At 71.1% G+C, this 57,671-nt stretch carries 46 protein-coding genes and 2 tRNA genes (1 of these 48 running past the window's edge); 29 read left to right on the top strand and 19 right to left on the bottom strand.

Annotated features, from left to right (window positions below; genetic code table 11):
• On the top strand, nt 1-402 hold the 3' portion of the coding sequence (locus AB0I66_RS30805) for an HNH endonuclease (protein WP_190080400.1). 135 nt of this gene lie to the left of the window's left edge; only the last 402 of its 537 coding nucleotides appear in the window; its start codon lies beyond the left edge, outside the window; its stop codon occupies nt 400-402.
• 66 nt (nt 403-468) lie between these two features.
• Here AB0I66_RS30805 and AB0I66_RS30800 read toward each other — a convergent pair whose 3' ends face one another.
• On the bottom strand, nt 469-3,423 hold the full coding sequence (locus AB0I66_RS30800; protein ID WP_363211241.1) for a beta-N-acetylglucosaminidase domain-containing protein: 2,955 nt from the start codon (nt 3,421-3,423) through the stop codon (nt 469-471).
• Nucleotides 3,424-3,785: 362 nt separating this feature from the next.
• Here AB0I66_RS30800 and AB0I66_RS30795 point away from each other — a divergent pair, with 362 nt between their 5' ends.
• The 3 genes from AB0I66_RS30795 to AB0I66_RS30785 are packed head-to-tail and all read left to right on the top strand — an operon-like array spanning nt 3,786 to nt 6,472.
• Nucleotides 3,786-4,022, top strand: a complete 237-nt coding sequence (locus AB0I66_RS30795) for a hypothetical protein (RefSeq protein WP_363211240.1) — start codon at nt 3,786-3,788, stop codon at nt 4,020-4,022.
• Entirely contained in the window at nt 4,023-6,212 is a 2,190-nt protein-coding gene (gene malQ / locus AB0I66_RS30790; RefSeq protein ID WP_363211239.1) for a 4-alpha-glucanotransferase, read from the top strand. It begins immediately after the preceding gene.
• A gap of 20 nt (nt 6,213-6,232) precedes the next feature.
• Nucleotides 6,233-6,472, top strand: coding sequence for a hypothetical protein (locus AB0I66_RS30785; protein WP_363211238.1), 240 nt, complete (start codon nt 6,233-6,235; stop codon nt 6,470-6,472).
• 109 nt (nt 6,473-6,581) lie between these two features.
• Here the strand turns inward: AB0I66_RS30785 and AB0I66_RS30780 are convergent, their stop codons facing one another.
• Nucleotides 6,582-7,199, bottom strand: a complete 618-nt coding sequence (locus AB0I66_RS30780; RefSeq protein WP_363211237.1) for a TetR family transcriptional regulator — start codon at nt 7,197-7,199, stop codon at nt 6,582-6,584.
• 99 nt (nt 7,200-7,298) lie between these two features.
• Here AB0I66_RS30780 and AB0I66_RS30775 point away from each other — a divergent pair, with 99 nt between their 5' ends.
• From AB0I66_RS30775 to AB0I66_RS30765, 3 genes are all read left to right on the top strand, one after another.
• Nucleotides 7,299-8,774, top strand: a complete 1,476-nt coding sequence (locus tag AB0I66_RS30775) for an FAD-dependent monooxygenase (protein WP_363211236.1) — start codon at nt 7,299-7,301, stop codon at nt 8,772-8,774.
• Nucleotides 8,775-9,051: 277 nt separating this feature from the next.
• Nucleotides 9,052-9,927: a DMT family transporter gene (locus AB0I66_RS30770; RefSeq protein WP_363211552.1), complete on the top strand. Its 876-nt coding sequence runs from the start codon at nt 9,052-9,054 to the stop codon at nt 9,925-9,927.
• Nucleotides 9,928-9,978: 51 nt separating this feature from the next.
• A complete protein-coding gene (locus AB0I66_RS30765) occupies nt 9,979-10,899 on the top strand; it encodes a LysR family transcriptional regulator (protein ID WP_363211235.1) in 921 nt (306 codons plus the stop codon).
• A gap of 379 nt (nt 10,900-11,278) precedes the next feature.
• Here AB0I66_RS30765 and pepN (AB0I66_RS30760) read toward each other — a convergent pair whose 3' ends face one another.
• Entirely contained in the window at nt 11,279-13,846 is a 2,568-nt protein-coding gene (gene pepN, locus AB0I66_RS30760; RefSeq protein WP_363211234.1) for an aminopeptidase N, read from the bottom strand.
• A gap of 227 nt (nt 13,847-14,073) precedes the next feature.
• On the opposite strand from pepN (AB0I66_RS30760), the gene AB0I66_RS30755 reads away from it, so the two are divergent.
• A complete protein-coding gene (locus tag AB0I66_RS30755; protein WP_363211233.1) occupies nt 14,074-15,321 on the top strand; it encodes a flavin-dependent oxidoreductase in 1,248 nt (415 codons plus the stop codon).
• A 255-nt stretch (nt 15,322-15,576) separates the two neighbouring features.
• On the top strand, nt 15,577-16,083 hold the full coding sequence (locus AB0I66_RS30750; protein ID WP_363211232.1) for a DUF1203 domain-containing protein: 507 nt from the start codon (nt 15,577-15,579) through the stop codon (nt 16,081-16,083).
• 22 nt (nt 16,084-16,105) lie between these two features.
• Here AB0I66_RS30750 and AB0I66_RS30745 read toward each other — a convergent pair whose 3' ends face one another.
• Nucleotides 16,106-16,972, bottom strand: a complete 867-nt coding sequence (locus tag AB0I66_RS30745; protein ID WP_363211231.1) for a LysR family transcriptional regulator — start codon at nt 16,970-16,972, stop codon at nt 16,106-16,108.
• An 89-nt stretch (nt 16,973-17,061) separates the two neighbouring features.
• Here AB0I66_RS30745 and AB0I66_RS30740 point away from each other — a divergent pair, with 89 nt between their 5' ends.
• Complete coding sequence (locus AB0I66_RS30740; RefSeq protein ID WP_363211230.1) at nt 17,062-18,330, top strand: MFS transporter; 1,269 nt, start codon at nt 17,062-17,064, stop codon at nt 18,328-18,330.
• On the opposite strand, the gene AB0I66_RS30735 is transcribed toward AB0I66_RS30740, so the two are convergent.
• A complete protein-coding gene (locus tag AB0I66_RS30735) occupies nt 18,320-19,336 on the bottom strand; it encodes an aspartate-semialdehyde dehydrogenase (protein WP_363211229.1) in 1,017 nt (338 codons plus the stop codon). The genes AB0I66_RS30740 and AB0I66_RS30735 overlap by 11 nt on opposite strands.
• Before the next feature lie 183 nt (nt 19,337-19,519).
• Here AB0I66_RS30735 and AB0I66_RS30730 point away from each other — a divergent pair, with 183 nt between their 5' ends.
• Nucleotides 19,520-20,047 (top strand): sigma-70 family RNA polymerase sigma factor, encoded by a 528-nt coding sequence (locus AB0I66_RS30730; RefSeq protein ID WP_363211228.1) that lies wholly within the window; start codon nt 19,520-19,522, stop codon nt 20,045-20,047.
• Nucleotides 20,048-20,049: 2 nt separating this feature from the next.
• Nucleotides 20,050-20,799, top strand: a complete 750-nt coding sequence (locus tag AB0I66_RS30725; protein WP_363211227.1) for a hypothetical protein — start codon at nt 20,050-20,052, stop codon at nt 20,797-20,799.
• A 75-nt stretch (nt 20,800-20,874) separates the two neighbouring features.
• Here AB0I66_RS30725 and AB0I66_RS30720 read toward each other — a convergent pair whose 3' ends face one another.
• Both AB0I66_RS30720 and AB0I66_RS30715 read right to left on the bottom strand, forming a co-directional pair.
• On the bottom strand, nt 20,875-24,174 hold the full coding sequence (locus AB0I66_RS30720; protein ID WP_363211226.1) for a S8 family serine peptidase: 3,300 nt from the start codon (nt 24,172-24,174) through the stop codon (nt 20,875-20,877).
• 184 nt (nt 24,175-24,358) lie between these two features.
• Nucleotides 24,359-24,907: a CGNR zinc finger domain-containing protein gene (locus AB0I66_RS30715; protein WP_363211225.1), complete on the bottom strand. Its 549-nt coding sequence runs from the start codon at nt 24,905-24,907 to the stop codon at nt 24,359-24,361.
• Between the two features lie 126 nt (nt 24,908-25,033).
• Here AB0I66_RS30715 and AB0I66_RS30710 point away from each other — a divergent pair, with 126 nt between their 5' ends.
• The 5 genes from AB0I66_RS30710 (at nt 25,034) to AB0I66_RS30690 (ending at nt 30,270) form a co-directional block, all read left to right on the top strand.
• On the top strand, nt 25,034-25,486 hold the full coding sequence (locus AB0I66_RS30710) for a VOC family protein (RefSeq protein WP_363211224.1): 453 nt from the start codon (nt 25,034-25,036) through the stop codon (nt 25,484-25,486).
• Nucleotides 25,487-25,599: 113 nt separating this feature from the next.
• Complete coding sequence (locus AB0I66_RS30705) at nt 25,600-26,493, top strand: pyridoxamine 5'-phosphate oxidase family protein (protein ID WP_363211223.1); 894 nt, start codon at nt 25,600-25,602, stop codon at nt 26,491-26,493.
• A gap of 9 nt (nt 26,494-26,502) precedes the next feature.
• Nucleotides 26,503-26,958 carry an NUDIX hydrolase gene (locus AB0I66_RS30700; protein WP_363211222.1) on the top strand — a complete coding sequence of 152 codons (456 nt, stop codon included), beginning with the start codon at nt 26,503-26,505 and terminating at the stop codon, nt 26,956-26,958.
• 245 nt (nt 26,959-27,203) lie between these two features.
• The gene (locus AB0I66_RS30695) at nt 27,204-28,985 is read left to right on the top strand and encodes a TIGR03767 family metallophosphoesterase (RefSeq protein WP_363211221.1); all 1,782 of its coding nucleotides are present in this window, start codon (nt 27,204-27,206) and stop codon (nt 28,983-28,985) included.
• A gap of 103 nt (nt 28,986-29,088) precedes the next feature.
• Nucleotides 29,089-30,270: a serine hydrolase domain-containing protein gene (locus AB0I66_RS30690; protein WP_363211220.1), complete on the top strand. Its 1,182-nt coding sequence runs from the start codon at nt 29,089-29,091 to the stop codon at nt 30,268-30,270.
• 51 nt (nt 30,271-30,321) lie between these two features.
• Here AB0I66_RS30690 and AB0I66_RS30685 read toward each other — a convergent pair whose 3' ends face one another.
• Nucleotides 30,322-31,377, bottom strand: coding sequence for a hypothetical protein (locus AB0I66_RS30685; RefSeq protein ID WP_363211219.1), 1,056 nt, complete (start codon nt 31,375-31,377; stop codon nt 30,322-30,324).
• 179 nt (nt 31,378-31,556) lie between these two features.
• Nucleotides 31,557-34,133 carry an aminopeptidase N gene (pepN, locus tag AB0I66_RS30680; protein WP_363211218.1) on the bottom strand — a complete coding sequence of 859 codons (2,577 nt, stop codon included), beginning with the start codon at nt 34,131-34,133 and terminating at the stop codon, nt 31,557-31,559.
• 163 nt (nt 34,134-34,296) lie between these two features.
• On the opposite strand from pepN (AB0I66_RS30680), the gene AB0I66_RS30675 reads away from it, so the two are divergent.
• Complete coding sequence (locus tag AB0I66_RS30675) at nt 34,297-34,950, top strand: DsbA family protein (protein WP_363211217.1); 654 nt, start codon at nt 34,297-34,299, stop codon at nt 34,948-34,950.
• Nucleotide 34,951: 1 nt separating this feature from the next.
• Here the strand turns inward: AB0I66_RS30675 and AB0I66_RS30670 are convergent, their stop codons facing one another.
• The 4 genes from AB0I66_RS30670 to AB0I66_RS30655 form a co-directional block, all read right to left on the bottom strand.
• The gene (locus AB0I66_RS30670) at nt 34,952-35,161 is read right to left on the bottom strand and encodes a hypothetical protein (protein ID WP_363211216.1); all 210 of its coding nucleotides are present in this window, start codon (nt 35,159-35,161) and stop codon (nt 34,952-34,954) included.
• Between the two features lie 142 nt (nt 35,162-35,303).
• The gene (locus AB0I66_RS30665) at nt 35,304-35,954 is read right to left on the bottom strand and encodes a superoxide dismutase (protein WP_363211215.1); all 651 of its coding nucleotides are present in this window, start codon (nt 35,952-35,954) and stop codon (nt 35,304-35,306) included.
• A gap of 196 nt (nt 35,955-36,150) precedes the next feature.
• Nucleotides 36,151-37,590, bottom strand: coding sequence for an amino acid permease (locus AB0I66_RS30660; RefSeq protein WP_363211214.1), 1,440 nt, complete (start codon nt 37,588-37,590; stop codon nt 36,151-36,153).
• A gap of 135 nt (nt 37,591-37,725) precedes the next feature.
• Entirely contained in the window at nt 37,726-39,120 is a 1,395-nt protein-coding gene (locus tag AB0I66_RS30655; protein WP_363211213.1) for an amino acid permease, read from the bottom strand.
• 266 nt (nt 39,121-39,386) lie between these two features.
• Here AB0I66_RS30655 and AB0I66_RS30650 point away from each other — a divergent pair, with 266 nt between their 5' ends.
• Entirely contained in the window at nt 39,387-39,965 is a 579-nt protein-coding gene (locus AB0I66_RS30650; protein ID WP_363211212.1) for a biotin transporter BioY, read from the top strand.
• A gap of 4 nt (nt 39,966-39,969) precedes the next feature.
• On the opposite strand, the gene AB0I66_RS30645 is transcribed toward AB0I66_RS30650, so the two are convergent.
• Nucleotides 39,970-41,292 carry an FAD-binding oxidoreductase gene (locus AB0I66_RS30645; RefSeq protein WP_363211211.1) on the bottom strand — a complete coding sequence of 441 codons (1,323 nt, stop codon included), beginning with the start codon at nt 41,290-41,292 and terminating at the stop codon, nt 39,970-39,972.
• A 173-nt stretch (nt 41,293-41,465) separates the two neighbouring features.
• Between AB0I66_RS30645 and AB0I66_RS30640 the strand changes: the two genes are divergently transcribed.
• The gene (locus AB0I66_RS30640; protein ID WP_363211210.1) at nt 41,466-42,512 is read left to right on the top strand and encodes a serine/threonine-protein kinase; all 1,047 of its coding nucleotides are present in this window, start codon (nt 41,466-41,468) and stop codon (nt 42,510-42,512) included.
• On the opposite strand, the gene AB0I66_RS30635 is transcribed toward AB0I66_RS30640, so the two are convergent.
• Nucleotides 42,509-43,990, bottom strand: a complete 1,482-nt coding sequence (locus tag AB0I66_RS30635; RefSeq protein ID WP_363211209.1) for an amino acid permease — start codon at nt 43,988-43,990, stop codon at nt 42,509-42,511. The genes AB0I66_RS30640 and AB0I66_RS30635 overlap by 4 nt on opposite strands.
• Before the next feature lie 196 nt (nt 43,991-44,186).
• Between AB0I66_RS30635 and AB0I66_RS30630 the strand changes: the two genes are divergently transcribed.
• Entirely contained in the window at nt 44,187-44,672 is a 486-nt protein-coding gene (locus tag AB0I66_RS30630; RefSeq protein ID WP_363211208.1) for a ribose-5-phosphate isomerase, read from the top strand.
• A 94-nt stretch (nt 44,673-44,766) separates the two neighbouring features.
• Nucleotides 44,767-45,594, top strand: coding sequence for a DNA-formamidopyrimidine glycosylase family protein (locus tag AB0I66_RS30625; RefSeq protein WP_363211207.1), 828 nt, complete (start codon nt 44,767-44,769; stop codon nt 45,592-45,594).
• Here AB0I66_RS30625 and AB0I66_RS30620 read toward each other — a convergent pair.
• Nucleotides 45,591-46,820, bottom strand: coding sequence for a GNAT family N-acetyltransferase (locus AB0I66_RS30620; RefSeq protein WP_363211206.1), 1,230 nt, complete (start codon nt 46,818-46,820; stop codon nt 45,591-45,593). The two genes, AB0I66_RS30625 and AB0I66_RS30620, sit on opposite strands and share 4 nt — an antisense overlap.
• A 129-nt stretch (nt 46,821-46,949) precedes the next feature.
• On the opposite strand from AB0I66_RS30620, the gene AB0I66_RS30615 reads away from it, so the two are divergent.
• Nucleotides 46,950-48,116 (top strand): PP2C family protein-serine/threonine phosphatase, encoded by a 1,167-nt coding sequence (locus tag AB0I66_RS30615; RefSeq protein WP_363211205.1) that lies wholly within the window; start codon nt 46,950-46,952, stop codon nt 48,114-48,116.
• Here AB0I66_RS30615 and AB0I66_RS30610 read toward each other — a convergent pair.
• Nucleotides 48,102-49,283: a cation:proton antiporter gene (locus AB0I66_RS30610; RefSeq protein ID WP_363211204.1), complete on the bottom strand. Its 1,182-nt coding sequence runs from the start codon at nt 49,281-49,283 to the stop codon at nt 48,102-48,104. The two genes, AB0I66_RS30615 and AB0I66_RS30610, sit on opposite strands and share 15 nt — an antisense overlap.
• A gap of 315 nt (nt 49,284-49,598) precedes the next feature.
• Between AB0I66_RS30610 and AB0I66_RS30605 the strand changes: the two genes are divergently transcribed.
• The 3 genes from AB0I66_RS30605 (at nt 49,599) to AB0I66_RS30595 (ending at nt 53,452) form a co-directional block, all read left to right on the top strand.
• Nucleotides 49,599-50,375, top strand: a complete 777-nt coding sequence (locus AB0I66_RS30605) for an ABC transporter ATP-binding protein (RefSeq protein ID WP_363211203.1) — start codon at nt 49,599-49,601, stop codon at nt 50,373-50,375.
• A 46-nt stretch (nt 50,376-50,421) separates the two neighbouring features.
• On the top strand, nt 50,422-52,875 hold the full coding sequence (locus tag AB0I66_RS30600) for an FtsX-like permease family protein (RefSeq protein WP_363211202.1): 2,454 nt from the start codon (nt 50,422-50,424) through the stop codon (nt 52,873-52,875).
• A gap of 115 nt (nt 52,876-52,990) precedes the next feature.
• A complete protein-coding gene (locus AB0I66_RS30595) occupies nt 52,991-53,452 on the top strand; it encodes an HD domain-containing protein (RefSeq protein ID WP_363211201.1) in 462 nt (153 codons plus the stop codon).
• Here the strand turns inward: AB0I66_RS30595 and AB0I66_RS30590 are convergent.
• Entirely contained in the window at nt 53,449-54,711 is a 1,263-nt protein-coding gene (locus AB0I66_RS30590; RefSeq protein ID WP_363211200.1) for an acyltransferase family protein, read from the bottom strand. The genes AB0I66_RS30595 and AB0I66_RS30590 overlap by 4 nt on opposite strands.
• A 630-nt stretch (nt 54,712-55,341) precedes the next feature.
• On the opposite strand from AB0I66_RS30590, the gene AB0I66_RS30585 reads away from it, so the two are divergent.
• Complete coding sequence (locus AB0I66_RS30585; protein ID WP_160505028.1) at nt 55,342-55,536, top strand: hypothetical protein; 195 nt, start codon at nt 55,342-55,344, stop codon at nt 55,534-55,536.
• 148 nt (nt 55,537-55,684) lie between these two features.
• On the opposite strand, the gene AB0I66_RS30580 is transcribed toward AB0I66_RS30585, so the two are convergent.
• Nucleotides 55,685-55,755 (bottom strand) — tRNA-Gly (locus AB0I66_RS30580).
• Between the two features lie 156 nt (nt 55,756-55,911).
• Here AB0I66_RS30580 and AB0I66_RS30575 point away from each other — a divergent pair.
• Nucleotides 55,912-55,988, top strand: a tRNA-Pro gene (locus AB0I66_RS30575).
• A 160-nt stretch (nt 55,989-56,148) separates the two neighbouring features.
• Nucleotides 56,149-57,540 carry a trigger factor gene (tig, locus tag AB0I66_RS30570; RefSeq protein WP_363211199.1) on the top strand — a complete coding sequence of 464 codons (1,392 nt, stop codon included), beginning with the start codon at nt 56,149-56,151 and terminating at the stop codon, nt 57,538-57,540.
• The last annotated feature ends 131 nt before the right edge of the window (nt 57,541-57,671 follow it).

Genomic DNA, 57,671 nt, shown 5'->3' with positions numbered 1-57,671 from the left:
CGCACTGTCCCCGCACCCAGCGTGGTCCGCCTCAAGCGGTTCGTCCGGGTCCCCTACCGGGGGCCCGTTCCTCTGACCAGGCGGGCGCTCTTCGCCCGCGACGGCGGTCGGTGCATGTATTGCGGTGGCGTCGCAACCAGCGTCGACCACGTCATTCCGAAGAGCCGTGGCGGTCAGCACGCCTGGGAGAACGTGGTGGCGTCCTGCCGCCGCTGCAACCACACCAAGGCGGACCGTCATCTCCTGGAGCTGGGGTGGCGCCTGCGTCACAAGCCCGCGCCGCCCTCGGGGCTCGCGTGGCGCATCATCGGGACCGGGCACAGGGATCCGCGCTGGCTGCCGTATTTGCAGCCGTTCGGCGCGGACGACGCGATGGCCCGGATCGATGGCATCTCTGCCTAGGAATCGATCCGGGCTCTGTTGTACGTGGCCGCCCGCACGGGGCCTGAGCGTGGCCGTCGGCCGCCGTCAGTCCCGGGCGGCCGCGGCCACGGCGTACGCCTCGACCGACCAGAGCGAGTAGCCGAAGCGGGTGGCCCGCTTGTCGCCCTGGACGCGGATGAAGCGGGTGTCGCGGGCGTCCATGCGGATGCTCTCGCGGCCCCCCTTGCCGTCCTTGACGGTGGCCGCCGTGCGCCAGGTCTTGCCGTCGGCCGACGTCTGCACGCGGTAGCCCGCCGCGTACGCGTCCTGCCAGCGCAGGACGACCTGGCCGAGCCTGACCGGTTCGGCGAGCTCCATCTGCCACCAGGCGCCGTCCTCGACCGGCGACGACCAGCGGGTCTTCGGGTCGCCGTCGTTGGCGCCCGACGCGGGGAAGTCCTTCGTCTCGTCGCCCGACGACGACGCCTTCGCGCCGCGCGCCAGATCGGGGCCGTCCGTGCGGGGGTAGGCGCGCACCGAGACCGTGCGGGTCTGGCCGTCGAAGGTGACCGGGATCTCGTACGTCCCCGCGCGTGTGCCCGCCGGGACGGTGACGTCGACCGGGACGTCCACGCGCGTGCCGCGCGGCAGCGTCGACTTCGCCGGGGTGCGCACCTCGACGCCCTTGGGCGCCTTCGCCGTGACCTTGCCCTGCACGTCGCCGGGGCGCAGGGACGTCAGCTCCGCGGTGATCCGCTGCGGGCCGCCGCCGATCTCCACGTCGGCCTCGGTGCGGGCCAGGGAGAAGCGGGCGGCGGGGGAGTCGGCGTACCAGGGGACGACGTGGCGGACGGTGCCCTCGGTGACCGTGACACGGACGGCGTCGGCCCGCAGGGCGGTGTCCTTGGGTGCCGAAGGCTTGGCCTCGGTGAAGCCCGTACCGGACAGGGCACCGACGCGGCGCCAGCCCTCGCCGGGGACGTGCGCCTCGATGCTGCCCTTGGTGCCGGGGTCGGTCAGCGCCGTCACCGCCGTGAGAGGGCGGGCGCGGGGAGTGCGGACCGTCGCGCGGTCCGACGCCTGCTCGCCGTCGAGCCCCGCCCACGACCCGTACGCCTTCTGGGCCCGTGTCAGGAAGGGGGCGAGGACGCCCTTGCCGACCGTCACCCGGGAGGCTTTCAGGTCCTTCTGGAGCCCCGACAGGGTGCGCGAGGCGCGCCAGGCGGCGGCGCCGTCGCCGGTGGACTGCGCGCGCAGCATGTCGACCGCCGTCTCGCCGGCCTCCCCGTAGCGCGCCAACTGCTCCACCCAGGGCCCCACCTCGGTGTCGAGGTCGCTGTCGGCGAGGCGCCGCGGAGCCTCCTTCATCACGGTGAAGGCGTCCCGCAGGGCCTGTCCGGTCTTCTCCACGCGGGCGGTGTCCGTCGTCGTGCGCGCCCGCCAGAAGTCGTCCATGAGCGGACGCAGATACGCCGATTCGTCGGCGCCCAGGACGGACGAGGCGTCATTGCCCGCGAGGGCCCGCAGGGCGCCCCGGGCCTTCGCGTCACCGCCCGACAGGTCGTCGATCGCGGCGAGCCAGGACTCGTGCGGGCGGTAGGCGCGCGGGTTCCACGCGTAGTCGGCGGCGGTGAACAGCGGGATGCGCGAGGCGGAGGGCTGCTCCATGGCGTTGCCGAGCAGCGCCGCCGAGCCGGTGGCCACGGCGGGCTCACGGCCGGTGTAGGGACCCAGGAAGATACGGTCCTGCGCGAAGTCGTTGACGGGGTAGTTGTCCATCGTCACGAGCGGGTGCGAGCCGAACGCCTTGCGGGCACCCGCCAGTTCACGCCCGGTGATGGTCTTGGGGACCACGCCGACGCCGGTCCACGCCACCTCGACGCCCTCGTCGAGGCGGGCGGCGATGGCGTCGCGGTACTCCGTGGAGCCGTTCTGGTAGTACTCCGTGGGCATCAGCGAGAGCGGCCTCGCGCCGGGGTGGCGCTCGGCCAGATGCGCGGAGACCGCGTTGGCGACGCGCGCCTGCGCCTTCGCGGCGGCGTCGGGCCCCGAACCGAAGGCCTCGGCGTCGGCGCCGCAGTGCCACTCGCTGTAGCTGACGTCCTGGAACTGCAGCTGGAAGGCGCGTACGCCCAGCGCCCACATCGCGTCGATCTTGCGGTTCAGGGCCTTGATGTCCTTGTCGGACGACATGCACATGGCCTGGCCGGGGGCGACCGCCCAGGCGAGCGTCACGTGATTGCGCTCGGCCCGCTCGGCGAGGGCACGGAAGTCCGCGCGCTGGTCGGCGGGGTAGGGCTCGCGCCAGCGCGCCTGGCGGTAGAGGTCGTCGCCGGGGGCGTAGAGGTAGCGGTTCTGCTTCGTGCGCCCCATGAAGTCCAGCTGGTCCAGGCGCTGCTCGCGGGTCCACGGGGTGCCGTAGAAACCCTCCGTCATGCCGCGGACCGCGGTGCCGGGCCAGTCGCGGATCCGGACCCCGGGGACTGTGGTGCCGCCGGCGGTCCTGGTGAGCAGCTGGCGCAGGGTCTGCACGCCGTGGAAGAGGCCGTCACTGCCCGCGCCCGCGAGGGCGATGGTGTCCTGGCCGCCGATCCGGCCCACCGCCAGGCGGTAGCCGCCGGAGGGGAGGTCGGCGCGGGGGCGGGCGCCGAGGGTGCGGAGCGCCTGGTCGGCGGCGGCGCCTTCGACGCGGATGACGAGCCTGCCACCGCCCGCGGGGAGTTGCCCGCCGTCCCTGACCTCGGTGGTCTCGCGGACACCCGCGTCGCGCAGCAGGGCGCGCAGGGCGTCCATGGCGTACGGGTCGGGGTCCTCGCCGGTGGCCAGCACGACCTCGTCGGTGACGGTGACCGGGGTCCCGGCCGTGGTCATCGACTGGGGGCGGGGCCAGACCGGGGGGAGGGTGCCGTCGCTCTCCCGGTCGTCGTCCGGGGAGGTGGCGGGGGCGCCGGGCTTTCCGGGGAGGCCGGGGGCGGCGACAGCGCCGGGGGCGCCGGAAAGTGCGCCCGCGATGACGGCGACGGCGATGGCCGCCGCGCCTTTCCTGCGCCGCAGTTGCACGGCCCTCTCCTCGTGTCCTTCGTGCTGGTGATCACGTGTGGTGCGTCAGTTGTCTCAGGGTGTCACTGAGCCCACCACTCGCGTGGTGGGGGTGTCAACGGCCGTGGGTGTTGTGGGGGTTTTCTTCCCTGTGACATACGCGGGTTCTTTGTGCGGGGCCGGAATGTATCGCCCGTACGCGGGCAGGGACGGGGGGTACCGAAGGTGAGGGGGAAGGAAGATCTTGCGTTCGACCCCCCACTGAGGGAAACGAATGTGAGTGCGCGCACGTTCATACAACGGATATGTCTGCGATCCCGTGCACTGGGTAGGGCTGCCGAAGACCTGCCCCTGACACCTGCCCCCTGACAATGGAGCCTTACGTGCCCGCTTCCGCGAATCTTCTTCTCTCCGCTCTCTCCAAACAGGTCTCCGGACCGGACTCCGGTCTGGACGGATCCTGCTCCTGCGGCTGCCTCGAGCCGCCCCTGACCAGCGAGCCCCCGCTGGCCGACGCAGCACCCCTGACCAGCGAGCCTCCGCTCGCCGACGCCGCCCCGCTGACCAGCGAGCCCACTTCTTCCGGCACCGCGTCGGGTCTGGCCTACATGGGGGTCTAGATGGCCCCATCCGGAGCGACCGGCCCCACCACCGGGCCCACCGATCCCACCGGACTTTCCCGCCTCGCCGTTCTGCACGGCGTGGCGACCGCATACTCCCCGTCCCCGGACCGCACGGTTCCGGCCACCGACGCCGCGGTGATCGCGGCCCTGGCCGCCCTGGACGTGGACGCGAGCACCCCCGAGGCGCTGCGGCGCGCCCTCGCGGCCCGCGAGGCCGAGGTGAGCGCCCGTCTGCTGCCTCCGACGGTGGTGATGTGGCAGGGCGGCGATCCTGAGGCGGCCCCGCCCTGGGCCGTGCTGCCGCCGGGCACGCGGGTGAGCGTGGAGACGGAGGAGGGGGAGCGGCTGGAGTGGCATGTGCCGTCGGCAGAGCCACCTGGACGCGTACCCGGAATTGGGGTGGCGCCCGCCCTGCCACTGGGCGTACACCGGCTCCGAGCCGCGACCCCGGACGACCGGACAGCCACCGCCCACCTCATCGCCGCCCCGCACCGTCTGCCGCCCCCGCGCGAGAAGACGTACGGGATTCTCGTCCAGCTCTACTCCCTCCTCTCCCGCCGCTCCTGGGGCATGGGTGACCTCGGGGATCTCGCCGAGCTCGCGGCCTGGTCCGGGCGGGCCCTGGGGGCCGGGTTCGTGCAGGTCAACCCCTTGCATGCGGCGGTCCCGAAGCCTCCGGACGGGCCGTCCGACCCCTCCCCGTACCGCCCCTCCTCGCGTCGCTTCCCCGACCCCGTCCATCTGCGGATCGAGGACATCCCCGAGTACGCCCATCTGGACGGCGAGGCCCGTGATCTGGCCGCCGACATCACGCGGCGAGCTGCCGCGCTCCGTGAATCCGTGCTCCAGCAGGGCCAGTTGATCGACCGTGACGCGGTCTGGGAGCTCAAGGTCCAGGCCCTCGAACTGATCCGCGAGGTCCCGCTCGGCCCCGGCCGGCGCGCCGCCTACAACGACTTCCTGGCCGAGCACGGCGACGACCTCGAGGACCACGCCACGTGGTGCGCGCTCGCCGAGCGGTACGGCCCCGACTGGCACGCCTGGCCCGAGCCCCTGCGCGACCCCGCGTCACCCGAAGCCGCCCGTGCCCGCCGCGAGTTGATGGACCGCGTCGATTTCCACTGCCGCCTCGCCTGGCTCACCGACGCCCAACTCGCCGCGGCGCAGCGCTCCGCGCGGGACGCGGGCATGGCCATCGGCCTCGTGCACGACCTCGCGGTCGGCGTGCACCCGGCCGGAGCCGACGCGTGGGCGCAGCGGCGGCACTTCGCCGCGGGCATGTCGACGGGCGCGCCGCCGGACGCGTTCAACGCGCGCGGCCAGGACTGGGGCCTGCCGCCCTGGCGCCCCGACCGCCTCGCCGAGTCGGGCTACGCCCCGTACCGCGCCCTCCTGCGGGCCCTGCTCCGCCGCGCGGGCGCGATCCGCATCGACCACGTGATGGGGCTCTTCAGGCTCTGGTGGGTCCCGGAGGGCCGCGCGCCCACCGAGGGGACGTACGTCCAGTACGACGCGGAGGCGATGCTCGCCGTCCTCGTCCTGGAGGCGCACCGCGCGGGCGCCCTCGTCATCGGCGAGGATCTCGGCACCGTCGAGCCCGGCGTCCGCGAGACCCTGCAGCGGCGCGGTGTGCTCGGCACCTCCGTGCTCTGGTTCGAGCGGGACTGGGCCGGCACCGGACGGCCGCTGCCGCCCGAGGAGTGGCGCGCGGACTGCCTGGCCACCGCCACCACCCACGACCTGCCCTCCACCGCGGCCCGCATCACCGGCGAGCACGTCCAACTCCGCGACCGGCTCGGCCTGCTCACCCGCCCCGCGGCCCTCGAACGCGCCGAGGCGGCCGCCGATGTCTCGGAGTGGCTCGCGCTGCTCTCCCGCCTCGGGATGCTGCCCGGCGGCGGCGGACACGAGCAGGAGGAGATCCGCGCCGTCCACCGTTTCCTGCTCGCCTCCCCGGCCCGCATGATCGGCGTCTGGCTGCCGGACGCGGTGGGCGACCGCCGGCCGCAGAATCTTCCCGGCACCTGGGACCAGTATCCGAACTGGCGGCTGCCGGTCGCCGACGCCGCGGGCCGACCCGTCACCCTGGAGGAACTCGCCGCGTCACCACGTGTCCACGCGTTCATGGACGTGTTCCGTATGCGCGAAAGGACCCGTACGGCACCCCCGGGCGCGCGGCCCGTTTAGCAGTTCGCTACGTTGGCACCGTGGACAAGAAGACTGCCCTGCGCGCCGGCGCCCTGGCTTCCGGTACGACGCTGATGATGCTGCTCATGTCGTCCCCCGCGCTCGCGCTCACACGCGACGACGGCGACGACCCGGGTCCGGGCCTGAGCGTGATCGACACGCTCGGCCTCTATGTCGTGGCGCCCATCGTGCTGTTCCTGGTGATCGCGGGCCTCGTCATGGTCGGTGACAAGTCCCGCAAGCAGGAGAAGAAGGGCTGACGCCACTTCGCTTCGCGAGCTCTCCGTAGGGGGCTCTTCGTCGACGTACGCAACGCACGCGTATGACGGCGAAGAGCCCCCTACGTGTGTGCGGAGCCTTCAACGTCTCTCACGGCCGCTCGGCCGTGAGATACCGCTGCACCGTCGGCCCGACCCAGTCCGCCATCTCCTCGGCGGACAGCGCGAGCGCGGGCGGGAACCGCAGCACATACCGGGTCAGCGCCATGCCCAGGATCTGTGAGGCGCACAGCCCGGCCCGCGTCGGGGCCTCGGCCGGATCGGGGCAGACGCGGCGCGCGACCGGCAGCAGCTGATCCCTGAAGATGGCCTGCATCCGCTCGGCGCCCGCCGTGTTCGTGATGCCGACGCGCAGCATCGCCGTCAGCACGCCGTCCTTCTCCCAGACATCCAGAAAGTGCGTCACCAGGGCGCGCCCCACGGCCTCGCGCGGCACCGAGGTGAGATCGGGCAGGCGCAGATCGATGGCGCAGGCCGCGGCGAACAGGCCCTCCTTGTTGCCGTAGTAGCGCATCACCATCGACGGATCGATCCGCGCGTCCCTGGCGATGGCGCGGATGGTGGCCCGCTCATAGCCGTCGGCGGCGAACCGCTCACGGGCGGCGGCCAGGATCGCGCCGCGGGTCGCGTCGGAGCGGCGGGGCGGTGCCGGGGGACCCTCGACGGCCGTTCGGCTCCGGGTCGCTGAATCGGGTGCACTTTCGGTCATGCCAACAAGCGTAGGCCAACATGTGTTGACAGTCCATGACGGCGGTCCTACGTTAGCCAACAAGCGTTGACCAACAGCTGTTGGCACAAGGAGGCCGTCATGAACGGAACACAGGACACGACCGGCACCGCGAGCCCCGCTGTGATCGTCGTCGGCTCCGGCCCCACCGGGCTGCTGCTCGCCGGGGACCTGGCCGCCGCGGGCGTTCCCGTCACCCTGCTCGAAAAGCGGCCGCACGAGATCAGCAACCTCTCGCGCGCCCTGGTGCTGCACGCCCGCACCCTCGAACAGCTCGACGCGCGCGGCCTCGCCGACGAACTGGAGGCCAAGGGCCGGACGCTCGACCGCCTGCGCCTCTTCGCCCACCTCGACGTGGGCCTCGACAAGCTGCACTCGCGCTACAACCACCTCCTGGTCCTGCCGCAGTACGAGGTCGAGCGAGTCCTTGAGCGGCGGGCCATCGCGGCCGGCGTCGACTTCCGCTTCGAGTGCGAGGTCACCGGGCTCGCCCAGGACGCGGACGGCGTGAACCTCGAGGTCCGGGGTCCCGACGGCGGGTCGAGCACGCACAGGGCCGCGTACGTCGTCGGCGCCGACGGCCTGCACAGCCCGGTCCGCAAGGCCATCGGCCTGCCCTTCCCCGGGAAGTCCGCCATCCGCTCGCTCGTGCTCGCCGACGTGAAGCTCGCCGAGAAGCCCGCGTCGGTCCTCACGGTGAACGCGGCCGGAGACGCCTTCGCCTTCATCGCGCCCTTCGCCGACGGCTATTACCGCGTCATCGGCTGGAACCGCGCGCACAACGTCCCCGACAGCGAGCCCCTCGACCTCGAAGAGGTCAAGGAGATCACCCGGCTCGCGCTCGGCCACGACTACGGCATGCACGACGCCCGCTGGATGTCCCGCTTCCACAGCGACGAGCGCCAGGCGCCGGCGTATCGCGTCGGCCGGGTCTTCCTCGCCGGGGACGCCGCGCACGTCCACACCCCGGCGGGCGCACAGGGCATGAACACCGGACTGCAGGACGCGGTGAACCTGAGCTGGAAGCTGGTGGCGGCGGTCCAGGGCCGCGCCTCGGACGGCCTGTTGGACACCTACCAGGCCGAGCGGCACCCCATCGGCAAGGCGGTCCTGCGCAGCAGCGGCGGGATCGTGCGGCTCGCGATGGCCAAGCGCCCCTGGTCGATCGCGGGCCGCGCCGCCCTCGCGTCGTTCATCAGCGCCGTGCGCCCGGTCCGCGAGAAGGCGATCGGCCAGATCACCGGCATCGGCTACCACTACCCCGCCCCAAAGGGCGCCCACCGCATGACCGGTCACCGCGCGCCGGACATCGCGCTCAGGGAGGGGCGGCTCTACGAGGCGCTGCGCGAGGGCCGGTTCGTGCTGATCGCCCCGGAGGGCGCGGACTGCAAGGAGAGCGACGGGGCGGGACGCGCGGTGGTGACGCACTGGGCGAGTGACCGGCGTACGACCGTCCTTGTCCGTCCCGACGGGTACGTGGCGTGGGCGGCGGACGAGGCGGAGGCGGGGGATCTGCGGGCGGCGTTGGAGGGGTGGGGGGCGGAGGCTGCGGTCTGAGGGGGCGGGGCGGTCGGCAGCCGACACTGTTCAGTACAACTTAAAAGATGTCTCGAAAAGATTCGATGGACCTGATGGGTGCGGGGGTGTGAAGGTAATCCCGCAACCAACCAAGTGATCCCCGCCGGGTGGTGTGTACCCCGGCGGGGATCGTGCGTTCCCGGGACCCCCGGGAGAGAGGCAAGGGATATCAGTGACTGTCCTGGACCGGACGACCCCCATCCCCACCACGTCGAGGCCGACGGCGGCGAGCAAGGCACAGCGGGCCGCGGGCCCCATCGGCCTCGGTCTCGCCCTCGCGGCACTCGCCACCGTCGTCTGGTCGGGCAGCTTCGTCACCTCGCGTGCCCTCGCCGACAGCGTGCCGCCCGTTCAGCACGCGTTCTGGCGGTGGATCATCGCGATCGTGGCGGTGGCGCCCTTCGCGGCGCGTCAGGCGTGGCGGCAGCGGGCCGTTCTCCGCGCGCACCTCCGCTTCCTGCTCGTCGCCGCGCTCCTCGGCGTCACCATCTACAACACCCTGGTCAACCAGGCGGGCGTCACCACCACCGCCGGCAACATGGGCATGATCATGGCGGCGTCGCCCGTCCTGATGGCGGTGTACGAACGCCTCGGCGGCGCGAGGCTCGGGGCGCGCCGGGTGACGGGCATGCTGATCGCCTGCGCGGGCGTCCTGATCCTGGTGTCCGGGGGCTCGCTCTCCATGGACTTCGCGGTGGGCGACCTGTGGGTGATCGCGGGGGCGCTGGCCTTCGGCTCGTACAGCGCGCTGCTCAAGCGGAAGCCCGCGGAGATCGACGGGCTGCCGTTCCTCTTCGCGACGTTCGTGCTCGGCGCGCTGATGCTGCTGCCGGTGTTCGTGGCGAGCTTCGTGCTCCAGGGCGGCTTCACGCCGACCGTCGGGACGGTCTCGCCGCTCCTGTACGTCGGTGTCGTCTCGTCCGCGATCGCCTTCTTCGCCTGGAACAAGGCGATCTCGATCATCGGCGCGGCCCGCGCCGGGGTCATCTACTACCTCCAGCCGGTGTGCGTCGCGCTGCTCTCCTTCGCGGTGCTCGGCGAGGCCATGGGGTGGCTGCAGGTGCTGTGCATGGGGCTGATCCTGGGCGGGGTGGTGCTGGGTGCGGCGCGGGGCGCGGCGCGTGCGAAGTAGGGGGTGCGGTCGGTGGGATCACCACTCTCGACCAGTCGGTACGTTGACTCCATGAGCGAGTGGGACATCAAGAAGCTGCAGATTTTGCGTACGTTGAGCGAGCGGGGCACGGTCACCGCGACGGCGCGGACGCTGCAGATGACGCCGTCGGCGGTGTCGCAGCAACTGTCCAACCTCGCCAAGCAGCTGGGGGTGCCGCTCCTGGAGGCACATGGGCGGCGGGTGCGCCTCACGGACGCGGCGCATCTCGTCCTCCGTCACGCGGAGGCGGTCTTCGCCCAACTGGAGCGTGCGGACGCGGAGTTGGCGGCGTACGCGCAGGGCGAGGCGGGGGAGGTGCGGGTCGGGGCCTTCTCCACGGCGGTGCCCGCGCTCGTCGTGCCGGCGGTGCGGGAGCTGCGGGCCGCGGCGCCGGGGATCTCGGTGCGGGTCCGTGAGGTGGAGGCGGCGGAGGCGTACGAGCTCCTTGCCGCGGGGGAGGTGGACGTGGCCCTCTCGCTCGCGGTGACGGCGCCGGCCGCGGCGGACGCGGACACGCGCTTCACTCGGGAGTCACTGCTCGCCGATCCGCTGGACGTGGCGCTTCCCGGGGAGCATCCGCTGGCGGCGGTGGAGGGGCTCCGGCTCGCTGATCTGGCCGGCGAGCCATGGATCTTCGGGGGCAGCGGGCCCTGGTCGGAGATCACGCGGGCGGCGTGCGAGGGGGCGGGGTTCACTCCTGAGCAGGCGCATTCCGCCTCCGGCTGGACGGCGATCCTCGCGATGGTGGAGGCGGGGATGGGGGTCGCCCTCGTCCCCCGCATGGCCGCGGTGCGTCGTGACGGCGTGACGATGCGGACCTTGACCGAGGATCGGCCCCGTCGCCACGTGGTGGCGGCGGTGCGGCGGGGGGCGGCGGGCGGAGCGGGGGTCAGCAGGGTCTTGTCGGCGTTGCGCGGCGCGGTTCCCCTGCGGGGGGCTGGGGCGGAGTAGGGGCTCGCCTGCGGGGCGGCGCCGCCCTTCCCGCGCTACGCGCGGACCTTTCCCACCCACCCACCCACCCGTTTGCCCCGCAGTGGACAGGGGGCCGATTGCCCGGCAGTGGATGGGGGCCGAATGCCCCGTAGGGGGTGGGGCAAGTCCTTTGTCTGCGGGCCGCAGTGCCCCCTCCCGCGCTTCGCGCGAATGCTCCCCGCCCACCCACCCGTTCACCCCGCAGCCACGGGGCAAACGGGTGGGTGGGCGGGAAAAAATCGCGCGAAGCGCGCCTAGGGCGAATACGGCCGGCAGCCGGACTCCATCGGGGAGGGCCGGGGCCGGGGGTGCGGTACCCCCGGCCCCGCCAAACACCGCCCCCCCCGCCCGGCAAGGGCTACGCGTCGGCCGTCTGTGCCCGCAAGGCTCGTTCCACGCCCGCCCGGGATTCCGTGATCAGGCGGTGGAGGGCCGCTGACGGGGTCGCCGAGGTCAGCCACGCGTCCGTGGCGTCCAGGGTGGACTGGGAGATCTGGAGCGACGGGTACAGGCCCACCGCGATCTGCTGGGCCATCTCGTGGGAACGGGATTCCCACGCACCCTTGACCGCCGCGAAGAACTTCTCCGTGTACGGCGCGAGGAGTTCCCGCTGGTCCGTCTGGACGAAGCCGCCGATCACGGACTCCTGGATCGCGTTCGGGAGCTTGTCGGACTCGACGACGGAGGCCCACGCCTCCGCCTTCGCCTCCGGCGTGGGCCGCGCCGCCCGCGCCGCGGCGGCGTGCCGCTCGCCCGCGGCCGTCTTGTCCCGGTCGAGCTCCGCCGCGATACCCGCCTCGTCGAGCCGCCCCGTCGCCGCGAGCCGGTGCACGAACGCCCAGCGCAGCTCCGTGTCCACCGCCAGGCCCTCGACCGACTGCTTGCCCGACACCAGCTCTTCGAGCAGCGTCAGCTGTTCATCCGTACGTGCCGCCGCCGCGAACGCACGTGCCCACGCCAGCTGGTGGTCGCTGCCCGGCGCCGCAGCACGCAGGTGCGTGAGCGTCGCCTCGGTCCAGCGGGCCAGCGCCTCGTCCCGCCGCGCCGGAGCCGCGTACAGCTCCAGGGCCAGCTTCACCTGGCGGTGCAGGGACTGGACGACCCCGATGTCCGACTCCTTGGCGATGCCGGAGAGGACGAGGGAGAGGTACTCCCGCGTGGGAAGCTCCGCGTCCCGCGTCATGTCCCATGCCGACGCCCACGAGAGCGCCCTCGGCAGCGACGCCTCGAAGTCACCGATGTGCTCCGTCACGAACGCGAGCGACTCCGCGTCCATGCGGACCTTCGCGTACGAGAGGTCGTCGTCGTTCAGGAGGATCACCGCGGGGCGCTTGCGGCCCACCAGCTCGTCCACCGCCGTCAGTTCGCCGTCCACGTCCAGTTCCACGCGGTCCGTGCGGAGGAGTTTGCCCGACTCGTCATCCAGGTCGTACAGGCCGATCGCGATCCGGTGGGGGCGCAGCGTCGGCTCGCCCTTCGCGCCCGCGGGAAGGGCCGGGGCCTCCTGCTTCACCGCGAACGACGTGATCCTGCCGGACGTGTCGACGTCCACCACCGGACGCAGGACGTTGATGCCCGCCGTCTCCAGCCACTTCTTCGACCAGGTCTTCAGGTCGCGCCCACTGGTCTCCTCAAGCGCGCCGAGCAGATCGGACAAGCGCGTGTTCCCGAACGCGTGCGCCTTGAAGTAGGCCTGCACGCCCCGGAAGAACTCGTCCTCACCGACGTACGCCACGAGCTGCTTCAGGACGCTCGCGCCCTTCGCGTACGTGATGCCGTCGAAGTTGACCAGGACGTCGTCGAGGTCGCGGATGTCCGCCATGATCGGGTGCGTCGAGGGCAGCTGGTCCTGGCGGTACGCCCACGTCTTCATGGAGTTGGCGAACGTCGTCCAGGAGTGCGGCCAGCGCGAGTTCTCCGCGTACGCCTGGCAGGCGATGGACGTGTACGTGGCGAACGACTCGTTCAGCCACAGGTCGTTCCACCACTCCATCGTCACCAGGTCGCCGAACCACATGTGGGCCAGCTCGTGGAGGATGGTCTCCGCGCGCGTCTCGTACGCCGCGTCCGTCACCTTCGAACGGAACACGTACTGGTCACGGATGGTCACCGCGCCCGCGTTCTCCATCGCGCCCGCGTTGAACTCCGGCACGAAGAGCTGGTCGTACTTGGCGAAGGGGTACGCGTAGTCGAACTTCTCCTGGAACCAGTCGAAGCCCTGCCGGGTGACCTCGAAGATCGCGTCCGAGTCGAGGAACTCGGCCAGCGAGGGACGGCAGTAGATGCCGAGGGGAACCGACTGGCCCCCAGGACCCTCGTATGAGCTGTGGACCGAGTGATACGGACCGACGATGAGCGCCGTGATGTACGTCGACATCCGCGGCGTGGGCTCGAAGACCCAGACGTCACCGCTGGGCTCGGGGGTCGGCGAATTCGAGATGACCGTCCAGCCGGACGGTGCCTTCACGGTGAACTGGAACGTCGCCTTCAGGTCGGGCTGCTCGAACGACGCGAAGACACGGCGCGCGTCGGGCACCTCGAACTGCGTGTAGAGGTAGGCCTGTTCGTCGACCGGGTCGACGAAACGGTGCAGGCCCTCGCCGGTGTTGGTGTAGTCGCAGTCGGCGACCACCTTCAGCTCGTTGGGCCCCGCCTCCAGGTGCTTCAGCGCGATCCGCGAGTCGCGGAAGACGGCGGCGACGTCCAGCGAGTGGCCGTTCAGGACGACCTCGTGGACGGCGGGGGCCACCAGGTCGATGAACGTCTCGGCGCCCGCCTCCGCGGAGTCGAAGCGCACCGTGGTCACCGACCGGTAGGTGCCGCCCGCTTGCGCGCCGGAGAGGTCGAGGTCGATCTCGTACGAGTCAACGGTGAGCAGCTTCGCCCGCTGCTGCGCCTCTTCGCGGGTCAGATTGGTGCCGGGCACGCGGTCATCTCCTCAGGAACGTCAGGTACGACTTGTGGCGTTTCCGGCCATCCTTCCACGTGGGTCCGCGGACGTGACCGGGCATGGTCCATGGACCGCCACGCGGCATTGTTCGCGGGCCGGGGTGCCGCTAGCATCCGCGCGTCGACACACGCCCCGGGGGGAGCGTTCATGGGAGACCGACGGGCACCGCGATCTGCGCGATTACCCGGTGCGGGGTGCGCCGCATGATCGACGTTCTGGTCGCGGGAGCGGGGATCGGCGGGCTCACCACCGCGCTCAGCCTGCACGCGGCGGGCATCGGGGTACGGGTCATCGACGCGGTGGACGCGCTGCGGCCCGTCGGCGTCGGCATCAACCTCCTGCCGCACGCGGTAAGGGAGTTGACGGAGCTCGGCCTCGGCGCCGAGCTGGCGGCCACGGCAGTGCCGACGGCCGAGACGATCCACTTCGACCGGCACGGCAACTACATCTGGGGCGAGCCGCTCGGCCTCGCGCGCGGCCACCACTGGCCGCAGTACTCCCTGCACCGCGGGGCGCTGCACTTGATCCTCCTCGACGCGGTGCGCGACCGCCTCGGCGAGAACGCCGTCCAGACCGGTATCGCCTTCGTGCGGTACGCGGAGCCCGAGGTGTCGGGGGCGCTGCGGGTGACCCTGCGGGACGTGCGGCGCGGGCGGGAGTTCGCGGTGCCGGTACGGGCCCTGGTCGGCGCCGACGGCCTGTACTCGGCGGTGCGGGCGCGGCTGCACCCGGGGGAGGGGCCGCCGCTGTGGAACGGCATCCGGATGTGGCGGGGCGTCACCGAGTGGGACCCGGTCCTCGGCGGCCGGGCGATGGCGTTCGCGGGCAGCAACGCGACCGCGAAGCTCGTCGTCTACCCGATCTCGCGGGAGGCGGAGACGCGGGGGCGTGCGCTGCTCAACTGGGTGGCGGAGGTGCGGTTCCCGGTCCATCACCACGGGTCGCCCGGCCCCGTGGACTGGAACCGCTCGGGTCGCCTCTCCGACGTCCTTCCGCACTTCTCCGGGTGGCGGATCGGGGACCTGGACGTGCCCGCTCTGCTTGCGGCGACCGGGTCGACGGCGCGGATCCTCGAGTACCCGATGGTGGACCGGGACCCGCTGCCCTGGTGGGGGCGCGGGTCCGTGACCCTGCTGGGTGACGCGGCTCATCCGATGTACCCGGTGGGGTCGAGCGGCGGCTCGGAGGCGGTGCTCGACGCGCGGGCGCTCGCGCGGTGCGTGGCCCTTGCCGGGGCGGACCGGGTGGCCGGGCTGCGCGCCTACGAGGCGGAGCGGTGGGCCCCCGCCAACGCGGTGGCGCTCGCCAATCGGGCGATGCCGGTGGACGAGGTCCTCCGGGCGGTCGCGGAGAGGGCGCCGGAGGGGTTCGCGCGGGTGGAGGACGTGTTGACGGGGGAGGAGTTGGCGGGGCTGGGGGAGGGGTATCGGCGGATGCGGGGGGCTTGGTAGCGGTTTTTTCGTCCCCAACCCCGCCCCTTCCCAAAAACCCGCTCGGCGCGGGGGCCTTGCCGTCATCACCGGCTTCGCCGAGTTCGTCCTCAATCGCCGGACGGGCTGAGATTTCCCCGGCCGGGGAAAACTTTCAGCCGTCCGGCGATTGAGGACGCCCCCGCGCAGCGGGTTTTCGGGAAGGGGCGGGGTGGGGGACATTGAACGTCTGAAATCCGCCAGCCCCACACCACCCCCACGCGCGACCCTCGACCCATGACCGCAACGACCTACGCCCCCCTCCCGATCGACCCCGCCGCCCTCAAGCAACTCCGCGAATCCGACGACGCCGGCCGCCCCTGCCAGCCCTACGTGGACCCGGAGGGAGGCGACCCCCTCCGCTGCTGTCTCCGCCCCGTCGCCCCCGGCGAGAACATCGCCCTCGTCTCGTACGCCCCCCTGCGCCGCTGGGCAGCGGAGACCGGCGTCAACCCCGGTGCCTACGACGAGCAGGGCCCCGTCTTCATCCACGCGGAGGAGTGCGACGGCCCGGCGGCAAGCGGCGCCGAGTACCCCTTCGCCCGGCCCGGAGCCCTGCGCACCCTCCGCCGCTACAACGCCGAAGGCCGCATCGTCGGTGGCCGTCTGATGGAGATCCCGGACCCGGCGACGCAAGGCTTCGACGCCGCCTTCGCGGAGGCCTTCGCCGACCCGGAGGTCGCCCTCGTGCACGTCAGGGCCGTGGAGTACGGCTGCTTCCACTTCGAGGTCCGCCGACCCTAGGGGGCGAGGCGACGCGCAGCCCTCAGGAAATCTCCCCCAACGCCCGCGCGAACGCCCGCACCCGCTCCGTCTCCGCGTCCCCCCGCCACACCATCCCGAGGACGGAGTCCGGCACCCCCTCCACCGGCACGAACGTCACGTCACGTCGGCCGTGGTACTCCGCCGTGGGGCGGCACAGCAGCATCGCCCCGCGTTCGGCCGCCACCAGCGTCAGCCCCTCCTGGAGGGTGCGCACCTCCGGTGCCGAAACGGAGGACGGAGCCTGCGCCGCCCGCCAGTACGCGGGCGCCGGGGCCGCCGCCGAGATCAGCGGGGTCCCGGTCAGCTCGCAGGCCCGCAGCGACGCGCGGCCCGCGAAGGGATGGCGTACCGACACCGCGACCGTCTGCTGCTGGCGGGAGAAGAGCGGGCCGAGCACCAGGTCGGGCTCCTCGACGGGCAGCAGCACGATCGCCGTGTCCACGTCCCCGTGCCGCACCGCCCCGAAGGGGTCGGAGAACGGGATCTCCACGATCTCCGTCACACAGCCCGGGTGCCGCTCCTGGAATTCGGTGATCGCCCGCATCAGCCGGGCGTCCGCCGTCCCCTGGAAGCCGATCCGCAGCCGCCCGCTGACCCCGCGCGCCGACTCCCGCGCCGCGTCCACCGTGGCGCTCAACGCCTCGTACGCCGGGCGCAGTTCGGCGAGGAACCGCTCACCCGCCGGAGTCAGCCGCACCCGACGGCTCGACCGCTCCACGAGCCGCGTGCCGATCCGCCGCTCCAGGTCCCGCAGGAGCTGGCTGACGCGGCTCTGCGAGACGTAGAGCCGCTCGCCCGCGCGGCCGAAGTGCAACTCGTCGGCGAGCGCGATGAAGCACTCCAGCTCGCGTGTCTCCAGCACCGGCACTCGCACCCCCTCATCGATGAGCCTCGCTCATTCAAGGATGAGATCTTCGCCGTTGTTCCCGACAGGGCCCCCGGCGAAGGCTTGACCTCATGAAAGCCACCTCGATCACACGCCCCGAACCCGCCCTGCCGCGGCGTTCCCTGCCCCTTTCCGTTCTCACCGTCGCCGCCACCACCTTTTCCGTCGTCACCACGGAGATGCTGCCGGTCGGCCTCCTCACCTCGCTCTCCGCGGGGCTCGGCGTCTCCGACGGGACCGCGGGCCTGACCGTCACGCTGCCCGGCGTGGTCGCGGCGCTCGCCGCCCTGCTGCTGCCCGTCGCCGTGCGGCGCGCCGACCGGCGGACGGTGCTGTGCGTCCTGATGGTCCTGCTCGCCGCCGCCAATCTCCTCTCCGCGCTCGCGCCCGCCTTCGGCGTGCTGCTCGCCGCGCGGGTCCTCGTGGGGGTCTGCATCGGAGGCGTATGGGCCATCGCGGCCGGGCTCGGCGTACGGCTGGTGCGCGAGGAGGCCGCGGGACGGGCCACCACGGTGATCTTCAGCGGGATCGCCGTGGCCTCCGTGCTCGGTGTCCCCGCCGGTACGTTCCTCGGTGAACTCGCGGGCTGGCGCTGGGCGTTCGCGGTGATGGGCGCGTTCGCGCTCGCGGTCGCCGGGCTGCTCGCGGCGGTGCTGCCGCCGCTGCCCGCGTCGACGGCGGTACGGCTCGGCACGTTCCCCGGACTGCTGCGCGGCGCACGGCTGCGGGCGGGGCTCCTGGTGGTGCTGCTCCTGGTGACCGGGCACTTCGCCGCGTACACCTACGTACGCCCCGTCCTGGAGCGGGTGCCCGACCTGGGTGCCGGGCTGATCAGTGGGCTGCTTCTCGTCTACGGGATCGCGGGCATCGTCGGCAACTTCGCGGGCGGCGCGCTCGCGGCCCGCGACCCGCGCAGGGCGCTGCTCGCCATCTCCGCGGGACTCGCCGCCGTCGTCCTGCTGCTCGGGCCCGCGGGCGGCTCGCTCCTCGTCTCGGTGGCGCTGCTCGTCGGGTGGGGCCTGGCCTACGGCGGGGTCTCCGTCTCCGCGCAGCAGTGGGTCCTGGCCGCCGCGCCCGGTGCCCGCGAGGCGGCGTCGGCCCTCTTCGCCGGGGTCTTCAACGCGGCGATCGCCCTGGGCGCGCTGACCGGAGGGCTGGTCGCGGACGGCCTCGGGACCACGGACGTGCTGTGGCTCGGGGGCGGACTCGCGGCGCTCGCGCTGCTCGTCGTGGCGTACGCGGGCCGCGGCGTACGCGGCGTACGCGAAGGGGCGGGCACCGACCAGAAGTCGGTGCCCGCCCCCGACGGCGTACGGGACGGGAAGAGCGTCAGCCCTTGAGCTCGGCCGCCACCAGCTCCGCGATCTGCACCGCGTTCAGCGCGGCGCCCTTGCGGAGGTTGTCGTCGGAGATGAAGAAGGCCAGGCCGTTCTCCACCGTCTCGTCGTTACGGATACGGCCCACGAAGGCGTCGTCCTTGCCCGCGGCGACCAGCGGGGTCGGGACGTCGGTGAGGACGACGCCCTCGGCCTTCGCGAGGATCTCGGTGGCGCGCTCGGGGCTCAGCGGACGCTCGAAGCGGGCGTTGACCTGCAGGGAGTGTCCGGTGAAGACCGGCACGCGGACGCAGGTGCCGGAGACCTTGAGGTCCGGGACCTCGAGGATCTTGCGGGATTCGTTGCGGAGCTTCTGCTCCTCGTCGGTCTCGTTCAGGCCGTCGTCGACGATGGAGCCGGCCATCGGCAGGACGTTGTACGCGATCGGCGCGACGTACTTGTTCGGGGCGGGGAACTCCGTCGCCGAACCGTCGTGCGTCAGCTTGGGGCCGTCGTCGCCGACCTTCTTGACCTGGTCGAACAGCTCGTCGACACCGGCGAGACCCGAGCCGGAGACGGCCTGGTAGGTCGCCACGACGAGCGCGGTGAGCCCGGCCTCCAGGTGCAGCGGCTTCAGGACCGGCATGGCGGCCATCGTCGTGCAGTTCGGGTTGGCGATGATGCCCTTGGGGCGGTTCGCGATCGCGTGCGGGTTGACCTCGGAGACGACGAGGGGGACCTCGGGGTCCATCCGCCAGGCCGAGGAGTTGTCGATCACGACGGGGCCCTGCGAGGCGACCTTCTCGGCCAGCGCCTTGGAGGTGGCGCCGCCCGCCGAGAACAGGACGATGTCGAGGCCGCTGTAGTCGGCCGTGGAGGCGTCCTCGACCGTGACACCGTCGAGCTGCGAACCGGCCGAGCGGGCCGAGGCGAACAGGCGCAGCTCGTCCACCGGGAAGTCCCGCTCGACGAGGATCTTGCGCATGACCGTGCCGACCTGACCGGTGGCTCCGACGATTCCGACCTTCACAGGGATGTCCTCCGTATGTGCATGGGCATAGGCGTTGGCCTGTGCGTTCCATCATGCGTCTGTCCACGGCCGCCTTGTCCAATCCATTGTCCGAAGTTCGGGATGTCACATTCCCGTGGCCCCGCGTCGAACGTTTCGGCAGCTCCCGGCGTCCTAGGGGAAACGTGGGGACGGGAGGGTGTCTTGCTGCGCGGAAAAACGCGACGGGACCGGCGGGAGAGGGCCGATCCGCTCGACGCGGACCAGGAGGACCGGGTGCGGGCGGTGCTCGCGCTCGGCGGTGTGCCGCACGCCGATCTGCCCGACGGCGTCCAGCAGGTCAGGCTCAAGCTCCTGGAGCGGGCCGCGGACGGGCGGGACGCGCCGCGCGACGTGTCGGCGTGGGCGGCGGTGGTCGCCTCCAACCTCGCCATGGACTGGCACCGGGCGCGCCGCAGGCAGGAGCGGCTCGGTGAGCGGCTCGCCGTGCTGTGGCGGGAGGCGACGGACGAGGACGGGGCGGAGTCACGGGCGCTCTCGATGGCCGTGACCCAGGGCCTCGACACGCTGCCCGCCACCCAGCGGCAGGTCGTCGTGCTGCGTTTCTACGCGGATCTGCCGGTCCGGGCGATAGCGGACGAACTGGGCATTCCGGAGGGCACGGTCAAGAGCAGGCTGCACACGGCGGTACGGGTCCTGCGGACGCGGCTGCACGAGGGCGAGGTGGTGTGAGGGTGTCCGAGGACGAGTACGCATACGAAGACGACGCGCTGATGCTCGCCCTCATGGGCGAGCCCGCGCCCGGGGCCCCTGGACATGATCTGGAGCACGCCGCGGCTGTGGCGGACATCGCATTGCTCCGGGAGCACATCGGGGTGGCCGGCCGCGCGCTCGCGGCACCCGCGCCGGTGCCGGAACCGGACCGGTCGGCGGCGCCGGTACGCCCCGCGGGGATGCGGCGGCGGCGCGTGACGATGGCGCTGGGCCTCGCCGCGGCCGCGGCGGCCGTCTCGCTGGTCGGCGGGGCCGCCTGGCTCGCGATCGAGAGCGGGGGCGGGATCAACAAGAGCGCCGGCGACTCCGACGCGGCGAAGGGGGCGGCGCCGGAAGCGGGGGACGAGGACAGGGCGGGGGGCGCGGACCAGAAGACCGGGTCCTACGTGCCCTGCGCCCGGCTCATAGTCGAGGGCACGGTGAAACGGGTCGAGCCGGTCCCCGGCGGCGTCCAGGACCGGATCGTCCTGGACGTGACCCGCTACTACAAGCCGAGCCGGGGGGCCGGCCAGGTCACGTTCGTGATGGACGTGAACGTGGATCCGCGCCTGCGGCCCGGCGACCGCACCCTGATCGGCATTTCGAAGGGGGAGGCGTCGCCGGACATCTGGTCCAACAAGAAGGCGGACATCGCCAGGGACCGGGCCTGGATCGAGCGCGAACTGCGCCAGGAGAAGGACCGGGGCAAGGGCAAGGAGATGACGTGCTGAGCGAAGGCTGAACACGCACGTCGGCCGGGCCGGAAGAGCTCCGGCCCGGCCGACGTTCTCGGCAGGAAGGGACCGCTACGGGGTGACCTTCTCGATTAGTACGCTGCCGGTGCCCGCGACCGTGCCGCGCCCGTTCAGGAGAGACACCTCGCCGAACAGCTGGCGCCCCTCGGCCGCGGGCGCGTCCGCCGCGACCTCGGCGGACACCTGTGCCGAGGCGCCGTTCGCCAGCTTCACCGGCGCCGACTCGTCGACCTTCACCGAGCCGAGCGCGCCCGAGAAGAAGACGTCACGGTAGTCGTACGCGGTGGTGCCGGACGGGATCGAGTAGCCGGCCACCTCGATCTCGTACGTGCCCGCCGCCGGCTTGGTGATGCTGACCGACTCCTCGGAGTCGCCGTCCGCCGACGAACCGACGACCGCGCCGTCCTTGGAGACCGACAGGTCGAGGTCGGCGGCGGTGTCCGCGGGCGAGCCGATGGCGACGTCGAGCCGCTCCGCGCCCTCGGGCACGACCACGGTCGTCGTCTGCGTCTCACCCTGCTTGATCGACGGCTTCGCCGCCTTCGCGGAGCCGAGCGGGCCGCCCTTCAACTTGCCGTCCACCGCGGCGAAGTTGTTGGTGACCTTCCAGGAGACGGGCGCCGGAGTACCGACCTTCGCCTCCGGCACGGTCTGCACGGCGGGGTCAAAGGCGACACCCAGCGTGGAGACGTCCAGCTTGTAGGGGTTGTCCAGGAGCGGGGACGTCCTGCGCGACTCGACCTCGATCTCCCACACGCCCGGCTGCGGCTCGGGGTACGAACGCAGGTCGGGGCGGCAGGTGTTGGCCGGGTTCTCGTAGTTGGCGTAGCACGTCAGCGACGAGGTCGAGTCGACCGGAACGCCGTACGGGTGCACCGCGATGAACCGCGTCTGGCTCTTGCCCTTCAGGCCGCCGAGCGCCACCTCCAGGGACTTGGCGCCCTTGGGGACCGTCACGAAGTACGACTCGGTGCTGTTGCGCTGCACGGAGTCGGACGCCGAGAAGGTGTACGCGGGCTTGGCGAGCGGCTTTGAGACGACGACCGTCGACATGATCTGCTGGTCGATGCCCTCGGAGCGCTCGTCGTCGACGGTCAGGATCGCGCTGTGCAGACCGGCGGACTTGGCCTTCGCCTGGACCTTGACGGTGACCGGCTTGTTCAGGGGCAGCGTCACCGCGCCCTTGCCGAGCAGCTCGAAGGTGCGCTCGTGGTTGTTGACCAGGTCCAGCTCGTGGCGGATGCCGCGGTCCGGGCCCGAGGTGCGGGTGACCGTGACGTCGTACGTCCGCTTCTGGCCGGTCTTCAGGCCGCCCTCACGGTCGTAGATGCCGGTGCCGGGCTTCTTCAGCTCCTGCTCCAGGGCGGTGTCGACCGGGGCGCTCACCGTGTACGTGTGCGCCTTCGCGTCGTCCTCGATGGCGTTCCAGGCGTCGACCACGTTGATCAGGCCGGTGCCCTGCGCGTACGCCTGCTCGCCCTTGATGCGGTCCGCGGTGGAGGTCAGCGCCGTGCGCAGCTTCGCCGGGGTCAGGTCGACGTCCTCGCGCTTGGCGGCGGAGAGCAGCAGCGCCGAGGCGCCCGCGGCCTGCGGGGACGCCATCGACGTACCCTGCAACATCGAGTAGCCGGCCGGCAGTTGGTAGCCGGCCTCGGCGACCGGGGAGCCCGGCAGCCAGGTCTGCGTGGTGTTGATGGCCGAGCCGGGCGCCGAGATGATCGGCGCGAAGCCGCCGTCCTCACGCGGGCCGCGCGAGGAGAAGGGCATCATCGCGTACTTCTTCTCCACGGCGGAGCCGTAGTTGGCGGCCCAGGTCTCCTTGGAGATGGCGGCGCCGACGGAGATGACCTTGTCCGCGAGGCTGGGGTCGCCGATGGTGTTCGCGCCGGGGCCGGAGTTGCCCGCGGAGATCACCAGCTGCACGCCGTAGGTGTCGATGAGGCGCGTGTAGAGCGCGGCGCGCGCGTTGTTGCCGTCGTTCAGCGCCGGGAGGCCGCCGATCGACATGTTCACGATGTCGACGCCGCGCTTGGTGACGAGGTCGATCATGCCCTCGGTGAGCGCGACGTTCGTGCAGCCGCCGGTCCAGGTGCAGGCGCGCGAGGAGACCAGCTTGGCGCCGGGCGCCGCGCCGTTCATCTTGCCGCCGAACAGGCCGTTGGCCGCGGTGATGCCCGCGACGTGCGTGCCGTGCTCGGACTCGATGACGCCGATGTTGACGAAGTCGGCCTTCTTACCGACCCAGTCGCCGCCGTACGGGTCGGTCGGGACGTCCTTGCGGATCTCGACGACGAAGGGGACGCGCTCGACGACGTCGGTCGCCGGGTCGTCCTTGCCGAAGTAGGCGACCTGGTGGCCGTCCTTGTACGGCTTCATCGTCTCGTCGTCGGTGAAGTCGTTGTTGTCGTTCAGGTCGACCCGCACGGTGCCGGCGGCCGGGTCGTACAGGACGCCCCAGCTGTCGGTGGTGTCGCCGTCACGGTTGATGTCGCCCTTGGCGTCGCCGCCGGTGGTGGCCGACTCGCGGAAGCGGTTGACCTGGAAGGTGCCCGCGGGGGCCTTCCACGACTCGCTGTCCCAGGTGAAGACCGGGCCCGTGACGGGGTTGGTCATCCGCCGCCAGGTGCCGTCGGCGTCCACGATCGGGTCGGTCGCGGTCACCCAGTCGGTGATCTTCCGCTCGCCCGTGGTGGTCTTCCGGAGCGCCGGGTGCCCCAGGTCGACGCCGGAGTCCAGGATGCCGATGGTGGTGCCGCGGCCGTCCGCCTTCGGGTGCTTCTTCACGAAGTCGACGGCGCCCGTCTCGAAGGACGGGTTGTACGGGTTCTTCGCCGGGGTCTTCTTGCCGGGCCCGGCGTATGTCCCCTCGGCCGCCTTCTTCGCGCCCTTGGCGCGGTCCGCGGCGGGCGTCGGGTCGTCCAGTTCGATCTCGTGCCGCAGGTCGATGCCCTGCACGGACGACAGCTTGCCCGCCGCCTCGATGGCGGCCTCGGCCTTGCCGGTGGGCACGGTGGCGCGTACATAGCCGAGCTTGTCGTACGTCCGGCCGACGGAACCGCCCTTGACGGCGTCGAGCTGGTCGGCGACCTGCTCGGTGGCGCCCGGCGCGGTGGCGACCATCATCGTGACGGTCTTCTCGCCCTCCGCCTGCGCTTCGGCGAGGAGGTCGGCGTCGGCCGAACCCAGCTTCTTCGCGGCGGACTTGGGGGTGGTCTGGCCCCCGGGGTCGCCGGGGCCCCCGTCGGCCGCGAGGGCCATGGGTATGGGCCCGGCGGCGGAGAGCGCGGCGGTCAGGCCGACGGCTATCGCGAGACGGGTCGTGCGTCTAGCACTGGATCTGTGCATCAGCATCCCTGTACGTAAAGGTCGAAAAGGTCCGGAATCCGGAACCGGATGACCGCTCAGCTTTACGTAAGTGACAGCTGTTTGGGGAGAGTTGTCGGGCCACGATCGTCGCGTGACGCAATCCCGCCATGCGCCATCGGCGACATAGCGGGTGATTTCCTCGGACTCAGGGGGTCACGGGGAGCTAGGTCTAGGCCTCACGACCGCGCGCGTAATGGCGCGAGGCCTTCGCCCGGTTTCCGCAGGCGGCCATGGAGCACCACCGGCGCGTGCCGTTCCGTGACGTGTCGAAGAAGTGCAGGATGCACGCCTCGTGGGCGCAGGGCCTGATCCGGTCCGGCGCGGCGGCGAGCAGCGTCAGATAGTCCCGTGCCGCCAGCCAGGCGGCACCCCATGCCGGGTCCTTGAACTCGGGCTCCTCGCCCGGCCCCGCGGCGGACAGGGTCGCCCGGATCCGCCCGTGTCCGAGGATCTTGTTGACGCGGGCGACCCCCGCGGCGGCGTCCGGGCCGTCCACGACGGCGGAGATCGCTTCGCGCGCCCGCACCACGTTCTGCAGCGTGGTCTCGTCCGCGCCGAACCGGTCGTCGAGTCCGTTGGCGGCGAGCCAGACGGCAAGGCCCTCGGTGTCGGCCAGCAGGTCCTGGCGCACGCCGTCCGCCATCCACCGGGTGTTGAGCAGGTCGAGGGAGAGCGGCTCGCCGACGAGCGGGCGGGGGTCGCGGGGCGTGGCGGTCATGGTGACTCCCTTCGAAGCTAACCAGCAAAGAGTACGTGACCGGTTGACGCTCCCGAGTCTAACCACTAACGTCACATTCAACGGTTAGCCCGCGTGGGGCGGGCCATCGTCGACAAGGGGAGAGTCATGACCGCGACCAGCACACTCCGCACCGGCCACATCGGTCTGAACGTCACGGACATCGAGCGCTCGCTCGCCTTCTACCGCGACGTCATCGGCTACGGCGTGCTCGGCGAGGGCAAGGAGGAGGGCCGCAGATTCGCCTTCCTGGGGCAGGACGGAACCCTCGCGCTCACGCTCTGGCAGCAGGCGGACGCGCCGTACGCGGCGGGGAACGCGGGCCTGCATCACCTGGCGATCGAGGTCGAGACCGTCGAGCAGGTCCGCGCGTACGAGAGCGCCCTGCGCGCGTACGGCGTGGAGTTCGCCTACGAGGGGGTCGTGCCGCACGGCGAGGGCGCCACGTCCGGCGGCATCTTCTTCCATGACCCGGACGGCACCCGGCTCGAGATCTTTTCTGGCGTGGGCGCCTTGGGCCAGGCGCCGGTGGCGGATGCGCCTACCTGCGGGTTCTTCTAGCCCTTCTGGACCGGCCGCTTCGCGGCGGAATGCCGGTTGTGGGCCGCGGGCTGTCCGTGGCTGGTCGCGCAGTTCCCCGCGCCCCTTCGGGGCGCTCACCCGGCAGGAGTGTCATGACCCCGAACGCCCCCTATCACCAGGGCTCCCGCGCCGTTCAGGACCTCGTCGGCGTGCGGGAACTGGCCGACCACGTGGGCCGGTCCATAGGTGACGGCATCCGCCCCGTCGCCGCCGCCTTCCTGGAACTCCAGCCCATGCTGGTGATCGGCGGGGCGGACCCGGCGGGCGCCGTCCGGGCCTCGCTGCTCACCGGCGATCCCGGGTTCGTGCGGGCCACGGGGCCGCGCCAGGTGTCGGTCGCGGGCGGCTTGCGCCAGGCCGACCCCCTCGCGGAGGCCCTCGCTCAGGAGGGCACCCCCGTGGGCACGATCGCCCTGGACCCCCGCACCCGGCGCCGCATGCGGCTGAACGGACGGGCCCGCCCGACGCCGCGCGGCCTGGCGATCGAGGCCGACCAGGTCTTCTCCAACTGCCCGAAGTACATCCAGAAGCGGGACCTGCTGCCCGGCAGGCGCGAGACGGACCCCTCCGCCCCCAGCCGGGGAACCGCTCTCACCCCGGACCAGCGCGCCTTCGTCGCCGCCTCCGACACCTTCTTCCTCGCCACCGCCCACGCGCACGGCGCCGACGCCAGCCACCGGGGCGGCAACCCCGGCTTCGTCCAGGTCCCCTCCCCGCACGAACTCATCTGGCGGGACTACCCGGGCAACTCCATGTTCCTGTCCCTGGGCAATCTCACCGCCGACCCCCGCGCCGGCCTCCTCTTCTTCGACTGGACGACCGGCACCACGCTCCAGCTCACCGGCACGGCCCGCACCACCCACGCCGACGACGGGTCCCGCACCGTCCGCTTCACCCTCACCGAGGCGGTGCAGACCCTCGGCGCGAGCCCGTGGAGCTGGACCACTCCGGAGTACTCCCCTGCCAATCCCGGCCAAGGGGACTAGCGTCACTCTGTGCACAAAGAGCTCCGGGTGGCGGCCTACGCCGTATGCGTGCAGGACGGGCAGCTGCTCCTCGCTCGCTGGGTGGCGGGCGACGGCAGCAAGCGCTGGACGCTGCCCGGCGGCGGGATGGACCACGGAGAGGACCCGTACGACACGGTGATCCGTGAGGCCGACGAGGAGACGGGGTACGTCATCGAGCCCCGCGCGCTGCTCGGCGTCGACTCGCTGCGCCGCCGCTACCCGCGCAAGCTCGGAGCCGTCGCCGACTTCCACGGCCTGCGGATCGTCTACGAGGCGCGGATCACCGGCGGCGAGCTGCGTCACGAACAGGACGGCTCCACCGATCTCGCGGCCTGGCACGCGCTCGACGCCGTCGCCGGACTCGACCGGGTCGGCCTCGTCGACATCGGGCTCGACCTGTGGCGGACCCGGCCCGCCGACGGACACCCGGCGGTGCCCTCCTGAGGCTCCGCGGCGCCTTCCCTTCCCTGGAAGGTGAACATGGAGTGACCGCCTCCTCTCGCCCCGGAGAGGGGTGCGTGACCGCGGAGGGTACCGGCTGATCCACGTACGGTGATCGGCGTTGCCCGTTGCGGTCTCGTTAACGTGCAGGTCATCCCGGATGCCAACGATCCAGTAGAGCGGGAAATTCGCCTGGTGCGCAGCTCCCGCGACCACTGCCGACGCGTTCGCAACCGGGGAGACCGCGCATGCCGCGCATACGCTCTGTCGCCACCGCCGCCCAGTCCACCGCCCACACCGCCCTGTCCGCCGTGGACCGCCGGGCCTTCCTCGCGACCACCGGAGCCGTCTCCCTCTCCGCGGGCATCGGCTACGCACTGCGGCCCGGCACCAGCCATGCCGCCCCCAGCGGACCCGCCCCCGTCGCGCTCTCCCGGCAGGCGCCCGCCGCGCCCCTGATGCCCTACCGGGGCGGCACCACGCTGGCTGCCGTCGCCGCCCCGCGCGGCACCTCCGGCTACCGGCGGCTCGGCGACGGGCCCGCCTGGAGCCGGGTGGTCCGCGGCGACCTGGCCGCCGCCAAGAACGGCCGCGAGGGGCGGCGCACCCCGCTCGCCGCGTTCGTCCAGTTCACCGACCTGCACCTGGTCGACGTGCAGCATCCGCTGCGGTACGAGTACCTGCGCGCCCAGACGGCGAGCGCCTGGCGCCCGCAGGAGGCCCTCTCCGTGGCCGGCGCGGTCGCGCTCGTCGAGCGGGTCAACGCGCTGCGCGGCGCGCCCGCCACCGGATCGCCGCTGCACTGCGTGGTCACGACGGGCGACAACACCGACAACAACTCCCGCTCCGAGCTCGACTGGTTCCTCAAGACCATGAGCGGCGGCCGCATCAACCCCAACATCGGTGACCCGCGCCGCTACGAAGGCGTCCAGGACAGCGGCCTGAAGCTGTACTGGCACCCGGACGACGACCTGCGCGACTCCGACAAGGCCCTCGGCTTCCCGCGGGTCGACGGCTTCCTCGAAGCCGCGCTCCGCGAGGTCAACAGCCCCGGCCTCGGGCTCCCTTGGTATTCGACCGTCGGCAACCACGACGCGCTGCCCGGCGGCTGCTGGGGGCCCGGCGACTCGTACTTCTCCGAATTCGCTGTGGGCGGCCGCAAGTTGATGTCCCTGGACGAGCCGCGCGGCGCCGCCCTGTGGAAAGCCGTCAAGAAGGGCCGCGACCCCAAGGGCGCGCAGTTCAAGGAGCTCCTGAAGAGCGAGGCGCGCCGGATGCGCTCGGTCACCCCGGACGAGAGCCGCGCGCCCTTCACGCCCGCGGAGTACGTGCAGGCCCACCTCGACCCTGCGTACAAGGGTCACGGTCCCGCCGGGCACGGCTACACGCAGGAGAACCTCGATGCGGGAACGCAGTACTACTCCTTCCGCATCAGCGACGACGTTCTCGGCATCAGCCTGGACTCGACGGACCCGGGCGGCCACTACGAGGGCTCGCTCGGTACGTCGCAAATGGACTGGCTGGAACGCGAGTTGAAGGCGAACGAAGAGAAGGACGGCGGCGGGTCGTACGTCGTCGTCTTCAGCCACCACACCAGCCGGACCATGCGCAATCTGCGCCAGGACCCGGCGCGCCCGCGCGAGGGCAGGCACGGTGGGGACGAGATCATCACCCTGCTCGCCCGCCACCGTTCCGTCCTGGCCTGGGTCAACGGACACAGCCACAAGAACGACATCACCGCGCGCGAGACCCCGGACGGCTCCTTCTGGGAGATCTCCACGGCCTCGCACATCGATTTCCCGCAGCTGGCCCGTGTCGTGGAGCTGAGCGACAACCACGACGGCACGGTCTCCCTCTTCACCACCCTCATCGAGTCGTCGGCCCCGCACCGCACGGATTACGCCGATCTCTCCCAGACCGGCCTCGCCGCGCTCTACCGCGAGCTGTCCTTCAACGCCCCTGGTGCCAAGCCCGCACTCGGCGGTGAGCCGGGCGACCGAAACACGGAACTCCTCCTCAAGAAGGGCTGAAACCGGCTCAACCCGTCGGAGCCGGTCAACCTTCCCACCCGCCCCGCGAGTCCCTCCGGCCGTCCGAACGGCGTGAACAGAGCCGTGCACAGATGGGGGAGACATGTCAGCAGCACGCAGGAGAGGGCTTACGGGCGTGGCGGCGGGGGTGGCCATGGCCGTCGCGGCGGGAGCGTTCGCGGCACCCGCGTTCGCCGGGGCGTCCGGCGGCGGGCACGACGGTGGCCACGGGGACCGGCACCGGGCGACGCAGAAGGCGATGGAGGAGGCGGTCAACGCGAACGCCCCCGGCGTGACCGCGCAGGTCAGGGACAAGCACGGGACCTGGGACTCGGCCGCGGGCATCGGCGACCTCCGACGGCAGAGCCCGCGCGGCGCCCACGACCGCTACCGCGTCGGCAGCATCACCAAGACGTTCGTCTCGACGGTGATACTCCAGCTGGCGGCCGAGGGGGAGCTGAGCCTCGACGACAAGGTGGGCCGGTGGCTGCCGGGCGTGGTCGAGGGCAACGGACATGACGGCGACGCGATCACGGTGCGCCAGCTCCTCAACCACACGAGCGGGATCTACGACGTGCTGACCGACCCCGGCTACCAGAAGAAGATGTTCACCGAGCAGTTCCTCGAACACCGCTACGACACCTGGACCCCGCAGGAGCAGGTCGCCATCGCCATGCGCCACGAGCCGGACTTCGACCCGGGCAAGGGCTGGAACTACTCCAACACCAACTACATCCTCGCCGGCATGATCATCAAGAAGGTGACCGGGAAGTCGTACGGGCACGAGATCGAGCGCCGCATCATCGAGCCGCTCGGCCTGGACGCCACCAGCGTGCCGAAGACGGACCCCTCGATGCCGCAGCCGAGTTCACGGGCGTACATGAAGCTGTCGAAGGCCCCGGGCGCCAGGTTCCACGACGTGACGGAGCTCAATCCGACGATGGCGGGCTCGTCGGGCGGGATGATCTCCGACGCGGACGACCTGAACCGCTTCTACACGGCCCTGCTGCGCGGCAGGCTGCTGCCGAAGAAGCAGCTCGCCGAGATGAAGACGACCGTCCCGCAGAATGCGGACGAGCCTGATGGCGACGGGTACGGGCTCGGCCTGGTGAGCCGCGAGACTCCCTGCGGCACCGTGCTGTGGGGCAACGGCGGCGACATCCAGGGCTCGACGTCGATGACGCTGGTGACCGAGCGCGGCGGCCACGCGCTCTCGGCGAACTTCAACAGCCTGGACGGGGACCTCTTCGCGATCAGGGACGCGGAGTTCTGCAAGAAAAAGTGACGTGGCCGGCGGGGCCCGCCGTGCGGGTCCCGCCCCCCCTCACCGCGGCGGCTATCGCGGCAGCACGACCACATACGCCGCCGGGTCGCGATCACCCGACGCCATCAACGCCGTCCGCACGACCGTCGCCTGCTGTTCGAGGGACTCGCGCAGCTTCTTCGGCGTCAGGTGCACGACGGTGATGCCGAGCCGCTCCAAGTGCTCGCGCTTACGGGCGTATTCGGACCACAGGGCGTCGTCGTCCTCCCGGAACCCCTGCCGGGGCGCCCGGGTGTCCAGCTCGACGGCGACGGCGAGATCCGGCCAGTAGGCGTCGACGCCCCCGAGGTGCGGCCCACCGGGCAATCGCAGGTCGACGTTCCACAGCGGATCGGGCAGGGCGTGCTCGGTGACCATCCGGTACAGCCGGTCCTCGGCGATGGCCCGGCCCTCGGCGAGCAGTGAGTCCACCGCGTCCACGACATGCGGGCGGGTGAGCAGCTTCGCCTGGTTCAACTCCCTTACGACGGCCGCTGGTTCGCAGTGTCCGCCGCGCACCGCCTCGGTGAGGAGTCTGCGCACGGCGGCCGCCTCGGTGAGCCCCGCCACGGCGTCGGCGAGCGCGCGCGGCACCGGGGCCACCGGAACTCCGCCGATCTGTACGGCGGTCGGCAGGGCCGGGGTCCGCACGAGACGGGCGAAGCCGGTGGAGCGCAGCCGCCGGGTGCGCGGGACCAGGACGTCGATGCGGTCCAGGGAGAGCAGCGGGGGAGCCGACGAGAAGCGGTGCAGGGCGAGCGCCGCGAGCCCGGTGATCAGGGCGTCGGCGTACGGGGCGTGGGACTCGCCCGCGCCGGGCTGGGCGGGCACGGTCCTTGCGGCCTTGGCCGGCGGCCGTCCGGCGTACAACAGGGCGCCGTGCAGGCGCTCTTCACTGGTCGGCGGCCCCGGGTGCAGCAGGCAGACCCCCGGGAGCAGCTGCTGCCAGGGCCCCTCCGGGCGGCAGTGGGCGGCGGCATCGGCGGGGGAGACGCCGTGGGCGCGGAGCTGGGCGGTGCTCATCACGCGGCGCCGGACGTCGGCGAGGTGACGGAGGGGGCGGGGGGAGAGCGGGGTGTTGTGGTTCATGACCGGGCCATTCCCGCTGCTGATCCGCCCCCTAACCGCTGTTACACGTCCGTCGACATAACCGGACAACCCCGCACTAAAGTGCAGACGTTCGACTGCCGAAAAGGTCCGTTTGTGTTCGGTACGTTCTGGTGGCCGCCCGCCTCGCCTGCGGGCGGGCAGGCGGCCACCAGGTCGGCCTAGGAAGCGGCAGCCGCGTCGCAGCCCTGTGCCCGCAGCGACCTCGCCAGGTCGTCCCGGGCCTCAAGGACGAGCCGCCGCAGGGCGGGCGCCGCGTCCTCGTGCGACGCGAGCCACCGGTCCGTCGCGTCCAGCGTCCCCTGATCGTCCTGGTGGTGCGGGAAGAGACCCCGCACCACGTCCATCCCGATCTGGATGGACCGCTCGGCCCACACCCGCTCGATGGCCTCGAAGTACCGGGGGGTGTACGGAGCGGTCAGCTCCCGCTGCGACGACTGCGCGAAGCCCGAGATCGTCGCCCCCGCCAGCGCGTTCGACAGGGAGTCGGACTCCACCACGGAGGCCCACGCCTGCGCCTTCACCGCCTCGGAGGGCCGCGCCGCCAGGCACCGCACCTGATGGCGCTTGCCCGAAGCCGTGTCGTCCCGGGCCAGCTCGGCGGCGAGCACCCGCTCGTCGGCGACGCCGTGCGCGGCCAGCGGGCCGAGGAAGGACCAGCGCAGCTCCTGGTCGACGTCCAGGCCGTCGATCTTCGCCGTGCCCTCGAGGAGGCCCTGCAGCAGCTGGAGATCGGCCGCGGACGAGGCCACCGCGGCGAAGAACCGCGCCCACGTCAGCTGATTCTGGCTGCCGGGCTCCGCGATCCGCAGCTCCCGCAGCGCGCCCTCGGCGAGCGCGCGCCCGCCCTCCTCGCGCCACTCGGGGGCCGCGTAGAAGGTGAGGGCCGAGTCCGCCCAGGTGTGCAGCATCTGCAGCACCCCGATGTCGCTCTCGCGCCCCGCGAAGCGCAGCACGAGACCGATGAAGTCCCGCGCGGGCATCAGCGCGTCGCGCGTGAGGTTCCACAGCGCGGACCAGCACAGCGCGCGGGCGAGCGGGTCGGTGATGTCACCGAGGTGCGCCCGCAGCGTGTCGAGGGAGTTCTCGTCGAAGCGGATCTTGCAGTACGTCAGGTCGTCGTCGTTGACCAGGACGAGGTCCGGGGCCTCCTCGCCGGCCAGCTCGGACACCACCGTGCGCGGCCCCTCGACGTCCAGCTCCGCGCGTGCGTACCGCGTCAGCTCGCCCTCGGGCGTGCGGCGGTACAGGCCCACCGCCACGCGGTGCGGCCGCAGCTCGGGGTGTGACTCGGCGGCCTCCTGGAGCACGGAGAGCTCGGTGATCCTGCCCTCCGCGTTCAGGATCACCTGCGGCGTGAGGGAGTTGACCCCCGCCGTCTGCAGCCAGGACTGCGACCAGGACGCCATGTCACGCCCCGAGGTCTCCTCCAGGACCGAGAGCAGGTCCCCGAGCCGGGTGTTCCCGTACGCGTGCCGCTTGAAGTAGCGCCGGGCGCCTTCGAGGAACGCGTCACGCCCGGCGTAGGCGACGAGCTGCTTCAGGACGCTGGCGCCCTTGGCGTACGTGATCCCGTCGAAGTTCAGCTTGGCGTCCTCCAGGTCACGGATGTCGGCCGTGACGGGGTGCGTGGAGGGCAGCTGGTCCGCGCGGTAGGCCCACGCCTTGCGGTTGTTGGCGAAGGTGACCCAGCCGTTGGTGAAGCGCGTCGCCTCGGTCATCGAGAAGGCGCCCATGAAGTCGGCGAAGGACTCCTTGAGCCACAGGTCGTCCCACCAGCGCATGGTGACGAGGTCGCCGAACCACATGTGCGCCATCTCGTGCAGGATGACGTTGGCCCGGCGCTCGTACGACGCCTGGGTCACCTTGCCGCGGAAGATGAACTCCTCGCGGAAGGTCACGAGGCCGGGGTTCTCCATCGCGCCCAGGTTGTACTCCGGGACGAAGGCCTGGTCGTACCTCCCGAAGGGGTAGGGGTAGTCGAAGTTGTCGTGGAAGAAGTCGAGGCCCTGCTTGGTGACCAGGAAGACGTCGTCCGCGTCAAAGTGCTTCGCCAAGCCCTTCCTGCACATCGCGCCGAGCGGGATGTGCAGCGTCGTGCCGTCGTCGAAGGTGCGGCTGTAGGAGTCCGTCACGTAGTGGTAGGGGCCTGCCACGACCGCCGTGATGTACGTCGAGATCGGCTTCGTCTCGGCGAACTTCCATACGCCGTCGGCCAGTTCACCCGTACCGTTCGACCAGACGGTCCATCCCTCGGGCGCCTGCACCTCGAAGCGGAAGGGTGCCTTCAGGTCGGGCTGCTCGAAGTTGGCGAAGACGCGGCGCGAGTCCGCGGGCTCGTACTGCGTGTAGAGGTAGACCTCGCCGTCCTCCGGGTCGACGAAGCGGTGCATGCCCTCGCCGGTGCGGCTGTAGGCGCACTGCGCGTCCACCACCAGTTCGTTCTCCGCGGCCAGGTCCTCAAGGGTGATCCGGCTGCCGTCGAAGACCTCGGACGGGTCCAGGTCCTTGCCGTTCAGGGAGAGTGCCGTGACGCTCGGGGCGATCAGGTCGGCGAAGTTCGTGGCGCCGGGGTCGGCGCAGCGGAAGCGCAGGGTGGTGACGGAGCGGAACGTGCGCGGCTCCTGGTCGCTCTCGCCGATCGCGGAGCGCAGGTCGAGAAAGACCTCGTACCCGTCGACGGACAACAGCGCGGCCCTCTCCTGGGCCTCGTCGCGGGAAAGATTCTCACCGGGCACGGGCGGTACTCCCTTGTACTCGCAGGTGGAAGTCGTGGATCGCACGACCTGTACGAATGTCTACGATCCTCGCATGTGCCCTCAGCGGGCGGTATCGGGGAATGCCCGGGTAGATCACTGACGTTCCCCTGGCCAAGCGCGCACGCATTCCTTAGGGAGAGACATGTCCGAGAACGGCAAGTCCGGCACGACCAAGACCCCCGTCGACTTCTGGTTCGACCCGCTGTGCCCGTGGGCCTGGATGACCTCGCGCTGGATGCTCGAGGTGGAGAAGGTCCGCGATGTCGAGGTCCGCTGGCATGTCATGAGCCTCGCCGTGCTGAACGAGGACCGGCTCGACGAGCTGCCCGAGGAGTACCGCGAGATGCTGGAGACCAAGGCCTGGGGCCCGGTCCGCGTGGTCATCGCCGCCCAGCAGAAGCACGGCGACGCATATACCGGCAAGCTCTACACCGCCCTCGGCACCCGCTTCCACAACGAGGGCGAGGGCCCGACCCGCGAGGCGGTCGCCGCCGCGCTCAAGGACGTCGGCCTGCCCGAGGACCTGGCGGCCTACGCGGACTCGGACGAGTTCGACGCCGAGCTGCGCGCGTCCCACCAGGAGGGCATCGACAAGGTCGGCCAGGACGTGGGCACGCCCGTCATCGCCGTCCCCGGCGCGGACGGCGAGCAGGTCGCCTTCTTCGGTCCCGTCGTGACGCCCGCCCCCAAGGGCGAGGCCGCCGCCAGGCTCTGGGACGGCACGCTTTTGGTCGCGTCCACGCCGGGCTTCTACGAGATCAAGCGGACGCGTACGCAGGGGCCGATCTTCGACTGAGCTAGCCGAAGGACGGGGGAAGGTCGAAACCGTCCCGGTGGGCCCAGTAGTTCTGTACCCGCAGGCAGCCCTGACGGCCGCACCGCCAGTATTTGCCCGCGTCGGCGGGGCCCACCCGGGCGATGACGACGTCCAGTGCGTCTCCCGTGGGCCTCTGGAAGTTCTGGTGGGTGTCGCCACAGTTCAGGCAGCGCCGCCATGGATCTGACATGGCCCCACCGTCCCCCGGAACCCCGCATACCGAAAGGCCCCCGTGAGTCATGTCCTCACGGGGGCCTTTCGTCCATCCGCCTGCTTCGGTGAAGGTTGAGAAGACGATCACGAGGCAGGACGTTCTCAGGGGGCCGAACGCCTCACGGGGCCAGCAGCAGGCTGTTCACGCGCTGCTTCGCGGCGGCGTAACGCTTGCTCACGTCCTGCCAGTTGACGACGGCCCACATGGCGTCGATGAAGTCCACCTTCTGGTTCTTGTACTGCAGATAGAAGGCGTGCTCCCAGGCGTCGAAGACCAGGATCGGCGTCGAGCCCTGGCCGACGTTGCCCTGGTGGTCGTAGACCTGCTCGACGATGAGGCGGTTGCTGAGCGGCTCGTAGGCGAGCACGCCCCAGCCCGAACCCTGGGTGGTCGCAGCGGCCTTGGTCAGCTGGGCCTTGAACTTGGCGAAGGAGCCGAAGGACTCGGTGATCGCGTCAGCGAGGTCACCGACACCGTCGGCGGCCAGCGGCTCACCGCCGCCACCGTCCTTCGGGCTGTTCATGTTGTGCCAGTAGATGCTGTGCAGGATGTGGCCGGAGAGGTGGAAGGCCAGGTTCTTCTCCAGCCCGTTGATGGCGCCCCACGTCTCCTTGTCGCGCGCCTCCTCCAGCTGCTCAAGGGTGTCGTTCGCGCCCTTCACGTACGCCGCGTGGTGCTTGTCGTGGTGCAGCTCGACGATCTGGGGGTTGATGACCGGCTCGAGCGCCGCGTAGTCGTACGGAAGTTCTGGAAGCGTGTAAATGGCCATGATCCGAGCCCTCCGACTGCTGCTCTGCTGTAGTGCTGCTCTGCTGTGGGGCAACGCTTATTGCAATCTATATGCAAGTGCAGGCTAGCAGCAGGAGGGGCTCGAAGTTGATCAGCCCTTCGTCCTAGGACCGGGGGTACGCCGAAGGGGCCCGGGGTCGTCGTCGACCCCGGGCCCCTTCGTGTACGGCGATGTCCTACTCGGTGGGCGCCGTCACCGCACGCTCCGCCGCCTTCTGCCGCACGAACCCGATCACCGCGAGCACCAGCGTCAGCGTTCCCGTGGCCAGGAGCTGCTTGCGGGTGTCGGGCTGTTCCGTCATCAGGTAGAAGATGTACGCCATCGCGGCCAGGGCGATCCACGTCAGGAACGGGTAGGCCCACATCTTCACGACCAGCTTCTGCGGCTCCTCGCGCTCCGTCCTGCGGCGCAGGATCAGCTGCGAGACGGCGATGAAGATCCAGACGACCAGGATCATCGCGCCGATCATGTTCAGGAGCCACGGGAAGACGTCGTCCGGGCGCCAGTAGCTGAGCAGCACGCAGACGAAGCCGAAGACCGAGGAGGCGAGGACCGCGAGGCGCGGGACGCCGCTGTGGACGCGGCCGAGCACCTTGGGGCCCTGGCCGCGGGCGATCAGGGAGTACGACATGCGCGAGGCGCCGTAGATGTTGGCGTTCATCGCGGAGAGCAGGGCGATCAGGACGATGACGTTCATGATCTGGCCGGCGCCGGGGATGCCCAGGTGGTCGAGGGTGGCGACGTACGGGCCCTTCGCCACGACCTCCTTGTTGTCCCAGGGGAGCAGCGTCACGACGACGAGCATCGAGCCGACGTAGAAGAGGGCGATGCGCCACATCGCCGTGCGCACGGCCTTGGCGACGCTCTGGACCGGCTTCTCGGACTCCGCCGCCGCGATCGTGACGGTCTCCAGACCGCCGTACGCGAAGACGGACGCGAGGAGGCCGATGATCAGGCCGTCCGTGCCGTTCGGCATGAACCCGCCCTCACCGGTGAGGTTGGCCGTGCCGGGGGCGGAGACGTCCGAGCCGGGCAGGATGCCGAGGATCGCGAGGACGCCGATGCCGAGGAAGAGCGTGATGGCGCCGACCTTGAGCGCGGCGAACCAGAACTCGAACTCGCCGAAGTTCTTCACGGCCGTCAGGTTGGCCCCGCAGAACACCAGCATGAAGAGGGCGACCCAGGCCCACTCGGGGCTGTCGGGGAACCAGCCCACCATGATCTTCGCCGCGCCGATGCCTTCGAGGCCGACGGCGACGCAGAGCAGGAACCAGAAGCCCCAGCCCGCGGTGAAGCCGGCCCACGGGCCGATCGCCCGCTCGGCGTGCACCGAGAAGGAGCCGGACGCGGGGTTCGCCGCCGACATCTCGCCGAGCATGCGCATCACGAGCATGACGAGCGCACCGGATATCGCGTAGGCGAGGACGATCGACGGTCCGGCCGCGGCGATGCCCGCCCCGGAGCCCACGAAGAGGCCCGCTCCGATGACGCCGCCGAGGGCGATCATGGAGAGGTGCCGCTGCTTGAGGCCGTGCACGAGCGGCGAATCGACCTTGGGGGACTCGTCGGGTGATGCGCCGGGCGATGCGTCCTGGGGGGTGGACGTCCGAGACATGGGCGTGCCCTGTTCAGTAGCTGAGACGGGGGAGCGAGCGGCCCACAGTCTGAAGTCCGGTACCGCTGACAGGGAACACCTGACCGCTATACGGACACGACGCTCACACTTTGTGAAGGTGCGGGCACTGGATGTTCACGCCCGTTTCATGCGCGCCTCGCGCCACTCCCGCAGCCCCGCGACCGCGAGGACGAGGCCCGTCGCGCCCGCCGACCACAGCAGCTGCGGCCGCGCCGTGTCGTCGGTCAGCATCAGGCCCAGTACGGCAGCCATCGCGGCGAGCGCCGCCCAGGTCAGGTACGGGAACGCCCACATCCGCAGGACGAGCCGCTCCGGCGCCTCGCGCTCGATGCGGCGGCGAAGGCGCAGCTGCGAGACCGCGATCAGCGCCCACACGAACAGCAGTACGGCGCCGACCGCGTTGAGCATGTAGAGGAAGACCGAGTCGGGCCACTTCAGATTGAGCACCACGGAGACGAAGCCGAAGGCCACCGAGGCGAGCACCGCCCGGCGCGGCACCCCGCCGCCCGAGACCTTCAGGAGGGCCTTCGGGGCCTCGCCGCGCTCGGCGAGCGAGAAGACCATGCGGGACGAGCCGTAGAGGTTGGCGTTCAGCGCCGAGAGCAGCGCCACGAACACCACGATGTTCATGATCGTGCCCGCGGACGGCACCCCGATCGAGTCGAGGACCGTCACATACGGACTGACGCCGGCCTTCTGGGCCGTCCAGGGCAGCACCGTCACGATGACGAGCATCGAGCCGACGTAGAAGAAGAGGATGCGGTAGACGGCGCTGCGCACGGCACGGGCGACCGAGCGCACCGGGTCGTCGGACTCGGCGGCCGCGATCGTCACGACCTCCAGACCGCCGAAGGCGAAGACGACGGCGAGCACGCCGGACGTCACGCCCTCCCAGCCGCCGGGCAGGAAACCGCCCTGACCGGTGAGGTTGGTGAGGCCCACCGGCTCCGTGTCCGGGAGCACCCCGAAGATCGCGAGAAGCCCGAGCACCAGGAACGCGACGATCGCGAAGACCTTCAGCGCGGCGAACCAGAACTCGAACTCGCCGAAGTTCTTCACCGCGGCGAGGTTGGCCGCCGTGAACACCAGCATGAAGATCAGCACCCAGGCCCACTGCGGCACGCCCGGCACCCAGCCGTTGGCGATCTGCGCGGCGCCGGTCGCCTCCACGGCGAGCACGACCACGAGCAGGAACCAGTAGAGCCACCCGACGCTGAACCCCGCCCAGCGGCCGAGCGCACGCTCGGCGTGCACCGAGAAGGACCCGGAGGCGGGCATCGCGGCCGACATCTCGCCGAGCATCCGCATCACGCACATCGCCAGCGCGCCGGCGATGAGATACGAGACGACGATCCCGGGCCCGGCCACCGCGATCCCGGCGCCCGAACCGACGAAGAGCCCGGCGCCGATGACACCGCCGAGCCCGAGCATCGTGAGATGCCGCTGCTTGAGACCACCGCCGAGAGGCTCGGGTTCCGTTGCCGTTGTGGGCGGGGGTGCGTCGTGCATGGTGCTCAGGCTGCTCTCGGGCTCACAAAGACTTTGGCGGGAACCTACAGTCTCCCCGGGCAGGAGCCCCTCGCGCAAAACGGCCCCCCGCGGCCCCCACCTCAGTGACGCGCATCACGCCCCCCGCAGGGGTACGCCCCGCGCTTTGTGCAGAGCCCACCACTGGGGCACCCGGCACCTTGTCACCCACCACCGGTGCCGGGCGCCCCCGCCTGAGATAGCGTCGCGGGGTCCCACCTGCCCGTCCCAGAACCCGCGGAGTCCCGATGAGCATCGCCGCCGTCTCTTCCCGTCCCGGCCAGGTCCTCGCGGACCTGCTGCCCGCGTCCCGCGCGAAGGACGCGGCCTTCGTCCTCGGCGGCGCCGCCCTCACCGGCATCGCGGCCCAGATCGCCGTGCCCGTGCCGGGCTCCCCCGTACCGGTGACCGGGCAGACCTTCGCCGCCCTCCTCGTCGGCACCGCCCTCGGCGCCCGCCGCGGCTTCCTCTCCCTCGCCGTGTACGCCCTCGTGGGCATGGCGGGCATGCCGTGGTTCGCGGAGGCGGGCTCCGGCGTCGCCGCGCCGTCCCTCGGCTACGTCCTCGGCATGCTGCTCGCCGCCACCGTGGCCGGCGCCCTCGCCCGCCGCGGCGGCGACCGTTCCGTCCTGCGCACCGCGGGCACGATGGTGCTCGGCTCGGCGATCATCTACGCGGTCGGCGTCCCCTACCTCGCCGCCGCGACCGGCATGTCGATGTCCCAGGCCGTCGCCGCCGGACTCACCCCCTTCCTGATCGGCGACGCCGTCAAGGCCGCGCTCGCGATGGGCGTGCTGCCCACGGCGTGGAAGTTCCTCGACCGCTGAGCGGTCAACTGACGTTGTAGTTCCGCCTGAAGAGGTTCGCCGGGTCGTACGTGGCCTTCAGCCCGGCGAGCCTCTTCCGCGTCTCCGCGTCGTACAGGCCGTCCGCCCGGTCCCCGGCGCCGAAGGCGAAGTTGAGCAGCCGCCCCTCACCCGCGAACAGCGCGAACGCCCGCGCCTGAACGGCCCGCACCGCGTCGAGATCCGTGCCCTCCAGCGGCGAGAGCACCCGCACCAGCCACCCCGCGTCCCGGTAGGGCACCGCGTTGCCCGCGGGCTTCGCGAGGGCCCCGCCCAGCTGGTTGATCTGCACCACGTGCATCCTCTCGGCGGCCGGACCGGTCAGCGCGAGCAGCTCTTCTGCCGCCGCCAGGTCGAGCTCCCGCACGACCACGCTGTCCCCGTAGTAGGAGTGCGGGAAGTCGGGGTCGCTGTGGATGGTGTGGCTGTCGGTGTACGGCATCTCCCGCAGCGAGTCCGACACCGTGGGCCCGATCTCCCGCAGCGGCGCCACGATCCGCTCGCCCGCAGCCTCCGAACCCGTGTACGCGACGCGCACCGTCACGAGATACCGGCCCCGCAGATGGGGCGGCAGCTGCGGGATGTCCGGGTAGACGAGCGCCGCCACCGACGAGGTCAGCTCGTCCGGCACCGTCCGCGTCCACGCCTCGTACGCCCGCAGCACGTGGCCCGGATCCACCGCACGGCCGTCGAACTCGATCGCCCCGCCGTACAGCCGCGCCACCGGCACGAGCCCGATCTCCAGGGCCGTCACCACCCCGAGGTTCGCGCCCCCGCCGAGCAGCCCCCAGAAGAGGTCGGGCTCGTTCTCCGCCGTGACGTGCCGGGCGGTGCCGTCGGCCGTGACGACGTCCAGCCACCTCACGTGGTCGGCCGCGTACCCGAACTCCCGCGCCAGGACGCCGAGTCCGCCGCCCAGCGTGTACGAGACGGCTCCCACGCCCGGCGCCGAACCGTTCAGCGGCGCGAGGCCGTGCGCCGCCGCGGCCTCGACGACCTGGCCCCAGCGGACCCCCGCGCCGAGGGTGGCCGTGCGCGCGCCGGCATCGATCCGCACCGAGTCCATCCGCCGGGTGCTGATCAGCACGCCGCCCTCCGACGCCCCGGGAAGCCCGTGCCCGGTGGCCTGGACCCCGACGGGCAGACCCGCCTGCGCGGCGTACGACACGGCGGCGACGACGTCGTCGGCGCTCCCGGCCCCGAACACGATCGCGGGCCGCTGCGCGAAGCCGGTCTGGAACCCGGCGATCTCCTCGTCGTATCCGTCGTCGCCGGGCCGGAACACGAGCCGCTGGTCGGTGAAGTCCACGGTGATCCTCCAAGAAGAGCTGCTGACGCGGCAGAGCCTCCCCGGAAAACCTGACATCCGCCGTCAAGTTTTCCGCGCGCCTTTCCTGGCCTCGCCTTCCCTCGGCCTTTCCGGGCCTTCGGAAATGAGTGCGAACTGTGCTGTCATGAAGGGGGACTTGGGGGTGGACACCCATGCCGGAGCTTCGCGTGGTGGCGGACCGCTATCGCCTGCTCGACGTCATCGGCCAGGGCGGCATGGGCCGCGTGTGGCGGGCGGCCGACGAGCTCCTCGACCGCCGGGTGGCGGTGAAGGAGATGCGGGTCGACGAGGCCTTCGAGGGCCCGGAGTCGGAGGACACCCGGGTCCGCAGGGAACGCGCGCTGCGCGAGGCGCGGGCCATCGCGCGGATCGACCACCCCGGCGTCGTACGCGTCTACGACGTCGCGGAGGAGGACGGCCGCCTCTGGATCGTCATGGAACTGGTCGACGCGCGCTCGCTGGCGCGGTACGTCGACGAAGAGGGCCCATTGGACGAGCACGCGGCGGCGCGCCTGGGCCTGTCCCTGGTGGCGGCGCTGCGGAAAGTGCATGCGGCGGGAGTCGTGCACCGCGACATCAAGCCGGAGAACGTCCTGCTCGGCCCCGGGGGACCCGCCGACCGGGTCGTCCTCACCGATTTCGGCATCGCGGCGCTCCAGGACACCGGCCGCCTCACCCAGACGGGGCTTCTGGTGGGATCGCCCGAGTACATGGCGCCCGAGCGGGTCTCCGGGGCCGAGCAGGGGCCGCCGTCGGACCTCTGGTCCCTGGGGGCCACGCTCTGCACGGCGCTGCGCGGCAGCTCACCGTTCGCCCGCGCCTCGGCCCTGAACACCCTGGTCGCCGTCCTGCACGAGGCGCCAGAACTGCCGCCGGAATCCAGCGGGTTACGTCCGCTCCTGTCGGCGCTGCTCACCAAGGAGCCGGAGCGGCGGCCCGGCCTCGACGAGACGGAGGCGGGCCTGCGGGCGGTGCTCGCGGCACCCGTGCCGGCGCCGCGTCAGGCGGGCGACCGCCCCAGGACCGACTGGCGGCCGCACGTGCTGACGGCCGTGGTGCTGCTTGTCGCGGCCGCCGTGGCGGCCGTCATGTTCTTCACCGCGCGCGATCCGGGCGGCGGCGGGTCACCGGGCCCGAGCTCACCCGTGCCGACGGTGGCGGGTACGTCGACCGCGCCACCGTCGGACGGCACCGGCTAGGCGTCGACGCTGGTGTCGGCCTTGTCGGCGGTGTCGGTCTCGGCCTCGGCGCGGGGCCGCACCTTCTCCCGGATGAGGGAGAACGCCACCACGAACGCCGCGGCGAGCAGCGAAAGGAGCACCTGCTTGCGCCCGGTCTCGTCGGTCAGCATGTAGACGAGCACGAACGAGATCATCGCGATCGTGACCCAGGTCAGGTACGGGAAGAGCCACATCTTCACGACGAGCTTCTCCGGCTGCTCGCGCAGGATGATCCCGCGCATCCGCAGCTGCGTGAACGCGATCATCAGCCAGACGAACAGGGCCACCGCGCCCGAGGAGTTCAGCAGGAAGTCGAAGACGGTGTCCTTCCACTGGTAGTTGAACCAGACGGCGACGAAGCCGAACACGACGGACCCGAGGATCGCGGCCTGCGGCACCCCGCGCTTGTTGGTGCGCGCGAAGGCCTTGGGCGCGTCACCGCGCTGCCCGAGCGAGAACGCCATGCGGGAAGCGGTGTAGAGACCGGAGTTGAGGCAGGAGAGCACGGCCGTCAGGACGATGACGTTCATGACCTGACCGGCGTGCGGGATGCCGATCGAGTTCAGCGCGGCGACGTACGAACCGTCCTTGACGATCGACTTGTCGTTCCACGGAAGCAGCGTGATGACGACGAAGATCGAGCCCAGGTAGAAGACACCGATACGCCAGATGACGCTGTTGGTGGCCTTGGTGACGGCGCGCTGCGGGTCCTCGGACTCACCGGCGGCCAGCGTGACGATCTCGGAGCCCATGAACGAGAAGACGACCATGAGCACGCCGGTGAGGATGGCGCCCGCGCCCTGCGGCATGAAGCCGCCCGCGTCGGTGAGATGCGCGAATCCGGCGCCGGGGTTGTCGGAGCCGGGCAGCACGCCGAAGACGGCGAGCAGACCGATGATCACGAAGCCGCCGATGGCGACGACCTTGATCCCGGCGAACCAGAACTCGAACTCACCGTAGGAGCCGACCGAGACGAGGTTCGTCGCGGTGAGCACCACCATCACGATGAGCGCCCAGCCCCACTGGGGTACGGACGGTATCCACCCGTTGAGGATGACGGCACCGGCGGTGGCCTCCACGGCGAGCACCACGACCCAGAAGAACCAGTACAGCCAGCCGATGGAGAAACCGGCCCAGCGGCCGAGCGCCTGGTCCGCGTAGGTGGAGAAGGAGCCGGAGGTGGGCCGTGCGGCGGCCATCTCCCCGAGCATCCGCATCACCAGGACGACCATCGTGCCGACGAGGGCGTACGAGACGAGGATGGCGGGCCCCGCGGCGGCGATGCCGGAGCTGGAGCCGACGAAAAGTCCGGCTCCGATGACGCCACCGATGGCGATCATGGAGAGGTGGCGGTTCTTCAGCCCGGCCTGCAGGCCGTCACCGGTGTCTCCAGACTGCGAATCCCCGGTTTCGGTGGGGTTGCGGTCTGCCTTCGCAAGGGAGGGTTGCGAGGTCATGGACGAATCCTTAAGTTCTCGGGTCACGAGCCCCCGCATTCAAACTCAGGGGTGAACGGGACGGAAGTCCCGACTCCGGATCGTTGTATTCCGGCCCGATGGCTCAGACCTTGTGGGTCAAAGGCCCAGACCAGGGTGGCCGTGGTCCGGCCCCCGGACGCCGCTACCCGCCTCGCGACGTGCCACACTCAGACGCATGCGCGTGTACCTCGGCTCGGATCATGCCGGCTACGAATTGAAGAACCACCTGGTGGAGTGGCTCAAGAGCCACGGCCACGAGCCCGTCGACTGCGGGCCCCACATCTATGACGCCCAGGACGACTACCCCCCCTTCTGCCTCCGTGCCGCGGAGAAGACGGCGGCGGACCCCCAGTCGCTCGGCATCGTGATCGGGGGCTCCGGCAACGGAGAGCAGATCGCCGCGAACAAGGTGAAGGGGGTGCGGGCCGCCCTCGCCTGGAGCGAGCAGACGGCCGCGCTCGGCCGCGAGCACAACGACGCGAACGTGGTGTCGATCGGCGGCCGGATGCACACGCAGGAGGAGGCGACGAAGTTCGTCGAGATCTTCCTGTCGACGCCGTACTCGGGCGAGGAGCGCCACACGCGACGCATTGACATGCTGTCGCGCTACGAGCAGACGGGCGAGCTGCCCCCCATCCCGGCCCACCACCCGCAGCAGTAGCGAGTCAGCCGCCGGAGGGGCTGGATCTCCAGCCCGTCCGGCGATTGAGGACGAGCCCTCAAGGCGATTTGCCCGCACCCACCCCGGAGGTCCCGTGCCGGAAGGGCACACGATTCACCGCCTCGCGGACGACCACCGCGCCCGCTTCGAAGGGCGGGGCCCTCTCCGCGTCACCAGCCCCCAAGGCAAATTCTCCGACAGCGCAGCCCTCCTGAACGGTCAGGAGATGGACACCGCCGAGGCCCACGGCAAGCACCTCTTCCTGGGCTTCGCCGACACCGGCTGGGTCCACATCCACCTCGGCCTCTTCGGCAAGGTGAACTTCGGCGCCACGGCCGCCGCGAACCCGCCCACGGACACCGTCCGCCTCCGCATCGCCGCCGAGGACGCGTACGTGGACCTGCGCGGCCCCACGACCTGCGCGCTCATCACGGACGAGGAGAAGCAGGCGATACACGCCCGCCTCGGCCCCGACCCTCTCCGGGAAACGGACGGCCCGGGCGAGGCCTACGCCCGCATCGCCCGCAGCCGCACCACCATCGCCGCGCTCCTCATGGACCAGAAGGTCATCGCGGGCGTCGGCAACGTCTACCGCGCCGAGGTCCTCTTCCGGCACAAGATCGACCCGTACACGCCGGGCAAGGACATCCGGCCCGCCCAGTGGACGGCGATCTGGGACGACCTGGTCGCCCTGATGCGCGAGGGCGTACGCCTCAACCGCATCGACACCGTCAGGCCCGAGCACACGCCGGAGGCGATGGGCCGCGCGCCGCGCGTGGACGACCACGGCGGCGAGGTGTACGTGTACCGCAGGGCCACCATGCCCTGCCACATCTGTGGCGGCGAGATCCGCACCGCCGATCTCGCCGCCCGCAATCTGTTCTGGTGCCCGAAGTGCCAGCGCCCCAAGCGCCGCCGCTAGAACGCGTGCGGCAGCCACGGTGCGGTGTCGGAGCCGAAGGCCGTCGTGGCCTCCGCCAGGGCGCCCGGACGCAGTTGCCGTACGCGGCCCGCTGCCGCCAGTGACGTCAGGGACACGCCGCCGAGGTAGGCCGAGCCCAAGTCCCGTACGGACAGGGCGAGATCGGCGTCGTCGTCCGTGCGCTCGCAGGTCGCGCCCTTCAGGTCGCCGGTGAGCCGCCAACGGCCCGCGTTCCAGGGGCAGAAGGCGTCCTCCACGTCGAGCACCAGGTTCACCGGCGTCCGGTAGGTGCGTGCCGCGAGGGCGGCGCCGACCTCCACCAGACGTACGTGGAGCGAGTCCTTCACCTGCATCCGGCAGCGCCGCACGTCCGAGACGAGCTGGAACACCGCGTCGTCCGTGGGGCGGTTGTGCACGTCGATCGTCGACGTCAGGTCGATGCCGAAGAGGAACTGCCACAGCGCCGCGTACGCGGCGGGGTCCTCGGCCTCCAGATCGCGCAGCCGGACCGTGCCGTTGGGTCCTGCCGCGTCCCACTCGGGCTTCACGTGGAAGCGCGCGTACCCGACGAGCTGCCCGTCGCGCTCGGCGAGAACGCACTGCAGCGGTGACGAGCCCTGCCGCTCGCTCTCCGGGTCGAGCAGCCCGAGCCGGTCCCAGCCGGGCTGCCTGGCCAGCATTCCCGGCCGCTCGCTCACCCGCCGCGCGTACAGCGCCTCGCACGCCTCGTGGACGTCGGCGGGCCTGGCGTACCGAAGACGTACGTCATCCGTACCGGCCGGCACCGACAGGCGTACGCGTGCGGTGTCGATGTCGGCCTTCGTCGCGAAGGACGCCGCGCCGTACCCGAACCGTCCGTAGATGACGGGCTCGGAGGCCGTCAGCACCGCCAGGCACTCGCCCTTCGCGCGCACGTCGTCGAGCTGGCGCCGCATCATCGACGTCAGGATGCCCCGCCGCCGGTGCGTCGCCGCGACGCTGACCATCGTCACTCCGGCCGCGTCCACCAGGGAGCCGCCCGGCACGGAGAGGCGGAAGCTGAACGCTCCGGCGGTGCCGACGCAGGTCTCGCCCTCCCAGGTGCCGAAGAAGCGGTCGAACTCGGTCAGGGCGTTCCAGAGCTCATGCTCCTCCCTGGCCTCGGCGACGCCACCGAAGGCGAGCTCCAGCGTGCCGTAGTACTCGTCCCAGTCTTCCTGGCGCAACTCCCGCATTTCCGTCGTCATATGCCATGCCTACCAGGGAGAAGCGGGCGGAGCGACAGGATTTACGCGGGCCCGGGGCATGCCCCTGACGGGGGACAACCGGTACCTCCCGTGCGAAGTCCCTGGCCCGGTGGATAGGGTCCGGGAGCAATGGACGGCAGTCGAGCGGAAGCCGAGACGTTTACAGCCCGGATGAAGAAGCGGATCCACCGGGCGCGCATAGGGCTGCGCAAATCCGGGGTCGACTACTTCCGGGGCGACGGCTCGGACTGGATCGCGCTGGCGGGCCTGCTCGTCACCATCCCGGTGATCACCTTCTGCACCATCGTCAACCCCGTGTGGTGCGCGCCCTCCGCGCTCGTCCTGCCCATCGTGGCCGGCGGCCTGCTTCTTCGGCCCTCCAGCCTGCTCGCCCTGTACGCGACGGCCGCCGCCGCGCTCATCGTGGAGTCCGTCCAGCTCGGCCCGTACACGGAAGGCAGCTCGCGGGTCACGCCCGGAGTGGTCCTCGTCGTCGCGGCCTGCGGCTTCTTCGGGCTGATCATCGCGCAGTTCCGCAGCAGGGTCGGCGTGCCGTGGCGTGGCGGCGGCACGATGCTCTTCGACCTGCGTGAACGTATCCGTGTACAGAGCAAGTTGCCGAAGCTGCCCCGCGGCTGGCACCGCGAGATGGCCCTGCGTCCCGCGGGCGGCCAGTCCTTCTCCGGGGACTTCGTGGTCGCGGCCCGCACGAACGGCGGCCGCACCCTGGAGGTCGTCCTCACCGACGTCTCCGGCAAGGGCATGGACGCGGGCTCCCGCGCCCTGCTCCTTTCGGGGGCCTTCGGCGGCCTGCTCGGCTCGCTCCCGCCGCACGCGTTCCTGACCGCCGCCAACGGCTACCTCCTGCGCCAGGACTGGGACGAGGGCTTCGCGACCTCGATCCATCTGGTCCTCGACCTGGAGAGCGGCGACTACGAACTCTTCACTGCGGGTCACCCGCCGGGCCTCCAGCTCAGCGCGGGCAGTGGCCGCTGGGAGCAGATGGCCGCGGAGGGACCGCTCCTGGGGGTGTACGACGGGGCGCAGTTCGACCCGGTGAAGGGCTCCCTGCGCCCCGGCGACGTCCTGATGCTGTTCACGGACGGCCTCGTCGAGACCTCCGACCGGGACATCAGCGAGGGCATCGACCGCCTCACCGGGGAAGCCGACCGCTATGTGGCGGGCGGCTTCCACGGCGCCGCGTGGCATCTGATCGAGGCGGTCGCGAAGGACGTCAACGACGACCGGGCGCTGCTCCTGATCTGCCGGGAGCCGTCGGCGTCAACGGGCGCCTGACAGCTCGGGCTCCGGCTCCCGTACGGGATCGCGCCCGCCCGGCAGAATCCGGGCCAGCCACTTCGAGCGTCCCGCGGCCAGCGGCCCGAGCACCGCGAGCAGCAGCACGTACCCCGCGATGAACGGGGAGAGCCGTTCGTCGAGGCCCGCGGTGGCCGCCATGGTCGCCAGGATCAGGGCGAACTCTCCGCGGGCGAGCAGGGTGGTGGAGATGTTCGCCGCGGGCCCCGCCCCGAAGCCGTAGATGCGCGCCGCACCCAGTCCCGCGAGGACGTTCATCAGCAGCGTCACGGCCACGGCGGCGAGCACCGGCCAGAGCACCGTGGGCAGGTCGCCCGGGTCGATGGAGAGTCCGAAGCCGAAGAAGAAGATCGCCCCGAACGCGTCCCGCAGCGGGTGCACCAGCTTGCGCACGCGCTCGCCGGACGCCGTGCTGCCCACCATCAGACCGACCATGAACGCGCCGATCGCGTCCGCGACGCCGAACCACTCCGAGACTCCGGCGACGAAGACCGCGGCACCGAGGAAGGAGATGACGAGCAATTCGTCGTCCCGGGTGTCCATGAGCCGCCCGACGACCTTCGTGCCGAAGCGCGCCACGAGGGCGAGAAGCAGCAGGAAGCCGAACGCCTTGCCGCCGTCCATGACGGCCGCCGCGAGGCTGTCGGCGCCGGACAGGACGGGTTGCAGCGCCGCCAGGTAGAGCGCCAGGAAGATGTCCTCGACGACGATGATGCCGAGGATCGGCTTGGTCTCCGGATTGCCGAGCCGTCCGGTGTCGACGAGCACTTTGGTGACGATCGCGGACGACGAGATGCCGAGCACCCCGGCGAGGACCAGAGCCTCGGAGGTGCCCCAGCCGAGGGCGAATCCGAAGCCGAGGCCCGCGCCGACGTTCAGCGCGAGGTACGTCCCTCCGGCGAGGGCCATCTTGCGGCCGCCCGACTTGAGGTCGTCCATGTGGAACTCGAGGCCCAGGTAGAAGAGCAGGAGCACCAGGCCGAGTGCCGAGAGCATCTCCAGGTCGTGGGGGTCGGAGAGCAGGACCACGCCGGGAGTGTGCGGGCCGAGGAGGATCCCGGCCAGGATGAAGAGCGGAATGGTGGGGAGTCCGATGCGGCCGCCCACGCGGGCGAGCACCGCGGCGGCGAGAAAGGCGCCGCCCATGGCTATCAGGGTGTCTGCGTGTCCGATGGGCCCGTTCCTCCTGGTAGTCGGCGACGCACCCCCCCGCACATGAATGGCAAAGGGGGCGTCAAGAAAGCGTCAATAGTTAGCTTACCAAACGACTTCCGGAACGGGTTTCGTCACGTTGAGGTGGGGTTCTCCCCACCCCCGTTCCGCCGGGGACCCTCATGGTCCACGGCACCCCGGATCCGTACGTTCGAGACATCGATCAGGACGTACGGACGGAAGGTGGACGGAGCCATGGGGCTGCGGCGCAAAAGGCGATCCGGTGAGGGCAGTGCGGCGGTACCCCCCATGCCCGGCGAGGCCCCCCGCGGCACCGACTGGGCGGTGGAACTGCACGGCGTACGACGCAGGTACGGCAGGGGATCGGGCACCGTGCACGCCCTCAGCGGCATCGACCTCGCCCTGGAACGCGGCAGCTTCACCGCCGTCATGGGCCCCTCGGGCTCCGGCAAGTCCACCTTCCTGCAGTGCGCCGCCGGACTCGACAGGCCCAGCGAGGGCACGGTGCGCCTGGGCGGCACCGAGATCACCTCCATGAGCGAGAACAAGCTGACCGCGCTGCGCCGCACCCGCCTCGGCTTCGTCTTCCAGGCCTTCAACCTGCTGCCCTCGCTGACCGTCGAGCAGAACGTCGTCCTGCCGATGCGCCTCGCGGGCCACCGCCCCGACCGGCGCAGGGCCGCCGACCTGCTCCACCGCGTGGGCCTCGGCGGCGACAAGCACAAGCGCCGCCCCGGCGAGCTCTCCGGCGGCCAGCAGCAGCGCGTCGCGATCGCCCGCGCCCTGGTCACGAACCCGGACGTGATCTTCGCCGACGAGCCGACCGGCGCCCTGGACACCAGCACCGCCGCCGAGATCCTCACCCTGCTCCGCTCGGCCGTCGACGGCATGGGTGCCACGGTCGTCATGGTCACCCACGATCCCGCTGCCGCGGCTTATGCGGACCGGGTGCTGTTCCTCGCCGACGGGGCGATCGTGGACCGCCTGGAGCGGGCATCGGCGGCGCAGATCGCGGCCCGCATGACGGCGCTCACGGCACCGGCGTACGCGACAGCGGCGGCCTAGCCACCGCACCCGCGCCCCGCCCCTTCCCTCACTCCGGAGAACCCCCATGCCCAACGGCCTCGCCCGTGCCGCCGTCCGCTTCAAGCCCGCCGCCTTCGTGGGCACGTTCGTCGCGCTGATGATGGCCGCGCTGATCGTGTCCGCCTGCGGCATCCTCCTGGAGACCGGCGTACGCGCGTCAGTGCCGCCCACCCGGTACGCGGGCGCCCCCGTGGTGGTGGCCGCCGACCAGCGGGCCCACTTCGTCACGGGCAGCGGCGACAGCCGCTCCGAGTCGGCCACGCCCCTGCCCGACCGTGCCCGGATCGGCGACTCCCTGGTGGCGAAGGCGGGTTCGGTGCCCGGAGCGCGCACCGCCGTCCCGGACGTCACCTTCCCCGTGCAGTCCGGCGGCAAGGGGGTCACCGCGCACGGCTGGGGCTCCACGTCCTTCACCGGCGAGAAACTGACCGCGGGCCGCGCCCCGCACGCCGGCGAGGTCGTGCTCGCCGCGCCCGGCGCGGCCGTCGGCGAACACACCACCCTCACCACGGCCGACGGTCCGCGCGACTTCCGGATCTCCGGCACCGTACGAGGCCAACAGGGCGCACCCACGGCCTGGTTCGCCGACTCCGACGCCGTACGCCTCTCCGGCCACCCGGACCGCGTCGACGCCGTGGCCGTCCTGCCCAAGGAAGGCGTCACGCACGCCGCCCTCAAGTCCCAGGTGACGCACGCCATCGGCGACAAGGCCGACGTCCACACCGGCGACGACCGCAGCGAGGCCGAGGGCTCCGAGCTCGCCTACGCCCAGGAGATGCTCACCGGCCTCGGCGGCTCCTTCGGCGGCATCGCGGCGATGGTCGCCATGTTCACCGCGGCCGGCACCGTGGCGCTCTCCGTCGGCCAGCGCGCCCGCGAGTACGCGCTGCTGCGGGCCATCGGCACGACACCCCGGCAGATCCGCCGCACCATCGCCACCGAGGCCCTGCTCGTGGCGCCGCTCGCCGGAGCGGTCGGCGTACTGCCCGGAATCGCCCTGGCGAGCTGGTGGTTCGGCCAGCTCAAGGACAAGGGCGCGATCCCCGAGGCCCTCGACCTCTCCATTTCCTTCATCCCCCTCGTCTCGGCCGTCGGCGTCGCCGTGCTCACCGCTCTGGTATCCGGCTACCTGGCGGCCCGCCGCCCCTCCCGCATCAGGCCGGGCCAGGCCCTGAGCGAGTCCTCCGTGGAACGCCTGCGCTTCGGCTGGATCCGTACGCCCCTGGGGATCGCGGCGGCCGTCGGCGGCTGCGTCCTCGCCGGGATCGCCTCCTCCCTCACGGGGGACGACGCGGCCAACGTGGCGCTCGGCATCGTCATGCTGTTCATGCTCGCCGTGGCCCTGCTCGGCCCGCTGGTCGCCCGCGCCTGCGCGGCCCTGTTCGGACTCCCGCTGCGCGGCGCAGGCGCGTCCGCCTCGCTCGCCGCGGCCAACTCCCGTACGAACGCGCGCCGGCTGGCCTCGGCGATCACCCCGATCGTCCTCGCCATGGCGTTCTCGTCGACCCTCGTCTTCATGCACACCAGCGAGGACCGGGTGGCGGCCGATCAGCAGCGCGAGGGCATCACGGCGGACCACATCGTGACGGCGTCGGGGGCGGGCGTGACCCCGGCCGGGGTCACGAAGGCCGCACAGGCCCCCGGCGTCACCTCGGCCGTGGGCCTCCTGAAGACCTCCGTCCTGGTGCCGGTCGGCTCGGGCGGCGACCGCTGGCTGGAGTCGGCGTCCACGCAGGGCATCACGGGCTCACCCCGCGACCTGGCCCAGGTCCAGGACCTGGGGGTCAGGACGGGCACGATGAACTCGCTCGGCAAGGGCGAGATCGCCGTCGACGCGAAGCTCGCGGACTCCGCGCACGTGAAGACGGGGGAGCGGATCGCCCTGCGCATGCCCGACGGCACGAAGGCGACACGGAAGGTGGTCGCCACGTACGACCGAGGCCTCGGCCTCTCTCAAGTCACTCTCCCGGCAGCGGACTTGAAGGCCCACCTGACCTCGTCCTGCTCCTCGGAGATCTGGACCACGGGCAAGGCCCCGCAGGCCCTCACCGCCCTCGGCGCCCTCCAGGACCGCGACGACTACGCCACCGCACAGTCCACCGACCGCGCGGTCAACGCCTGGGCGAACACCGTGATGGCCGCGGTACTCGGCGGCTTCGCGGCGATCGCCGCGGTCAACACCCTGGTGATGACGGTCCTCGACCGCCGCCGCGAACTCGGCACGCTGCGCCTGATCGGCTCCACCCGGCGCCAGGTGATGCTGATGGTGCGGTGGGAGGCGCTCCTGGTCGCCGGCGCGGGCATCGTGATCGGCTCAGCGATCGCACTGGCAACGCTGATCCCCATGATGAACGGCCTCACGGGCGAGCCCCCGTACATCCCCCCGCTGGTCTACGGCTCCTTCGTGGCGGCGACCTTGGCCCTGGGCCTGACGGCAACGGCCTTGCCGGCGAGGGCGGCGCTGAAGACGAGGATTTGATCTTGTCCTCAGACGCCGGACGGGCTGCATTTCCAGCCCGTCCGGCGTCTGAGGACAAGGCCCTCGCGCCGAGCGAGTTTTCGGGAAGGGGCGGGGTTGGGGAAAGAATCCCCGTATGAACCCCAGCCCCCTCCTCACCCTCCCCGAGGTAGAAGCCCTCGCCCGCCACGCCCACGCCACCCAAAAAGACAAGGCGGACCGCCCCTACACAGAGCACCTGCAAGCCGTGGCCGAGGGAGTCGCTGCCCGAGGCGGCTCACCCGAACAAATCGCGGCGGCCTGGCTCCACGACGCCATAGAGGACAACGCCCTCACCGAGGAGTGGCTCAGGGACGCCCCCCTCACCCCCCGTACGAAGGACATCGTGCGAGCCCTCACCAAGAGGGCGGGTGAACCCCCGGCCACCTACGCCACCCGCATCCTCGAAACCCCCGGCGCCCGCCTCGTCAAGGAAGCGGACCTGGCCCACAACGCAGATCCGGCCCGCCTAGCAGAGCTAGACGGGCCGACACGCACCCGCCTCACGGCCAAGTACGCCAACATGCGCGCCCTGCTGGGCATCCAGTCGCAGGACTAGGAAGAAGCCTTGGCCCGCTCCCGGGCCAACGCGGCGGCGTCCCGCTTGAACGCCCACTCCATCTTCGGCTCCATGGCGAAGCGGAACATCCGCTGCACCGGAGGCGTACAGAGAAGCGTCACCACCGACGCGGCGATCAACGACACGATGATCTGCCCGACGGGCGTATGCATCCACTCGTAGTTCTCGAACCAGCCCCAGAAACGCGAGCCCTTGGCGAGGAAGCCGTGCAGCAGGTAGCCGTACAGCGTGCCGGCGCCGAGCACCGTGAACCACATCTTCCGGCGCGGAACCCACGCGAAGAAGCACGCGGTCAGGATGGCGGAGCAGCCGAAGAGCGCCAGCGTCATCACGACACCGGCCCACCACGGCGCACCCAACTCCTGTGCGCTGTCCCGGCGGTAGAACCAGGCCGACGTCATCCGCGGACCGGCCCAGTACGCGAGGAGCAGTGCGCTCGCGAAGATCGGGATGGACAGCAGCCGCACCTCGCGGCGCCGCACCAGCTGGAAGTGCTCGGGCTTCATGAACAGGCCGAGCACGAAGAAGGGCAGGAACTGCAGCACGCGCTGCAGGTCCAGGTCGTCGCCGATGTCCGGGGAGACCGAGGCGAGAACCGCGATGGCGAGCGCGAGCGGCAGCGGCCAACGGACCAGCTTCCACAGCGGGGTCGTCAGACGCCAGACGAAGAGCGCGACCAGGAACCAGGTGAGGTACCAGGGGTCGAGAAGGCTGATCGGCTGCGTCGGATCGTCGTCCGCGTAGCGCTTGAAGAAGGTGTACGCGACCTCGAAGAGGACGTACGGCACGGCGACGCCGGTCACCAGGCGCTTGAGCCGGTCGGACCGCATGTCGAAGCTGCGTGAGAAATAGCCGGAGATGAGGATGAACGCCGGCATGTGGAAGGTGTAGACGGTCATGTACAGCGCCTCGGCGGCGCGGCTGCCGTCCGTCAGCGGCTCCCATGCGTGCGCCATCGCGACCAGGACGATCGCCAGGTACTTGGCGTTGTCGAAGAACGCGTCGCGCTGCTTGGCGGGTTGACCCGTGGGGGCGGGTCTGCCCGTGGAGCCGGGGTGGCCCGTGGAGCCGGAAAGGCCCGGAGAACCGGGTCGAGCGGTGGTGCCGGCCGGGGCGTGGGAAACGGTCGCGGCCATCGTGGACTGGGGGGCGCGGGGGCCGGGTACTCCGTCCGCGGGCACATGTGCCGGGGGGAGCGGCGCCCGGTGGCGGCCGTGCGGTTGAACCGAGTTCGTCACAGGCCCTCCCACCAAGAGCTCGGTGGGACGAACCTGGACCGCACTGCGCCTGCGGGGATGGTGGCAGCGTGGAACATCTGAGGCACCCTAGCGTCGCTTGTGTGTATTCGTAAAACCCCCAACTCGGCTGTCTGCTCAATCACAGGCGGATCAGGGGTATTGAGCTCCGGGTACCCAGAAATCACCGGAGTTGACATGGAGATTCATCTCCTGTCATCCCTAGTTACATCGGGTCGTATGCCCAGTACGTCACCACTCATCCCCCTTAAACGCCGCATAACGCCCGCAGGCGACTCTGGCGAAATGTCCGATTGATTGGGCCTTTGCGAAGCCGGTGGTGTGGGTCCGGCAACAATTCGAATTTCTGGCGAACGAGTTGTGTGGCGATGGAAACGATCAAGCCGAATTAGCGGCCGTGCGCGGCCTTCGAATTGCCGTGCGGAGGTGCGGCGTTCATGTGCCCCAAGGGCGTCCCCGGGTGCCGGACCCGCGCCGGACATGTGTGGCGTCGGCCGACGATGTGTCACCGGCCGCATACGGATGGCGTGTTGGTGGCACGATGGTCCTGGCGGGGGTGTGCGGGGTCGTACCCCCCGGGCCGGGGAGAGACCGACCTAGGGTGTGATCAGTGTGGCCATTTCGCTGTCAGTGGTGTTGCTGTTGGCGATCATCCTCATCGTGCTGATCCGCGGTGGATCGATCAAAGCGGGGCCCGCGATCGTCGCGGTGCTCTTCGGGTTCTTCCTCGCCTCAACCGGAATGGCCCCCTCCATAAATCGCTTCCTCAATGAGGTGGCCGAGACCATCAACTCGATCAGCTTCTGAGGGCGACCCGGCACGGGCGGCGCTCCGCGCTGCCCGTGGGCGCCGTCTGACGCCGTCTGAGTGCTGTCGGTGCAGTGAGTGCGGTGAGTGCGGTGAGTGCACAAAAAGCCTCAGGCCCGGTTCCGGGGAACCGGGCCTGAGGCCACAGAGCGGGTGACGGGAATCGAACCCGCGTAGCTAGTTTGGAAGACTAGGGCTCTACCATTGAGCTACACCCGCACAGCTCGCGCCGCCCGTCGAGGACACTGCTGGTCAGCGACCGCGGCACGGCAAGCATCGTAGCGGGTCGGACGCCCTCCCCGCACACCCCGTACGTACTCGCGATTAAGCGGGCGCCGCACTGCCTGGGTGCATGTACCCTACGTGTCGCACCGACGGGGTGTGGCGCAGCTTGGTAGCGCGTCCGCTTTGGGAGCGGAAGGCCGTGGGTTCAAATCCCGCCACCCCGACCAGCAAGATCTCTCCAGATCAGACCGGCGATCAGCCTCACGTACGGCTTCGCAAGATCGCATTGTGGGTCGGCTCCCGCTTGCCGTTACTATGCAAGCTGTGTGCCCGTGTGTCTCTGAGCCGGGCTCAATCCCAAGAAGTCAGCCCCAAGGAGACCGAACCGTGAAGAGCGCCGTGGAGACCCTGAACCCGACCCGGGTTCGGCTCACTGTTGAGGTGCCCTTCGAGGAGCTCAAGGACAGCCTCGACGCGGCCTACAAGAAGATCAACCAGCAGGTCACGGTGAAGGGCTTCCGCAAGGGCAAGATCCCGGCCCGAGTCATCGACCAGCGGTTCGGCCGCGGCGCAGTCCTCGAAGAGGCCGTCAACGACGCGCTCCCGAAGTTCTACACCGAGGCCGTGAACGAGGCCGAGCTCAACGTCCTGGGCCAGCCCGAGGTGGACATCACCGAGCTGAAGGACAACGAGACCCTCAACTTCACCGCTGAGGTCGACATCCGTCCCGCGATCGAGATCCCGGACTACTCCGGCATCGAGGTCGAGGTGGACGCGGTCGAGGTCAGCGACGAGGACGTCGAGAAGGCCGTCGAGGAGCTCCGTGAGCGCTTCGCGTCCACCTCGCCGGTCGAGCGTGCCGCCGAGGACGGCGACGTCGTGACGATCGACCTGGAGGCCAAGGTCGACGGCGAGGTCCTGGAGGACGGCGTCGCGTCCGGCGTCTCCTACACGATCGGCTCCGGCGAGCTCCTCGAGGGCATCGACGACGCCGTGAAGGGCCTGGAGGCCGGTGGCGAGGCCACCTTCACCTCCGAGCTCAAGGGCGGCTCGGCCGCGGGCAAGGAGTCCGAGGTGACCGTCAAGGTCACCCAGGTCGCCGCCCGTGAGCTGCCCGCGCTCGACGACGACTTCGCGCAGCTCGCGTCGGAGTTCGACACCCTCGACGAGGTCAAGGCGGACAGCCGCAAGCGCCTCGAGAACATGAAGCAGTACGACCAGGCGACGCAGGCCCAGGAGCGCGTCCTGGAGAAGCTGCTCGAGCTGGTCGAGGTCCCCGTCCCCGAGAAGCTCCTCGCGGACGAGATCGAGACCCGCAAGCACAACCTGGTGAACCACCAGCTCGGCCAGATGGGCCTCGACCTCGCGAAGTACCTGGAGATCCAGGGCAAGACCGAGGAAGAGTTCGACGCCGAGACCAAGGAGCAGGCCGAGAAGGGCATCAAGACGCAGTTCGTCCTCGACGAGCTCGTCAACAAGGAGAAGCTGAACGTGAACCAGGAGGAGCTCACCGAGCACCTCATGCGTCGCGCGCAGTCCTCCGGCATGTCCCCCGACCAGTTCGCCCAGGCCGTCGTCGAAGGCGGCCAGGTCCCGATGCTGGTCGGCGAGGTCGCCCGCGGCAAGGCCCTCGCGGTCGTCGTGGAGGCCGCGACGGTCAAGGACACGAACGGCGAGGTCGTTGACCTCGACGACGAGGAAGAGGCTCCCGCCGAGGGCGAGCAGGCCGAGGCGTCCGCCGACGCCGATGCCAAGGCCGAGGAGAAGACCGAGGCCTGAGCAGCCTCGCTTCACTGAACGCACAGCCGGGCCCCGGGGACGCAAGGTCCCGGGGGCGGGGCCCCGCACGGGCGCGGGGGGCGGGGCGGGGGAGCCCGGGGCCCCCGCTCGCCCCCCGGGGGCGGCGGGCG

It is taken from the genome of Streptomyces sp. NPDC050439 (assembly GCF_040655335.1).
Classification (GTDB): domain Bacteria; phylum Actinomycetota; class Actinomycetes; order Streptomycetales; family Streptomycetaceae; genus Streptomyces.
This window is presented reverse-complemented; position numbering and strand designations above follow the sequence as displayed.

Coding starts and splice junctions, on each gene's coding strand:
- AB0I66_RS30740 (WP_363211230.1), top strand. CDS start 17,062: ATGAAAGCCACCTCGATCACACGCCCCGAACCCGCCCTGCCGCGGCGT.
- AB0I66_RS30665 (WP_363211215.1), bottom strand. CDS start 35,954: ATGGCCATTTACACGCTTCCAGAACTTCCGTACGACTACGCGGCGCTC.
- AB0I66_RS30620 (WP_363211206.1), bottom strand. CDS start 46,820: ATGACGACGGAAATGCGGGAGTTGCGCCAGGAAGACTGGGACGAGTAC.
- AB0I66_RS30595 (WP_363211201.1), top strand. CDS start 52,991: ATGAACCCCAGCCCCCTCCTCACCCTCCCCGAGGTAGAAGCCCTCGCC.
- AB0I66_RS30705 (WP_363211223.1), top strand. CDS start 25,600: ATGACCCCGAACGCCCCCTATCACCAGGGCTCCCGCGCCGTTCAGGAC.
- AB0I66_RS30695 (WP_363211221.1), top strand. CDS start 27,204: ATGCCGCGCATACGCTCTGTCGCCACCGCCGCCCAGTCCACCGCCCAC.
- AB0I66_RS30765 (WP_363211235.1), top strand. CDS start 9,979: ATGAGCGAGTGGGACATCAAGAAGCTGCAGATTTTGCGTACGTTGAGC.
- AB0I66_RS30650 (WP_363211212.1), top strand. CDS start 39,387: ATGAGCATCGCCGCCGTCTCTTCCCGTCCCGGCCAGGTCCTCGCGGAC.
- AB0I66_RS30600 (WP_363211202.1), top strand. CDS start 50,422: ATGCCCAACGGCCTCGCCCGTGCCGCCGTCCGCTTCAAGCCCGCCGCC.
- AB0I66_RS30635 (WP_363211209.1), bottom strand. CDS start 43,990: ATGACCTCGCAACCCTCCCTTGCGAAGGCAGACCGCAACCCCACCGAA.
- AB0I66_RS30750 (WP_363211232.1), top strand. CDS start 15,577: ATGACCGCAACGACCTACGCCCCCCTCCCGATCGACCCCGCCGCCCTC.
- malQ (WP_363211239.1), top strand. CDS start 4,023: ATGGCCCCATCCGGAGCGACCGGCCCCACCACCGGGCCCACCGATCCC.
- AB0I66_RS30775 (WP_363211236.1), top strand. CDS start 7,299: ATGAACGGAACACAGGACACGACCGGCACCGCGAGCCCCGCTGTGATC.
- AB0I66_RS30640 (WP_363211210.1), top strand. CDS start 41,466: ATGCCGGAGCTTCGCGTGGTGGCGGACCGCTATCGCCTGCTCGACGTC.
- AB0I66_RS30780 (WP_363211237.1), bottom strand. CDS start 7,199: ATGACCGAAAGTGCACCCGATTCAGCGACCCGGAGCCGAACGGCCGTC.
- AB0I66_RS30610 (WP_363211204.1), bottom strand. CDS start 49,283: ATGGGCGGCGCCTTTCTCGCCGCCGCGGTGCTCGCCCGCGTGGGCGGC.
- AB0I66_RS30755 (WP_363211233.1), top strand. CDS start 14,074: ATGATCGACGTTCTGGTCGCGGGAGCGGGGATCGGCGGGCTCACCACC.
- AB0I66_RS30630 (WP_363211208.1), top strand. CDS start 44,187: ATGCGCGTGTACCTCGGCTCGGATCATGCCGGCTACGAATTGAAGAAC.
- AB0I66_RS30690 (WP_363211220.1), top strand. CDS start 29,089: ATGTCAGCAGCACGCAGGAGAGGGCTTACGGGCGTGGCGGCGGGGGTG.
- AB0I66_RS30655 (WP_363211213.1), bottom strand. CDS start 39,120: ATGCACGACGCACCCCCGCCCACAACGGCAACGGAACCCGAGCCTCTC.
- AB0I66_RS30675 (WP_363211217.1), top strand. CDS start 34,297: ATGTCCGAGAACGGCAAGTCCGGCACGACCAAGACCCCCGTCGACTTC.
- AB0I66_RS30615 (WP_363211205.1), top strand. CDS start 46,950: ATGGACGGCAGTCGAGCGGAAGCCGAGACGTTTACAGCCCGGATGAAG.
- AB0I66_RS30660 (WP_363211214.1), bottom strand. CDS start 37,590: ATGTCTCGGACGTCCACCCCCCAGGACGCATCGCCCGGCGCATCACCC.
- AB0I66_RS30685 (WP_363211219.1), bottom strand. CDS start 31,377: ATGAACCACAACACCCCGCTCTCCCCCCGCCCCCTCCGTCACCTCGCC.
- AB0I66_RS30670 (WP_363211216.1), bottom strand. CDS start 35,161: ATGTCAGATCCATGGCGGCGCTGCCTGAACTGTGGCGACACCCACCAG.
- AB0I66_RS30715 (WP_363211225.1), bottom strand. CDS start 24,907: ATGACCGCCACGCCCCGCGACCCCCGCCCGCTCGTCGGCGAGCCGCTC.
- AB0I66_RS30710 (WP_363211224.1), top strand. CDS start 25,034: ATGACCGCGACCAGCACACTCCGCACCGGCCACATCGGTCTGAACGTC.
- AB0I66_RS30605 (WP_363211203.1), top strand. CDS start 49,599: ATGCCCGGCGAGGCCCCCCGCGGCACCGACTGGGCGGTGGAACTGCAC.
- AB0I66_RS30720 (WP_363211226.1), bottom strand. CDS start 24,174: ATGCTGATGCACAGATCCAGTGCTAGACGCACGACCCGTCTCGCGATA.